Annotated in this window: 48 protein-coding genes, 1 pseudogene and 2 riboswitches (1 of these 51 running past the window's edge); of the genes and pseudogenes, 37 read left to right on the plus strand and 12 right to left on the minus strand. The window is 53.9% G+C overall.

The genetic code is table 11. The features are described 5' to 3' along the window. From ltrA (DFP98_RS34360) to rpmG, 6 genes are all read left to right on the plus strand, one after another. On the plus strand, nucleotides 1-1020 hold a 1020-nt coding region (ltrA, locus tag DFP98_RS34360), incomplete at its 5' end, for a group II intron reverse transcriptase/maturase (protein WP_116065156.1). A 169-nt stretch (nucleotides 1021-1189) separates the two neighbouring features. After that, on the plus strand, nucleotides 1190-2482 hold the full coding sequence (gene ltrA, locus DFP98_RS34365; RefSeq protein ID WP_116065157.1) for a group II intron reverse transcriptase/maturase: 1293 nt from the start codon (nucleotides 1190-1192) through the stop codon (nucleotides 2480-2482). A 353-nt stretch (nucleotides 2483-2835) separates the two neighbouring features. Beyond that, a complete protein-coding gene (locus DFP98_RS34370) occupies nucleotides 2836-3687 on the plus strand; it encodes a metal ABC transporter permease (protein ID WP_116065158.1) in 852 nt (283 codons plus the stop codon). Continuing rightward, entirely contained in the window at nucleotides 3671-4837 is a 1167-nt protein-coding gene (locus tag DFP98_RS34375; RefSeq protein WP_116065159.1) for a metal ABC transporter substrate-binding protein, read from the plus strand. The genes DFP98_RS34370 and DFP98_RS34375 overlap by 17 nt, the downstream gene beginning before the upstream one ends. Before the next feature lie 43 nt (nucleotides 4838-4880). Then, complete coding sequence (locus tag DFP98_RS34380) at nucleotides 4881-6098, plus strand: GTP-binding protein (RefSeq protein ID WP_116065160.1); 1218 nt, start codon at nucleotides 4881-4883, stop codon at nucleotides 6096-6098. Nucleotides 6099-6135: 37 nt separating this feature from the next. Continuing rightward, nucleotides 6136-6285: a 50S ribosomal protein L33 gene (rpmG, locus tag DFP98_RS34385; protein ID WP_116065161.1), complete on the plus strand. Its 150-nt coding sequence runs from the start codon at nucleotides 6136-6138 to the stop codon at nucleotides 6283-6285. Between the two features lie 82 nt (nucleotides 6286-6367). On the opposite strand, the gene DFP98_RS34390 is transcribed toward rpmG, so the two are convergent. Both DFP98_RS34390 and DFP98_RS34395 read right to left on the minus strand, forming a co-directional pair. Then, the gene (locus tag DFP98_RS34390) at nucleotides 6368-7282 is read right to left on the minus strand and encodes a polysaccharide deacetylase family protein (RefSeq protein WP_181918128.1); all 915 of its coding nucleotides are present in this window, start codon (nucleotides 7280-7282) and stop codon (nucleotides 6368-6370) included. Nucleotides 7283-7573: 291 nt separating this feature from the next. Next, the gene (locus DFP98_RS34395; protein WP_116065163.1) at nucleotides 7574-9331 is read right to left on the minus strand and encodes a stalk domain-containing protein; all 1758 of its coding nucleotides are present in this window, start codon (nucleotides 9329-9331) and stop codon (nucleotides 7574-7576) included. 178 nt (nucleotides 9332-9509) lie between these two features. Between DFP98_RS34395 and DFP98_RS34400 the strand changes: the two are divergent. Next, nucleotides 9510-9647: pseudogene (locus DFP98_RS34400) on the plus strand (GTP-binding protein); the annotation flags it as partial. Between the two features lie 74 nt (nucleotides 9648-9721). On the opposite strand, the gene DFP98_RS34405 reads toward DFP98_RS34400, so the two are convergent. Further along, nucleotides 9722-11041: a glutamate-1-semialdehyde 2,1-aminomutase gene (locus DFP98_RS34405; RefSeq protein WP_116065164.1), complete on the minus strand. Its 1320-nt coding sequence runs from the start codon at nucleotides 11039-11041 to the stop codon at nucleotides 9722-9724. Nucleotides 11042-11137: 96 nt separating this feature from the next. Further along, nucleotides 11138-12151, minus strand: coding sequence for an LCP family protein (locus tag DFP98_RS34410; protein WP_116065165.1), 1014 nt, complete (start codon nucleotides 12149-12151; stop codon nucleotides 11138-11140). A 114-nt stretch (nucleotides 12152-12265) separates the two neighbouring features. Between DFP98_RS34410 and DFP98_RS34415 the strand changes: the two genes are divergently transcribed. From DFP98_RS34415 to bcp, 10 genes are all read left to right on the plus strand, one after another. After that, complete coding sequence (locus DFP98_RS34415; RefSeq protein WP_116065166.1) at nucleotides 12266-13354, plus strand: ABC transporter ATP-binding protein; 1089 nt, start codon at nucleotides 12266-12268, stop codon at nucleotides 13352-13354. Then, entirely contained in the window at nucleotides 13351-14145 is a 795-nt protein-coding gene (locus DFP98_RS34420; RefSeq protein ID WP_116065167.1) for an ABC transporter permease, read from the plus strand. The genes DFP98_RS34415 and DFP98_RS34420 overlap by 4 nt, the downstream gene beginning before the upstream one ends. Before the next feature lie 4 nt (nucleotides 14146-14149). After that, on the plus strand, nucleotides 14150-14947 hold the full coding sequence (locus tag DFP98_RS34425) for an ABC transporter permease (RefSeq protein WP_116065168.1): 798 nt from the start codon (nucleotides 14150-14152) through the stop codon (nucleotides 14945-14947). 647 nt (nucleotides 14948-15594) lie between these two features. Next, nucleotides 15595-16566: a sugar-binding transcriptional regulator gene (locus DFP98_RS34430; protein WP_116065169.1), complete on the plus strand. Its 972-nt coding sequence runs from the start codon at nucleotides 15595-15597 to the stop codon at nucleotides 16564-16566. 60 nt (nucleotides 16567-16626) lie between these two features. Further along, nucleotides 16627-17553, plus strand: a complete 927-nt coding sequence (locus DFP98_RS34435) for a sugar ABC transporter substrate-binding protein (RefSeq protein WP_116065170.1) — start codon at nucleotides 16627-16629, stop codon at nucleotides 17551-17553. A gap of 82 nt (nucleotides 17554-17635) precedes the next feature. Further along, on the plus strand, nucleotides 17636-19147 hold the full coding sequence (locus tag DFP98_RS34440; RefSeq protein WP_116065171.1) for a sugar ABC transporter ATP-binding protein: 1512 nt from the start codon (nucleotides 17636-17638) through the stop codon (nucleotides 19145-19147). Next, complete coding sequence (locus tag DFP98_RS34445) at nucleotides 19140-20099, plus strand: ABC transporter permease (protein ID WP_116065172.1); 960 nt, start codon at nucleotides 19140-19142, stop codon at nucleotides 20097-20099. The genes DFP98_RS34440 and DFP98_RS34445 overlap by 8 nt, the downstream gene beginning before the upstream one ends. Beyond that, nucleotides 20096-20917 carry a tryptophan synthase subunit alpha gene (gene trpA / locus DFP98_RS34450; RefSeq protein ID WP_181918129.1) on the plus strand — a complete coding sequence of 274 codons (822 nt, stop codon included), beginning with the start codon at nucleotides 20096-20098 and terminating at the stop codon, nucleotides 20915-20917. The genes DFP98_RS34445 and trpA overlap by 4 nt, the downstream gene beginning before the upstream one ends. Before the next feature lie 4 nt (nucleotides 20918-20921). After that, nucleotides 20922-22427, plus strand: coding sequence for a xylulokinase (locus tag DFP98_RS34455; protein ID WP_116065174.1), 1506 nt, complete (start codon nucleotides 20922-20924; stop codon nucleotides 22425-22427). A 210-nt stretch (nucleotides 22428-22637) separates the two neighbouring features. Next, nucleotides 22638-23105 (plus strand): thioredoxin-dependent thiol peroxidase, encoded by a 468-nt coding sequence (bcp, locus tag DFP98_RS34460; RefSeq protein ID WP_116065175.1) that lies wholly within the window; start codon nucleotides 22638-22640, stop codon nucleotides 23103-23105. Between the two features lie 9 nt (nucleotides 23106-23114). Here bcp and DFP98_RS34465 read toward each other — a convergent pair whose 3' ends face one another. Both DFP98_RS34465 and DFP98_RS34470 read right to left on the minus strand, forming a co-directional pair. Further along, the gene (locus DFP98_RS34465; RefSeq protein ID WP_181918130.1) at nucleotides 23115-24476 is read right to left on the minus strand and encodes a sensor histidine kinase; all 1362 of its coding nucleotides are present in this window, start codon (nucleotides 24474-24476) and stop codon (nucleotides 23115-23117) included. Then, nucleotides 24473-25192 (minus strand): response regulator transcription factor, encoded by a 720-nt coding sequence (locus tag DFP98_RS34470; RefSeq protein WP_116065177.1) that lies wholly within the window; start codon nucleotides 25190-25192, stop codon nucleotides 24473-24475. Before DFP98_RS34470 ends, DFP98_RS34465 begins: the two co-directional genes overlap by 4 nt. A 168-nt stretch (nucleotides 25193-25360) precedes the next feature. Here DFP98_RS34470 and DFP98_RS34475 point away from each other — a divergent pair, with 168 nt between their 5' ends. From DFP98_RS34475 to DFP98_RS34490, 4 genes are read left to right on the plus strand one after another with little or no spacing between them, the layout of a single operon-like run. Then, nucleotides 25361-26227: a carbohydrate ABC transporter permease gene (locus DFP98_RS34475; protein WP_116065178.1), complete on the plus strand. Its 867-nt coding sequence runs from the start codon at nucleotides 25361-25363 to the stop codon at nucleotides 26225-26227. 41 nt (nucleotides 26228-26268) lie between these two features. Beyond that, entirely contained in the window at nucleotides 26269-27126 is an 858-nt protein-coding gene (locus DFP98_RS34480; protein WP_116065179.1) for a carbohydrate ABC transporter permease, read from the plus strand. Between the two features lie 35 nt (nucleotides 27127-27161). After that, nucleotides 27162-28319 (plus strand): efflux RND transporter periplasmic adaptor subunit, encoded by a 1158-nt coding sequence (locus DFP98_RS34485; protein WP_116065180.1) that lies wholly within the window; start codon nucleotides 27162-27164, stop codon nucleotides 28317-28319. 18 nt (nucleotides 28320-28337) lie between these two features. Further along, nucleotides 28338-29621 carry an ABC transporter substrate-binding protein gene (locus DFP98_RS34490; RefSeq protein ID WP_220377214.1) on the plus strand — a complete coding sequence of 428 codons (1284 nt, stop codon included), beginning with the start codon at nucleotides 28338-28340 and terminating at the stop codon, nucleotides 29619-29621. Between the two features lie 118 nt (nucleotides 29622-29739). Here DFP98_RS34490 and DFP98_RS34495 read toward each other — a convergent pair whose 3' ends face one another. From DFP98_RS34495 to DFP98_RS34520, 6 genes are all read right to left on the minus strand, one after another. Then, entirely contained in the window at nucleotides 29740-30573 is an 834-nt protein-coding gene (locus DFP98_RS34495; RefSeq protein WP_116065182.1) for a carbohydrate ABC transporter permease, read from the minus strand. Between the two features lie 22 nt (nucleotides 30574-30595). Further along, nucleotides 30596-31477: a carbohydrate ABC transporter permease gene (locus DFP98_RS34500; RefSeq protein ID WP_116065183.1), complete on the minus strand. Its 882-nt coding sequence runs from the start codon at nucleotides 31475-31477 to the stop codon at nucleotides 30596-30598. Nucleotides 31478-31563: 86 nt separating this feature from the next. Beyond that, the gene (locus DFP98_RS34505; protein ID WP_116065184.1) at nucleotides 31564-32901 is read right to left on the minus strand and encodes an ABC transporter substrate-binding protein; all 1338 of its coding nucleotides are present in this window, start codon (nucleotides 32899-32901) and stop codon (nucleotides 31564-31566) included. A 138-nt stretch (nucleotides 32902-33039) separates the two neighbouring features. Beyond that, nucleotides 33040-34635, minus strand: coding sequence for a response regulator (locus DFP98_RS34510; protein WP_116065185.1), 1596 nt, complete (start codon nucleotides 34633-34635; stop codon nucleotides 33040-33042). Continuing rightward, nucleotides 34632-36434 carry a sensor histidine kinase gene (locus DFP98_RS34515; RefSeq protein ID WP_116065186.1) on the minus strand — a complete coding sequence of 601 codons (1803 nt, stop codon included), beginning with the start codon at nucleotides 36432-36434 and terminating at the stop codon, nucleotides 34632-34634. The genes DFP98_RS34510 and DFP98_RS34515 overlap by 4 nt, the downstream gene beginning before the upstream one ends. 252 nt (nucleotides 36435-36686) lie before the next feature. Further along, nucleotides 36687-37559, minus strand: coding sequence for a phytanoyl-CoA dioxygenase family protein (locus DFP98_RS34520; RefSeq protein WP_116065187.1), 873 nt, complete (start codon nucleotides 37557-37559; stop codon nucleotides 36687-36689). 136 nt (nucleotides 37560-37695) lie between these two features. Between DFP98_RS34520 and DFP98_RS34525 the strand changes: the two genes are divergently transcribed. The 16 genes from DFP98_RS34525 to purQ form a co-directional block, all read left to right on the plus strand. Then, complete coding sequence (locus DFP98_RS34525) at nucleotides 37696-38568, plus strand: AraC family transcriptional regulator (protein ID WP_116065188.1); 873 nt, start codon at nucleotides 37696-37698, stop codon at nucleotides 38566-38568. A 94-nt stretch (nucleotides 38569-38662) separates the two neighbouring features. Next, nucleotides 38663-39370, plus strand: a complete 708-nt coding sequence (locus DFP98_RS34530) for a FadR/GntR family transcriptional regulator (RefSeq protein ID WP_116065189.1) — start codon at nucleotides 38663-38665, stop codon at nucleotides 39368-39370. A 76-nt stretch (nucleotides 39371-39446) separates the two neighbouring features. Further along, nucleotides 39447-40706 carry an MFS transporter gene (locus tag DFP98_RS34535; RefSeq protein ID WP_116065190.1) on the plus strand — a complete coding sequence of 420 codons (1260 nt, stop codon included), beginning with the start codon at nucleotides 39447-39449 and terminating at the stop codon, nucleotides 40704-40706. 59 nt (nucleotides 40707-40765) lie between these two features. Then, on the plus strand, nucleotides 40766-41575 hold the full coding sequence (locus DFP98_RS34540) for an ABC transporter ATP-binding protein (RefSeq protein WP_116065191.1): 810 nt from the start codon (nucleotides 40766-40768) through the stop codon (nucleotides 41573-41575). A gap of 136 nt (nucleotides 41576-41711) precedes the next feature. Beyond that, the gene (guaA, locus tag DFP98_RS34545) at nucleotides 41712-43232 is read left to right on the plus strand and encodes a glutamine-hydrolyzing GMP synthase (protein WP_116065192.1); all 1521 of its coding nucleotides are present in this window, start codon (nucleotides 41712-41714) and stop codon (nucleotides 43230-43232) included. 200 nt (nucleotides 43233-43432) lie between these two features. Next, nucleotides 43433-44065 carry a hypothetical protein gene (locus DFP98_RS34550; protein ID WP_116065193.1) on the plus strand — a complete coding sequence of 211 codons (633 nt, stop codon included), beginning with the start codon at nucleotides 43433-43435 and terminating at the stop codon, nucleotides 44063-44065. 110 nt (nucleotides 44066-44175) lie between these two features. Beyond that, nucleotides 44176-44721, plus strand: a complete 546-nt coding sequence (locus DFP98_RS34555; protein ID WP_116065194.1) for a hypothetical protein — start codon at nucleotides 44176-44178, stop codon at nucleotides 44719-44721. Between the two features lie 598 nt (nucleotides 44722-45319). Continuing rightward, on the plus strand, nucleotides 45320-49480 hold the full coding sequence (locus DFP98_RS34560) for an S-layer homology domain-containing protein (protein WP_116065195.1): 4161 nt from the start codon (nucleotides 45320-45322) through the stop codon (nucleotides 49478-49480). Between the two features lie 312 nt (nucleotides 49481-49792). After that, a riboswitch (purine riboswitch) is annotated at nucleotides 49793-49893 on the plus strand. A 126-nt stretch (nucleotides 49894-50019) separates the two neighbouring features. Further along, complete coding sequence (locus DFP98_RS34570; RefSeq protein ID WP_116065196.1) at nucleotides 50020-51369, plus strand: NCS2 family permease; 1350 nt, start codon at nucleotides 50020-50022, stop codon at nucleotides 51367-51369. 133 nt (nucleotides 51370-51502) lie between these two features. Beyond that, the gene (locus tag DFP98_RS34575; RefSeq protein ID WP_116065197.1) at nucleotides 51503-52036 is read left to right on the plus strand and encodes a hypothetical protein; all 534 of its coding nucleotides are present in this window, start codon (nucleotides 51503-51505) and stop codon (nucleotides 52034-52036) included. Nucleotides 52037-52193: 157 nt separating this feature from the next. After that, a riboswitch (purine riboswitch) is annotated at nucleotides 52194-52255 on the plus strand. Nucleotides 52256-52443: 188 nt separating this feature from the next. Further along, nucleotides 52444-52932, plus strand: coding sequence for a 5-(carboxyamino)imidazole ribonucleotide mutase (gene purE, locus DFP98_RS34580; protein WP_116065198.1), 489 nt, complete (start codon nucleotides 52444-52446; stop codon nucleotides 52930-52932). Then, complete coding sequence (gene purK, locus DFP98_RS34585) at nucleotides 52929-54287, plus strand: 5-(carboxyamino)imidazole ribonucleotide synthase (protein WP_246017031.1); 1359 nt, start codon at nucleotides 52929-52931, stop codon at nucleotides 54285-54287. Before purE ends, purK begins: the two co-directional genes overlap by 4 nt. Before the next feature lie 6 nt (nucleotides 54288-54293). Beyond that, complete coding sequence (gene purB / locus DFP98_RS34590; protein WP_116065199.1) at nucleotides 54294-55595, plus strand: adenylosuccinate lyase; 1302 nt, start codon at nucleotides 54294-54296, stop codon at nucleotides 55593-55595. Nucleotides 55596-55670: 75 nt separating this feature from the next. Further along, the gene (locus DFP98_RS34595) at nucleotides 55671-56552 is read left to right on the plus strand and encodes a phosphoribosylaminoimidazolesuccinocarboxamide synthase (RefSeq protein WP_116065200.1); all 882 of its coding nucleotides are present in this window, start codon (nucleotides 55671-55673) and stop codon (nucleotides 56550-56552) included. 508 nt (nucleotides 56553-57060) lie between these two features. Continuing rightward, nucleotides 57061-57303 (plus strand): phosphoribosylformylglycinamidine synthase subunit PurS, encoded by a 243-nt coding sequence (gene purS, locus DFP98_RS34600; protein ID WP_116065201.1) that lies wholly within the window; start codon nucleotides 57061-57063, stop codon nucleotides 57301-57303. 7 nt (nucleotides 57304-57310) lie between these two features. Then, nucleotides 57311-57671, plus strand: the 5' portion of a protein-coding gene (gene purQ, locus DFP98_RS34605) for a phosphoribosylformylglycinamidine synthase subunit PurQ (RefSeq protein WP_116065202.1). Its footprint extends 332 nt past the window's final position; only the first 361 of its 693 coding nucleotides appear in the window; its start codon is at nucleotides 57311-57313; its stop codon lies beyond the right edge, outside the window.

The following is a 57671-nucleotide window of genomic DNA, read 5'->3' on the forward strand; positions in this document are numbered from 1 at the left end:
AAGGGAAAGCCCAAGGAGAAACGTCCGCTGGGCATCCCGACCATACGGGACAGGGTGTGCCAACAGGCACTGAAAAACAGGTTGGAACCGATCTTTGAACCCCTGTTCAGCGAATGCAGTTTCGGGTACCGGCCGGGCCGCTCGACCCATCAAGCGATGCGGAAAATTTATCGCGAACTGATGGACGGATGCGAATGGGTGGTCGACGCGGACTTGCGGGACTTTTTCGGGACGGTGCACCATGAGCCGCTCATCGACATGATCGCCGAGCAAATCAGCGACGGGAGAATCCTCAATCTGGTCAGACAAATGCTCGAAGCCGGGTATATGGAAGACGGAAAGAAATACGACACGCCCAGCGGCACACCGCAGGGCAGCGTAGCGAGTCCGCTGTTTAGCAACATTTACCTGAACCGATTCGATCATGAGATGACGGGCAAAGGATATCGCCTGACGCGTTTTGCCGACGATTGGGTCGTCCTCTGCAAAACGCAGGCGGAAGCCGCGAAGGCACTAAGAGACGCTAGAACGATTCTGGAATCGCTCGGATTGACACTTCACCCGGAGAAAACAAGGATCACCCATATTAAATGGGGATTCGAGTTCTTGGGATATAAACTGAAGCGAGGAAAAGGACTGACGCTGCCGCGGGAAAAGGTGAAAAAGCAACCAAAGATGAACATCTATGCCTTTCCCAAGGACAAATCAATCCAATCGTTCAGGGACACCATCCGAGCCCGGACACGTAGACGCATTCCGCTGACGGTCTTTGAACTCATTGACTCCATCAACCCCGTCATACGGGGATGGGGCAACTATTTCCGTAAAGCCCACGTAAGGAAGCTCTTCAACCGACTTCAACGTTGGATTGTCCGGCGAGTGTGGAGTCACCGTTTTAAACGCTGGCGCAACAAGGGATGGAAGATGCTACATGAATCCGTTCTCTACTCCAAGTACAGATTGGTAAACCTCTTGTCATTAATACCAGACTTGAACCTGCGGGCTGCACCCAGAGGGTGACATGAAGGAAAGCGGATTGCGGGAAAACTGCACGATCCGTTTGAACGAGCGGACGGAGGAAGGCGCAAGCCGACCTCCTTCGACTCTACACCGACGAACGCAGGACAACACAACCTGCGGGAGGGAAGGCGCCCTGCTTTGTTCAAGCTTCTTAAGGAGGTACGAGTGAGTGAATGCCAAATGGCTAACGACACCTAAGGAAAAAGTTCAACAACTCCAAGAGAAGCTAGGTCATGCTGCCAAGACAAGCAAGAGCCGAAAATTCCATGCACTGTATGACAAAGTCCATCGAAAGGATGTGCTACAGGAAGCGTGGCGGAGAGTACGGGCGAATAAGGGAGCGGCAGGCGTCGACGGGGAAACGATGACAGCCATCGCGAAGATCGGCGAAGACCGATTCCTGGCGGAATGCCAGGAACGACTCGTGAACAAGTCATACCGCCCGCAGCCCGTACGTCGTCACTATATCCCCAAGAAGGATGGGCGGAAACGCCCGCTAGGCATTCCAACGGTGAGAGACCGCGTCGTACAAATGGCAACCAAACTCGTACTGGAACCCATCTTTGAAGCAGATTTTCAGGACTGTTCATTCGGTTTCCGACCCAAACGCAGCGCGAAACAAGCGCTGGAGCGAATTCGCAAGGCGTGCAACCGTAAAGGCAATTGGGTGATCGACGTCGACATTCAAAGTTACTTTGACAACATCAACCAAGAGAAGCTGATGAAGCTGGTGGAAATGCGCATCAGTGACCGACGCATTCTCAAACTCATTCGACAATGGCTCGAAGCAGGAGTAATGGAGGAAGGAAAGGTGAGACGCTCCGACTTCGGAACGCCGCAAGGAGGAGTGATCTCCCCGCTCTTGGCCAACATCTACCTGAACTACTTCGACCGATTGTGGGAAAAGCATGGTAAGGAAGTCGGGGAACTGACGCGATACGCAGATGATTTCGTCGTGGTGTGCAAGACGAGGAAGGAAGCGCTGCACGCACAGAAGGTAATCCAAGCGATAATGGAGCGACTGGAACTGACCTTGCACCCGGAGAAAACGCGAATTGTGGGGCTATGGACGGGTGAAGAAGGCTTTGACTTCCTCGGCATGCACCACCGGAAGACAAAAGCAGAAACAGGCCAGAACCGCGTGTACTACACGACCCAGCAATGGCTCTGCAAGAAAGCAGAGAAGCACATCCGGGAAGTGGTAAAGGAGCGACTGGCGCCGCCGAAGATGCGATATGTCTCGTTCCAGGAACACGTAGACTGGCTCAACCTGAGGATTCAAGGATGGAAGAACTACTACGCGACACCGTACAGCACGAGATGGATGACCAAACTAGACTGGTACATCCGAACACGGCTGACGAAGTGGTACGCGAAGAAACGCCAGCGTTCCCGCTGGCACAGTTCCGGACAGGAAGTAAAATGGTTAAGCCAGATGCATGGATTAAAGACGCTTTTGTAAGTCGCATGCACATGAATGACGAACATCGGAAAGCCGTATGAGGGAAAACCTCACGTACGGTTTGATGAGGAGGGGCTGAAGATACTTCAGTCCTTCACTCTAGTCATCTGAACAGCTCTGCTTATGGGAAAGCCCCTTTTTTATAGGCACATCTGTACTTTCTCCGCAGCATTTCTTGTGTAATTTCTAAATATTGCTCTTACAGTTAGGGTTGACAAAAAAATCTCTCCCTGTTAACCTCTAATAGTAATTATTACGATTAACAAAGAGAAGAAAGCCGGACCACAAGTCCGGTTTCCCTTTGGACTAGAATCGTAATGATTACGATTAAACAACAAGAGGTGTAGAAAACGATGCTTCACTACGACTTCATGCAGAGGGCGTTTCTGGCCGGAGGGGCGATCGCGATGATTGCGTCGGTGCTGGGAGTTTATCTGATGCTGAGAGGGCAGGCGCTAATGGCGGATATGCTGTCGCATGTGTCGTTGGCGGGGGTGACTGCGGGGGCGTTGGCGCGGGGGAGTCCGGCGCTGGCCGGATTTGTAGTTGCGGTGATTGGGGCAATTGTGGCGGAAAATGTTCGTCGGTCGTATCGATCGTACTCCGATGTGTCTGTCGCGATTATTATGATCGGCGGGTTGTCTACGGCGGTTGTGCTAATGTCGCTCAATCCCGGTGTGGGGAGAAGCTTTAGCTCGTACTTGTTCGGATCGGTCGTAGCCGTCCGACAGACGGAGATCGGCTTAATTGCGGCGGTTGCGGTCGTGGGCGGCGCATTTTTCTACCTTTGCCGGAAGGCGCTCTACTTGATGGCCTTCGATGAAGAGACGGCGCAGGTGAGAGGCATTCCGGTCCGTCTCGTATCGCTCCTGTTCAGTACGATGACCGGAATGATCGTCGCCGCGGCGATGCCGATCGTTGGCGTGCTGCTCGTATCGTCGCTGATTGTGCTTCCCGCCGCTCTGGCGATTCGAGTTGCGCCGAGCTTTAACGCGGCAGTTGGGCTGGCGATGCTGGTCGGCGTAGGCGGAGTTTTCACGGGGCTATCCGCTTCCTACGAACTGAGCACGCCCCCGGGAGGAACGATAGCGTTGACGCTGCTTGTTATTCTGGGCGCCGGAATTGCGCTAAAGAAGGCTGCGATTAAAATATCAGTTTTACGAGGAAAATCAAGGAGGATTTCACGGAATGAAAAGTTGGTATAAAGGTATGGCTGGAATCGCGATCGCTGCACTGTTGGTCGCGGGATGTGGACAATCGAAGGAAAATAACCCGGCGAGCGGGAGCCAAGCGAGCGGAACGACGGCCAATGAAGCGACGGCAAGCAGCGGTTCGTCGAACCCAAATAAATTGCAAATCGTCGCTTCTTTCTATCCGATGGCCGAGTTTGCCAGACAAGTGGCCGGGGAGTATGCGGATGTCGTTAGCTTGATCCCGTCCGGAACCGAGCCGCACGATTGGGAGCCGACTCCTAAGGATGCGGCGTCGATTCAAGAGGCGGACGTCTTCGTCTACAACGGTATCGTGGAGGGCTGGGCGGAGAAGACGCTCGAGAGCGTCAAGAACGACAAGCGAATCGACGTGAAGGCGATCGAAGGAATCGATTTGATCGAAGGATCGCACGATCATGGGCACGAGCATGGTCACGAAGAGGATGAACACGACCATGAGCACGGGGATGAAGACGCTCACGAGGACGAGCATGCTCATGAGGATGAACACGCACACGAAGGCGAGGATGTCCAGGCCGAGGAACACGAACACGAAGATGAGCACGCCCATGAAGGCGAATCGGAAACTGCTGAGCACGATGAACATGAGCACAGCCATGAATTGGACCCTCACGTATGGCTGGATCCGACTCTTGCCCAGCAGCAGGTGCGCAACATCCAGGCGGCGCTGGAGCAGGCCGACCCTGAGCATAAGGACAATTACCGGGAGAACGCGGAGGCTTACATAGCCAAGCTTCAAGAGCTCGACCGGAAATTCAAGGATGAGCTGAACGGCGCGACAAGGAAGGAGTTTGTGACGCAGCACGCGGCATTCGGGTATTTGGCGAAGGCTTATGGGCTGACGCAGATTCCGATCTCGGGACTATCGCCGGAGCAGGAGCCTTCTCCCGAGCAAATGGCGAAGGTTGTGGAGCTGGCGAAGGAGCATGGAGTGAAGACGATTTTCTTCGAGACGTTAGTCGATCCGAAGGTCGCTCAAGCGATTGCGGACGAGATCGGCGCGGCGACGGATGTGCTGAATCCGCTCGAAGGCTTGACCGAGGAGGATATTGCAGCCGGACTGGACTATCTCGGGATTATGTCCAACAACCTTACTGCGCTGGCCAAGTCGTTGAAGAATTAAAATATTGTACGGAATCCAATTGAACCGACAAGGAGATGCGACAATGAGCAAAGACAAATTGCCGGTAACAGTGCTGAGCGGGTATTTAGGTGCGGGGAAAACGACGATTCTGAATCATGTGCTGAACAACCGGGATGGCTTAAGGGTTGCCGTCATCGTGAACGATCTGGGGGAAGTGAACATCGATGCCGACCTGATCAAGGATGGAGGCGGATTGTCGAGTACGGAGGAGAAGCTGGTGGAAATGTCCAACGGCTGCATCTGCTGCACGCTGCGCGAGGATTTGCTGCAAGAGGTGGAGCGGCTGGCGAAAGAAGATCGTTTCGATTACATTCTGATCGAATCGACGGGAATCGGCGAGCCGGTCCCTGTCGCTCAGACCTTCTCATATATCGACGAGGAGCTTGGCATCGACTTGACGAAGTTTTGCCGGCTCGATTGCATGGTAACGGTGGTGGACGCTTATCGGTTCTGGAAGGATTTTGGCTCAGGGGATTCGCTGATGGATCGCAAGCAGGAGGTCGGGGAAAACGATACGCGCGAGGTCGTCGACCTGCTCATCGACCAGATCGAGTTCTGCGATGTGCTTATTCTGAATAAATGCGACAGAGTGGAGGCACAGGAGCTTGCCGAGCTGGAAAAGGTGCTCAAAGCTTTGCAGCCGCGAGCCAAGCTTATTCGGTCTGAGTATGGGCGGATTGAGCCGTCGGCTATTTTGAATACGGGGCTGTTCGATTTTGAGACGGCCAGCCGATCGGCGGGATGGATCCAGGAAATGGAGAAGGATCACCATGTTCCGGAAACGGAAGAGTACGGGATCGCTTCATTCGTGTACGAGAGAGCGCGCCCCTTTCATCCGGAGCGTCTCATGGCCTGGATGAGCGATTGGCCGTCCGAGGTCGTACGCGCCAAGGGAATCGTCTGGTTGGCTACGCGGAGCCAAATGGCGCAAAGTTTCAGCCAAGCCGGGCCTTCGATTCAATTCGGTCCTGCGGGCTACTGGGTGGCGGCATTGCCGGACGCTGAGCGGGACGCGATTCTAAGAGACGAGCCAAAGGTGGCCGAGCACTGGCATCCGTTGTACGGAGATCGGATCAATAAGCTCGTGTTTATCGGCATCGAGATGAACCGGGGACAGCTTACGGCCGAGTTGGACGAATGCTTGCTGACGGATGAGGAGCTGGCGATGAATTGGTCGACTTTCCGGGACGGTTTTCCGAATGGGTCGGCGGAACAGATGGAGGAGCAATTCCAGGCGTAAGCGAGCTACAGGTTAAGCGAATAGAGAGGTGAGCAGCATGAGAGTAATCGTCACTTTGGCCTGCACGGAGTGCGGCGACCGCAACTATACGGTATCGAAAAACAAACGAACGCATCCGTCGCGACTGGAGCTTAGAAAATACAGCCCGCGGCTCAAGAAGCATACGCTTCATCGGGAAGTGAGATAACTAGGAAACGCGAAACGGAAGAGGATGTCCTTATTCAGGGGCATCCTCTTCCGTTATGTAGGCTCCTCTCCTTGAGGGCAACTCATCCCGTATAAGCTTTAATCTTTTTCAGTTGCCCGATTGTCGTCTCCGGATCCATCCCCACTTTGGCGGCATTGATTCTGAAGCCTTTGGCATCGGAGCGGGAATTGACTCCCTTCTCGATTGTGAAGGAAATTTGGATGTCAAGCGACTTCAGCGCTTCCATTACGGTGTCGTTATAAGCGCCGTAAGGGAAGCACAGGATGCTGTCGGTGTTGCCGAGCTCCTCCTTCAACCGTTCCTCCGCTTTCTTCAGATCGTCGATAATCCGCTGCCTGGCCTCCTCCTTCGTTTCCTGACGTTTTTTATTGATCAGATACTTGCGTGCCGTAAGCGCAGGCTTCGACTTGCCCCTCTCGTTCACATCGGCATACGCATGCGAATCATAAGTGTGAGAGTAGAAGGTCATACCGTCCTTCTGCATCTCGCGCATTTGATCCCAGGTCATCTTGGGGACTCCGATCCGCTCGTCGATAGACCTGACGATGAGGAAAGCGGTGGCCGGATAGCCGTATTCCTTCAGCACCGGATACGCCAGCTTGTAGAAGCTTTCATAGCCGTCGTCAAAGGTAATCAGTACCGCATTGTCAGGCACCTTTCCCCCCTTAAGAACGAAGTCCGAATACTCCTTCATGCCGATGACCCGGAATCCGCTTGTCTTCAATAGCTCCATCTGTTTCTTAAAAACTTCCGCCGATAACGCCTTTTTCGTCGTCTTGCCTTTGACGAGATCGTGATACATCAATACGGCGACCCGATCCTTATAGTAAACCTTACTTTTTTTCGATATTGCCTTCTTCTTATATACCGTTACCGCTCCAGTTTCAAGCTTAGTTGCCTTCCCTTCTGCATGTGTGGGTACTTCCTTGTTGCAGGCAGCGAGGATGATAGAAACCAGTATTACCAATGAAATCACGGATGCCCAAGACCTTCTGCGTAAAAACATAAAACGAATCTCCTCCTTCTATATGAGGAGGATTATACAGATGACATCTTAATGGAATGGCTCACGACTGCTTAAAAAATAGTGGACAGGTTCTTAAAGAAACCTTAATTGCGGCAATCCGGGTAAGGGGAGGAGGGGAACGGGAGGGGAGACGCGCAAGGGGCTGTCCCATAAGTAGGGGCGTACAACATTCACTATCGATCATCCATTCGTACGACTCTTTTCTACTTATAAGACAGCCTCTTGATTAACGCAATAAGCTTATTGAACGGTTTGTGGCATTGGAACAAACACCAGGTTGATCGGAAGATTGCTGCCGGATGCCACGATCAACGCTAGATCGACCGTCTCTTCCTTATCGCCGGTACGGTACAGGATACCCAGTTCGTCCGGGTTTTTCAAAATGCTCTTCTCTACCGCCTGCACCACCCGGTCGTTGACGAGCAGCGCCCCCGCATAATGGCCGCCCCGCGCATTGAGTCCGATTAGCGTATGAGGCGCAACCTTTACCCGCACATTGTAACGCACGCCGGTATTGCCTTTATTCGATTCCGGAATGCCTAGCAGCTTATCCTCGCCTTGAAGGAAGCTGTCGTCAAGATCGCCGATTGAAATCCGCTGCTCCTCGTAGCCGAGCGCCTCGTTGACGATCAGCGAACGATCGGCATCCTGGAACGTTCCGCGGACATGACGGCCATCCCGATCGAGCTGCTTCAGCTCGGGAAGAATCCCGAATATATTTTGGCCCGGATGCGCCTCCGCATCTACCGCGGCAACGGTAAACTGCAGCTCGTCGCTGGTCTGAATCTCCGTATAGGAGGTCATAATCAGATTCGGCTTCAGCGGCGTATCGCTAACCTCGGGCAAGACGATGACGGATTCGCCCGGCTGCAGCACGACTTGATCGCGAGGCTTGCCGTGAGCCGTATCTTCAAGGAAGCGGGCGACGGCGTTTTTCCCGCTTGTGGAGACGTAGTCGGTCGGCCCGCCCTTGCCGAATGCTTCGATATTATAGGTGACCGGATAGCTCTTGCGATTGGTGGCGATCAGGTAGATGGTCAGTGTTTTGCCCGAGCGGTTGCCGTTATGGATATTGATTCGGAGCTTGCCCGAGACGCTATCCTGGTAAGCGATTCCTTCCTCGAGGAAATATTCAGGGCTGTTGCTGCGAATTAACTGCATCGGCCGGGATTCGATCGTATACGGCACTTTCGTCATACGGAGAACGGAAGAGCCGTTAATGGTCATTTTGTCGCCCGGGGGCGTGAACAGACGATTGAATTCCTCCTCGGTGTACATCGATTCCTCCGTAATCCGGATCTCCTGCGTCAAGGAATCGGTTAGGCCATAATTGTTGGTCACCTTCAACGTAACATGCACAACGCCGGGACGGAAAAAGGCGCGTTCCAAGCCTGTCCATTCCGTCTTGACGATTTTGCCGCGTTCATCGTAGCTTTCATCGGAGTATTCGATGGGTTCCCCCATTTTGTAGACGGTTTTGTTCGTTGAAAATTTCGCGACCGGGGGCACGGCTTTCGCTTCTTCTTTCCACGAAAGAGAGTACGAGGTTCCGCTTGCCTCCAAACGGCTGCCGGTAATTTCCGACCAGGTACGGATTGGCACCATCATACTGCCTTGCAGGGTGAATAGCTTGCCGGATGCGAGGCGCTTTGCGCCATTTAAGGTGTAACGGGCCGTGCCCGCCTTAAATCGGAGTTCCATGCCCTTCTTCGAGACGACCGATTCCTGGGTGGCTGCGTCGTAGGAGACGGTGTAGCCGTACAAATCGGCTACAGTTCTCAGCGGAATAAAGTTGGCTCCTTGCTTGTAAGTAACCGGCTGGACGGCCTTCATGAGCCGACCGTTGAATTCAATACTCGCGCTATTGGACTTCAGCAGAACGGTATTCTGCTGCGCAGCGACATCTTGCCCATAGGCGGAAGCGGCGGAAAAAGGGATCGACAGCAGCATGGAACCGAGAACGATCTTCGTCAATTGTTTTTGGATTTGCAGTTTCATTGTAATAAGTTCTCCTTAAGCTTGTTCGATTCTAGAATATCGCCTGCCCGCCATACGTCGTATAGGAATATCCCGATAGCCTGTTTCCATCGAAATGGGAAGGTATGTATAAGTGACGCACGCGAGCGGTAAATGTTGCGGTATTGACGGAGGGGGGGATTTTGTGGCCGTACAGAACATCGATGAGGAGCCTGGCATCGACTTGATGAAGTTTAGTCGGCTCGATTGCATGGTAACGGTGGTGGACGCTTATCGGTTCCGGAAGGATTTTGGCTCAGGGGATTCGCTGATGGATCGCAAGCAGGAGGTCGCTGAAACATAAAAACTCGCAAGAGCAGGAGCAGTCCCCTGGCAAATGCGAGCTTTTTAAATTGTTAGAAACTAACGGACTTAAAGTTCACTTCCCATCTCAGCGAAAGACTCCTCCGCCGCAGACAAGGTCGCGTCAATGTCGGCATCGGTGTGAGCCGTCGTAAGGAACCATGCTTCGTACTTAGAAGGGGCGAGGTAGACGCCGCGCTCCAGCATGAGGCGGAAGAAGCGGCCGAACTGCTCGCCGTCGGAGAGCTGCGCGTCCTCGTAGTTGGCGACCGGTCCGGCGCAGAAGTGAGTGGAGAACGCGCCGACGATCCGGTTGATCGTCAGCGGCTCGCCATGCCGGTCCGCAGAGGCTTGCAGCCCGTCGCACAACCGTGCGGCCTGCGCTTCCATGCGAGCGTAAACGCCCGGCTCGCGCAGCACCTCCAGGCAAGCCAGTCCGGCGAGCACCGACGCCGGGTTGCCGGCCATTGTGCCCGCCTGATAAGCGGGGCCGAGCGGCGCGATCATCTCCATCAAGTCGGCGCGGCCGCCGTAAGCTCCGATAGGAAGGCCGCCGCCGATGATTTTGCCGAGGGCGGTTAGATCCGGCCGGATCGCTTCCTGATCCGCGAACGCCGAGAATGTCTGGGCCGAGCCGTAGTGGAAGCGGAACGCGCTGATCACCTCGTCGTAGATGACGAGAGCGCCAGCGTCCCGCGCCAGCTTGCACAGCCCTTCCAGAAAGCCGGGCTTCGGCATCACCATGCCGAAGTTGCCGACGATCGGCTCGACCATGACCGCCGCGACCTGGTCGCCCCAATGCTCCAGCGCCGTGCGCAGCCCGTCCAACTCGTTAAACGGCACGGTAATGACCTCGCTGGCAATACTGGGCGGGATGCCCGCGCTGTCGGGAATACCGAGCGTCGACGGGCCGGAGCCCGCGGCGACGAGCACCAGGTCGGCATGGCCGTGGTAGCAGCCGGCGAACTTGATGATTTTGTTGCGGCCGGTGAACGCCCGGGCGACGCGAATCGTCGTCATGACCGCCTCCGTGCCCGAGTTGACGAAGCGCACCTTATCCATCGAAGGGATCGCTTCCTTCAGCGCCGCCGCGAGCCGAATTTCATGCTCCGTCGCCGTGCCGTACAGCGTGCCGTTCTGCGCCGCCCGGACGATCGCCTCGGTGACCTTCGGATGCGCATGTCCCGTAATGATCGGCCCGAACGCGGCCAAATAGTCGATGTACCGGTTACCGTCGACATCCCAGAAATAAGCGCCCTCCGCGCGTTCCATAAACACCGGCGCACCGCCGCCGACCGCCTTGAAGGAACGGGAGGGGCTGTTCACTCCTCCGACAATGTGGCGCTGAGCTTCCTCGTACAGCTGCTCCGAACGTACTCTCTGATTCATTTTCTCCTAACCTCCGCTTATCCGTGTTGTTGCTTTCTGGCCTGCAAGACGAATATAAACATCATACCGCCATCCCGAGGGACGGCGGTATAGTACTTAATTTTGTGCGGCTGCCGAACTCGCGGAAGGGCTGGCTCCCGGAGTTTCCTCGACTGCCGTATCGTCCGTGCTCAGCACTTCCTGTACGTATTCCTTCAGCTTGTCGCGATTCCGTACGCCCAGCATCGCCGAACCGTTTACGTTTTCGTCGAAGACAAGGTCCATTGGAGGAATTTGCGCGGAGCCGGCCTGATGCGAATTGTAGCCCAGCGTGCCCAGCTTCAGCATATCGTTCGAGGTCATGTTCGTCTCGATGTACGGAACGACCTCGCTCAAAATATCCGGAAGCTTGATCAGGTTCCAGCCGTCCATCAGCTTGAGCGCTACGGCTTTCAGGAACTGGCGCTGGCGCTCGGTGCGGCTGAAGTCGGACAGCTTGTCGTGCCGGAAACGCACGTATTGCAGCGCCTTATCGCCGTCGAGATGCTGCTGCCCCTTCTTCAGGTTGATGTCGTACCGGTTGCCGTCCGCATTGTCGGTCCATTTCATATCCTTTTCCACATAGAAGTCGACGCCGCCAAGCGCATCCACCAGCTTGATGAATCCTTGAAAATCGGCATAAACATAATACTGAACATCCAGTCCCATCAGGTTGCCGATCGTCTTCATCGCCAGCTCCGGGCCGCCGAGGGAAAGGGCCGTGTTGGCGCGGTTGTCTTTATAACCGGGAATTTCCACGCGGGTGTCGCGCAGCACCGAGAATAGGTGTATTTTCTTCGATACGGGATCGAAGGAGGCGACCAGCATCGTGTCCGACCGGGGCACTTCCCCTTCTCTCAGCCCTCTGTCGTCGCCGCCCATGAGCAGCACGTTGACCCGTTCCGAGCCTTCCCACTCCGGCGGCTTGTACTCCGGCTTCTCCTCAAACTGGCGGAACCGCGATTCCTCTTTCGGCTTCTGTGCCTTATCGATTTCTTTAACGCTTGCCCATGCCCACCAGCCTACCGCACACAAAAAAATAAAAGCCAATCCCAATATCGAGAACAAGGTGATCTTCCACTTTTTCTTCATTCCGATAGTCCTCTCAGTTGACAGTATGTTAAAATTATAAAGTTTCGGCCCCAGAATGCGCAAGTTCATGTAAAAAACCTTTAATGAACTCGACTTGACCCTAGGAGGTTCATCATGTTAGCCATAGACGTGCATCAGCTGCGCAAGCAGTTCAAAGTCCAGAAAAACCGCGAAGGTCTCAAGGGAGCGCTCCAGGATTTGTTCAAACGGGAGCATACTGAGGTAGCGGCGGTCAAGGATATCAGCTTTCAAATTCCTCAAGGCGAAATATGCGGTTACATAGGGGAGAACGGTGCAGGCAAGTCGACCACGATCAAAATGCTGACCGGCATTCTCGTGCCGACCTCCGGCAAGCTGCTCGTCAACGGATTCGTTCCTTATAAAGAGCGCGAGAAGTTCGTGCAGGGCATCGGCGTCGTGTTCGGGCAGCGCAGCCAGCTGTGGTGGGATATCGGAGTCATCGAATCTTTTCGACTGCTCAGAAAAGTATACCGGGTCGACGAGACGGATTTTCGCAAAAGGCTGGACGAGCTGGTGGAAACCCTACAATTGCAGGAGCTGCTAAACCGCCCGGTGCGCAAGCTGAGCCTGGGTCAGCGGATGCGCTGCGAGCTGGTGGCGGCGCTGCTGCACAATCCTTCGATTTTGTTTTTGGACGAGCCGACGATCGGCTTGGATATTGTCGTGAAGACGGAAATCCGCGAGTTTCTGAAACGGCTCAACCGCGAGCAGGGGACGACGATTCTGCTGACGACGCATGATCTGCAGGACATCGAGGCGCTGTGCTCGCGCGTCATTATGCTGGACGACGGGCGCATTATCTACGACGGCGGACTGGAGGAGCTGAAGGCGCGCTGGGGCAAAGGGCGCGAGGTGCAGTTCCAGTTCACCGATCCGGTGACGCTGGCTAGGGTGTCGGCCTTGACGGGAGAGCTGGATGTGCGCTGGTCGCTGGACAACGACCTGACGGCCAAGGTGTGGATTCCGCGCGAGATGAACGTGTCCGAGGTGTTGTCGCGCGTCGTGGGCCGGCTCGATATTAGCGATATTAAAATTTTCGAGACGAATACGGATGAGATCGTGCGCGAGATTTATCAGTCGGGCAGCGCCGAAGCGCCGCGCGATTTGTCCGCCCTGAGCGAAGGGGAGACAGGCCCCGGGGACCGCGAGACCGAGAAGACGGAGGCGGGAGCGGCGCGATGATGAGTATGTACTTGGATTTCGTCCGCATCCGGTTTCTGATGATGCTCGCTTACCGGGTCAACTATTACAGCGGCATCGTGATCTACGCGATCAATATCGGGGCGTATTATTTTTTGTGGAAGGCCATTTTTGGCGAGGCGGAGACGCTGCAGGGGTTCACGGTTATCCAGATGTCCACTTATGTGGCTGTGTCGTGGATGGCGCGGGCGTTTTATTTTAACAACCTGGACCGGGAAATTTCGAATGAGATCGTCGACGGCAGCGTGGCGATCCAGATTATTCGGCCATATTCTTATTTGCTCGTGAAAATGATGCAGGGCTTCGGCGAAGGGCTGTTCCGCTTGCTGCTGTTCATGATTCCGGGGATGATCGTCGTTTCGTTTATTTTTCCGCTGGAGCTGCCGACCGATCCGGTGCAGTGGATCGTTTTCTTCGTCATGATCTGGTTCAGCTTTCTGATTAATACGCAGCTTAACTTGCTGACGGGGCTGGGCGCATTCTTCTTCGAGAACAATCAAGGGATTATGTCGATGAAAAGAATTATGGTCGACCTGCTGTCCGGCGTCGTCGTTCCGATTGCTTTTTTCCCGGGATGGGCGATTTCGATTATGAACTGGTTGCCGTTTCAGGCGATTACGTATTTGCCGGGCTCGGTGTTTACAGGGCGAATTCAGGGGGCGGACGTGTGGAATGCGCTGCTCGTGCAGGTCGCTTGGACGGTCGTGCTGATCGTACCGATTATGCTCGTATGGCGCGCGGCGCGGCGTCGTCTGTTCGTGCAAGGGGGTTGAGAAAATGAACCGATTCGCGTTTACATTGGGCTTGTATCGGGATTATTTGGCCAACTATTTGAAGACGAAGCTGAGCTACCGCGCCGATTTCTGGATCGAGGTGCTGTCGGATCTGCTGTTTAACGGGCTGAACCTGGTGTTCATCTTCATCGTGTTCATGCATACGCCGTCCCTTGGCGGCTGGAGCGAGGCGGAGGTCGTGTTCGTCTACGGGTACTTTATGCTGGCTTCGGGGCTATTCTCGACGTTCTTCAGCGCCTGGAACTTCAGCGAGCGGTACATCGTCAAAGGGGAGATGGATCGGGTGCTCACCCGTCCGACGCATTCTCTGGTGCAGGTCATGCTGGAAAATATGGACCCGCCCGCACTGTTCGGAGGGCTCGTCGGTCTCGCGATTCTGATTTCGTCATGGACGACGCTTGGTCTGCCATTCCACTGGTACGATCCGCTTGTGTTGATTGTGATGGTGCTCGGCTCTTGCTTCATCTATATGGGCATCTATACGGCGATGGCGGCGATCTCGTTTTACTCGGACGCGCCGACCGGCATCGGGCCGCTCATCTACAACATTCAGAACTACGGGCGTTACCCGGTGGAAATCTACAATAAAACAATCAAGTTTCTGCTGACGTGGCTGCTCCCGTTCGCATTCGTGGGCGTGTACCCGGCTTCATTTTTCCTCGGGCGATTGGAGGAATGGTGGATGCCGTGGCTGACGCCGGTCGTCGGCCTCGTCTTCCTGACGATTGGCATTTCGTTCTGGAACTACGGCGTGAAGCGGTATCGCGGGGCGGGGAGTTAAGAGTCAACTGTAAAGAGATGGCGGTGTAAGGGATGGGCCTTGCATTGCCGTCTTTTTTTGGTAACGGTTGAAGAGGGAGGAGCGGAAAAATAAAGCGGGAAGTCCGCGCTAATTTTGTCGCAAGGAGGAAAAGTGCGGATTTAGAGCGGAAAATTCCCCTTAAAATATAAAAAAGTGGAGAATCGAAAAAATAAGGTGGGAAATCCGCATTAAATAACTGAAAAATGGTGCGAAATCGAATTTAAGGCGGGGTTCCCGCTTTAAATCAAAAAGACGTAGTGCATCCTGCGAACAGATCGAACTAAGACGGCAATGATACGTTCGTGCAGTGGGGGCCTAAGAAACTGCTTCGAGTTCCGCGGACGACAACTGGGAAGCGATGAACACTGGGTTAATCGGGGGTCTTAATGACGTTGCGTACCCGGCGGAGCCTATATTGGCTGTTCGCTAGTCAGAGCTGATCTATAGGGCATGTATCTCCCAGAGCGAACCGGGGCAGCGGAGGGAGATACATGTCCTTTTTATCGAACATATGATCACTGCCGAAAATTTGTTCTTGCAAACCCTTTCAGATCGGAGTATGATAGCTTCAGAACAAAAATTCTGAAATGAACATTTGTTCATAGAGGGAGGGGGCACGGAGTATTGTGAATGAGGTAAGTCAAGAAAAGAGAAGGCTGCTAGTCAAAGTAAGCACGTTGTACTATATGGACGGACTGAACCAGCAGGAAATCTCCGAGCGGCTCGGCATCTCGCGTCCGCAGGTCAGCAGAATGCTCGCCGCCGCCAAATCCGAAGGCATTGTTCAGATCAGCATACGCAATCCGTACTCGGAAGAGCAGATGTATGAGCGGGCGGTTGCGGAAACCTTCGGAATCCACGATGTGATTGTCGTTCACGTCCCGGAAGCGGATCGCCAGACGATGGAGCTGCACGTCGCCCGCGCGGCGTCGGCGCTATTGGAAAGCGCGATCAAGGACCGCGACGTTGTCGGGATAATGGCCGGACGGACGATCGCTTCCGTCGGTCGGGAAATTCAGCACGTCGGTCGCAAGGAAGTCAAATTCGTGCCCATGATCGGCGGATTCGGCGCAGACGGCGGCGCGTGGCATGCGAATACGAATGCCAGAGTGTTCGCCGAGAATTTCAGGGGCCGGCATTTTCTGCTGAACGCCCCGGCAGTCGTCGCTTCTGCGCAAGCGCGGGAGATGTTCCAGAGCGAGGCGGAAATCTCCAAAGTGCTGGAAGCCGCCAAGAAGGTTTCGCTGGCTCTGATCGGAATCGGCCAAGTTTCGGAGGAAGCGACAATCGTCAAGTCCGGATACTTCAGCGAGGAAGAGATGAACGGCGTGCGCGACCAAGGAGCGGTCTGCAACATCTCGACCTCCTTCCTGAGCGCCGAGGGTGAGCGGGTTCACTATGATGGAGAATCGCGGATGATCGGCTTGTCCATCGAAGAAATTCGAGCCATCCCGAATGTCATTGCCGTTGCGACTGGGAATGATAAAGTAGAGGCAATCGTCGCCGCGCTTAGAGGCAAGTTCATGGACGTGCTCGTTACGGACATGGAGACGGCCAAAGCACTTCTGGAGTGGCAGCGCAACCATCCTGCCCGTTAATCGGGCGGGGTCTGCGCGACTAAACGTTCTTTTCACCTACTATCAAGGGGGCAATAACAGATGAAAAAAGCAATTCTAGTTATGGCAGCGCTTCTATTGACAATTGGTTTGACAGCTTGCGGAGGAAATTCCGGCGGCAAGGACGGTTCCAAGACGATCTCGATTTTGACGCCTTATCTGTCTTCCGTCACGACCAACGAAATGGTCGAATCTCTGAAGAAACAAGCGGCGGACAAAGGCTGGAAGGCGAACGTCGTCGATACGAAAGGCGATATGGGGCAGTTGGCTAGCCGGATGGAGGACGTTATTTCCTCCAAGACCGATGCAATCGTGCTCGTCAGCACCGATCCTAATCAGCTGAAAAGCCAGATCCAACGCGCCAAGGATAAAAGCATTCCGGTATTCGGCGCCGACTCCGGTTACATCGAAGGTATGGTCATGAACGCAACGAGCGACAACAAGGAAATGTCCAAGATGATTTCCGAGCATCTGTTCCAGGCAGTTGGCGATCAAGGCAAAATCGTTATTCTGACTCACCGTCCGCATCCGGGCGTATTGGCTCGTACGGTGCAGCTGGATGAACTGCTGAAAAATAAACCGAATATCTCCGTCGTTACCGAGCAGCAAGTCGAAGTCCCGGGACCGATCGAGAACGCGCGCAAGCAGATGGAAAGCTTGCTGCTGTCCAACAAGGAGGCAGGCTCCATTACGGCAGTATGGGCCGGCTGGGACGAGGCGGCGATCGGCGCCGCCCAAGCGATCGAAGCGGCGGGACGCAAGGACATCGTCGTGACCGGCATCGACGGCAACAGCCAGGCGGTGGAGATGATCAAGAAAGGTTCTCCGCTGGTCGCCACGGTTAAGCAAAACTTCACGGGCATGACGGAAATCGTCGTTAAACAAATCGAGCTCGTATTCGCGGGCCAGCCTGCGGAAGGTACGGAGCTGTACGCTCCGGCCAGCCTGATTACGAAAGACAACGGGTAATCCCGCTAGAGCAACTACGAACGCATAGCGGCAAAGCGGCCCAAGGCCGCTTTGCCCAATTCGGAAGCAAGGAGGGTTTCCATTGACCCTACTGAAAGTCGCAGGACTGAACAAAGTGTTCGGGCAGCATTATGCGCTATCCGACGTGAGCTTCGAGATCGCGGCGGGCGAAGTGCATGCGCTCGTCGGCGAGAACGGAGCGGGCAAGTCGACATTCATTAAAATTATGACCGGAGTCTATTCCCTTGATTCAGGGACGATCGAATGGAAGGGACAAAAGGTGGATATCCCCAATCCGGGAGCGTCCCGCAAAATCGGCATCAACGTGGTGCATCAGGATCGTCACCTCGTTCCGTCTTTTACCGGCTACGAGAACCTGTTCGTCGGATTGGACTACCCGACCCGCGGAGTCGGCGTTAACTGGAAAGCGATGAAGCGGCGGGCGGAGCAGCTTCGCAGCGACTTCGGCGTCGAGATCGATCTGAACAAGACGGCCGACCGGATGTCGCCGCCCGAGAAGACGATGCTGGAGATTTTGCGCGCGATGATGCTCGAATGCCAGCTGTTGATTCTCGACGAGCCGACCGCTTCGCTGACCGATCAGGAGGCGGAGAAGCTGTTCGCGTTGATCGGGCGCTTAACGGCGCAAGGAACGGCGATTCTGTATGTCTCCCACCGGATGGACGAGATATTCCGGCTGTCCGACCGGATAACCGTATTTCGCAACGGGCAGCGAGTCGACACGGTCAACACCGCGGAGACGGACAAGGAGCAGTTGATCCGGCTGATGAGCAATGCGGAAGTGAAGAAAAGCCAGAAGCGGGCGACGGTTAAATCTGCGGCCGACAAGGTGCTCGAAGTCGACAGGTTGTCCACGAAGGACGGCAAAGTCCGGGATGCGAGCCTGAACGTGCGTAAAGGCGAAATCGTCGGCATTTTCGGACTTGCCGGAGCCGGACGGACGGAGCTGCTGGAGACGATCTACGGACTTCGAAGCCCGTCGGGCGGAAGCATCGCCGTGTCGGGTCGTGCCGTGAAGGCGCCTGCGCCGAGAAGCTCGATCGAGAACGGCGTCGTCCTGATTCCGGAAGAGCGCAAGCGCGACGCGCTGGTGCTCGGTATGACGATCAGGGAAAATATGACGCTGCCCGTACTGAAACGATTTTCCGGCATGCTCAAGCTTCGCGCTCGCCGCGAACGCGATGAGGTAAACGCGTGGATGAAGGAAATGAACGTCAAGGCGGCCGGCTCCGAGCAAGCGATCGGCCAGCTCAGCGGAGGCAACCAGCAGAAGGTCGTATTCGCCAAAGCGCTGCTGTCGGATCCCGTCCTGTTCCTCTGCGACGAGCCGACTCAGGCGGTAGACGTCATGACGCGCGAAGAAATTCACCGACTGCTTAAAGCGCAGGCCGACAAAGGCTGCGGCGTCCTGTTCGTCTCCTCGGATCTGCAGGAGGTGCTGGACATCGCGGATCGGCTGTACGTTCTCCACGACAGCCGCATCGTCGCCGAGCTGGACAACGACGGCGTTACGCCGGAGCAAGTGCTCGGATATTGCTATAGTCACGGAAAAGGAAGTGAACAACATGGTTGAGACGCGTTCGGGCATTTCTTACGTCCGGCTGCTGCGCAGTTATGGAACGGTTGCCGCCGGAATTTTGATCATTCTTGCATTCTCCGCGTTAAGTCCGAATTCGTTCATGACGATCGATAACGCCATTAATATAAGCCGGCAAATTTCTTTCCTCGTCATTATCGCTCTGGGAGCGACTCTGGTTATGGCCGTCAGCGAGTTCGACTTGTCGGTGGGGGCGCTGGCCAGCTTCGGCGGCGTATTCGCGGCCAAGATGGCCGTTGCCGGTTATCCGATCTGGGTTGCCTTCCTGGCGCCGCTCGCCGCAGCGTTCGTTATCGGTTTTATTAACGGTTGGATCGTAACGAGGTTCCGCGTGCTCTCCTTTATTACGACGCTGGCAATGGGCACGATTCTTGGCGGCTTGAACTTCAAGCTGACCGGCGGAGCGACCGTATTCGAGAACATTCCGGAAAGCTTCCGTTATCTCGGCCAAACGGAGTGGGCGGGTATTCCGGTCTTATCCTTCATTATGCTGCTGATGACGGTGCTGTTCTGGTATGTGATGACGCACATGTCCTTCGGACGGAAGCTGTACGCGATCGGCGGCAACGAATCGGCTTCCCGCGTCGCGGGCGTTAAAGTCGCGCTAAACAAAAACATGGCGTTCGCGCTGTGCGGCATGCTGGCCGCCCTGACCGGAATTCTGATGGCGTCCCGTCTCGGCTCGGCCCATCCGACCGGGGGAGACGGACTGTTCCTGTCGGCTTATGCGGCGGCTTTTCTGGGGATGACCTCGTTTAAGGAAGGCGTGCCGAATATTTGGGGGACCTTTGTCGGCGCGGCCATTATCGGCATTCTGGCCAACGGTCTGACGATTCTTAACGTTCCTACGTTTATGCAGGACGTCATTACCGGATGTATCGTCATCGCGGCCGTTCTGATGCAGAAGCTGGGACGTGGCAATTCATGATGCGGACTCTGAAAATGCACAGCCAATACAACATAGAAGCTTATCGCGCAGCCAAGGAGAGAGAGGAGGCGCTGCTCCTCGGCTACTTGGTAGCGGGCGATCCGGCAATCGACGAGTCCTTCGAAATGATCCAAGCCAGCGCATTGGCGGGAATTGATATTATTGAACTGGGCGTGCCCGGTCCGGACCCGTTCATTGACGGCGACGTTATCAAACGCGCGCACAAGCGCGCGCTGGACGCCGGAGCCGGAATATCGGAGGGCTTGATGGCGCTGTGGCGCAAAGTCCGGCGCGAAGTGCCCCGTCCGATCTGGGCGATGGGCTATCGGAACGAGCTTGTGGAAGCGGGGCTGTACCGGACGCTGACGCAGGAGAAGCTGATCGACGCACTGGTGCTTCCCGATTGCTCTCTCGAAGAGCAAATTCGGATTCAGGAGGAAGTCGGCCCGGCGGGCGTCGACGTGATCCGCTTTATTAACAGCGGCATGGATGAAGAGACGATCCGGCAAGTGTGCGACGGGGCGACGGTGATCTATGCCCAATCGTATTCCGGCACGACGGGCGATCCGATGGCCAGCGTGAACGGCCTGTCGGCGCTATGCGAGCGAATTCGTCCGCATCTGCCGGACGGCCTGGTCGTCGCCGGCTTCGGTCTGCGTTCTCCGGCGCTGGTCGGTCAAGCGATCCGCGGAGGCTTCGACGGCGCCGTCGTAGGCTCCGTGCTCGTAAGCCGCTGCGAGAACCGGGAGAAGGATTATTTGTACCGGCTGGTGGCGGAGATGAAACTGGAGACGTTGGGCTCCTCGACAAGGGGATGAGCAGATGAGATATATGGCTTCGTTTGATATCGGCACTACGAATGTCAAGGGAATATTAGTCACGAGCGATGCGGGCATTTTCCTGGAAAACAACGTGGAGCTTCGCGTTATCCGTCATGAAGACGCGGTGGAGCAAGAGCCGATCGAATGGTACGACGCGGTGAAGAAGATTGCGGCTTCGTGGTTCAAGGTCGGCATCAAGGCGGCGGACATTGGTTTGCTGACGTTCAGCGGACAGATGCAGGATTGCATTCCGGTAGGCGAAGACCTCCAACCGTTGCGTCCGGCCATTCTGTATTCCGACGGACGCGCGTCCGAGCAGGCGCGGCGAATGCTGGAGGAGCTTGGCGAGAGCGCCATTCAGGAGCGGACGATGAATCCGTTCGACGGATCGCTGACTTTTCCGAAAATCATGTGGCTGAAGGAGCGGGAGGAAGAAACGTATCGCCAAACACGCAGCTTCCTGGTCAGCTCCAAGGATTACGTGATCGCCCGGCTAACGGGGGAATGCGTGACCGATCCGACATCCGCCGCCACGACCGGCTGCATGGATGTCCGCACCCGCGAATGGATCGGTCCCTGGCTGGAGCGCTATGGCGTAGATGCGGCCAAAATGCCGAAAATCGCTGCTTCGGACAGCATCGTCGGCAAGGTAACTGCGGAAGCATCTGCTGCAACGGGCTTCGCCGCGGGAACCCCCGTGCTGTGCGGGATAGGCGATGCCGGGGCAGCGACGCTCGGAGCAGGGGTATACGAGGAAGGCGAAGTTTACTCCTATATCGGGACGACGGGCTGGGTCGCGGGCGCTTCAACGGGCTTCCTAGACGTGCAGAGCGGCGCATTTAACCTTTCCTACGTGGAAGCAGGTCGGCAGATCTCCATCGCTCCGCTGTCCAATGCGGGAAGCGCCCATCAGTGGGCGGTCGGCGCATTCGGGTCCGGCAGCAAAGTCGGCGACACGATGTCGTACAAGCTGTTCGACCGGGCGGTGGAACAGACCGAACGGGGTGTTGACGACGTGCTGTTCCTGCCCTATCTGAACGGTGAACGCTGTCCGGTCCAGGACGCGGAAGCGAGCGGCTGCTTTATCGGCCTTAAGCCGTCTACAACCCGGGAGCGGATGGGGACGGCCGTACTGGAAGGCGTAGCCTACTCGATGCGCCAAGTGCTTGAACTGGTCGCCAAGCGGCAGGAGGACGGAAGCCTGCGGGTTACCCTAATCGGCGGCGGTGCGAAAAGCAAGATCTGGTGCCAGATTATGGCGGACGTACTAGGCTGCGAGCTTGTCGTTCCGAAGGATTCGCAATATTTGCCGTCCCTTGGCGCAGCCGCCCTCGGGTTCCGCCATGCGGGCTGGAGCGAGGACTATTCATCGGCAGGCCGGGCGTTCAAGGAACTGAAGAACGCAACGGTCTACGTGCCCGACGAGAAATTGCGGGCGCATTACAACCGCCAATACGAGAAATACAAGCGGATGTATCCCGCCGTCGCTCCGCTCTTCGCGGAGTAAGCGGCAACAACAGCAGGGTCGGGCGGCGGAAAAGGGCCGTCCGATCCTGCTGTTTTTTTTAGCTCTTGCGCTCGCCCATTCCGTCTGACTGCTCTATAATAGGAAGGATACCGTTACCGCGCATCCTCCCGTTAACTGAGTATTAGACGCTGAAGATGACGATGATAATGACGTTGACGCCGATGCTGCTGTAGAACAGGAGGAATAAGAGTGTTGTCTGAAGTAGGGGCTCCCGCGCCCGATTTTTCCCTTCCAGACCCAAGCGGGGCTGAAGTGAGGCTTTCTAATTTTGTTGGGAATCATGTCATTCTTTATTTTTATCCTAAGGATCTTACGCCGGCCTGTACGACTCAAGCTTGCGATTTCCGGGATCAATACGATGAATTCGCCAAACTGAATGCGACTATTATCGGCATTAGCACGGATCCGGCAAAGAGACACACAAAGTTTATCGAAAAATACGGTCTCCCTTTTACCCTTCTAGCGGATATAGATCATTCTGTTTCCGAGTTGTACGGCGTCTGGAAGCTGAAAAGCATGTATGGCAAACAGTTTATGGGCATTGAGCGCTCAAGCTTTCTTATTGACGATAAGGGGATTTTGGTTAAAGAATGGCGCAAAGTTAAAGTCGCCAACCACGTATCCGACGTTCTGAAGTACGTTCAGAGCATTTCATGATTCGGAGACTTATCGCGATAAGGGGAATCGCAGCGTAAACGCCGCTCCTCCCCCCGGAAGATTGGCAGCCGCGATCTCCCCCCGGCACCTCTCGACGATCGCACGGGATATCGCCAAGCCCAGACCGGTTTCTCCCTTCTTTCCCTTCGCGAATCGCTGAAAAAGTAAGGGCAGCAGCTGTTCGGAGATTCCCTCGCCATCGTCGGCAATCTCGATATCAACGGTATGTTCTCCGGCAACGGTACGAATGCATATCGTTTTTTTGGCGTGCCGCGCGGCATTGCCGATAATATTGATTAATGCCTGCAGCAGCTTTTCCCGATCGGCCGTAATATAACGCTCTTCCGGATTTCCGTTCCTGTCGACTTTAATGATCAATTCTCTCTTGACGACAAGCGGATTGATTCGTTCCATCGCTTCGTTAATCAATTGTTGCACCGGAATGTTGTCCATATGGAAAATGCCTTCCTCGCTTTCCAGCTTGGCAAGAAGGATCATCTCGGTCACGATTTTTTTTAACCTTTCGCATTCATTTACGATGATATCGAGCCCTTTGGCCGCTTTATCCCCCGTAAAAATGCCGTCCTTAATCCCTTCGGCATAACCTTGTATCGACATCAACGGCGTTTTTAGTTCATGGGAAGCGTTCTGGAAAAATTTTTTTTGCGTGCTCTGATACTTATCCAGTTCTCCGGCAAGATGGTAGACGCTGCTGGCGACTTCCCCGATTTCTCCCCCCGAACGAATCAGCAGAACCTCATTAAAACGACGGTTTTCCACCTTTTTCAGTTCCTTCCTCAACGCGGTGAGCGGGTTTACGATTCTTCTAGTGATCACCACGCTTAGAAGAAAAGCCATGAGTCCGCCTACGGACAAAATGATCATCAAACGCTGGAACAAGGCCAACTGAATCGATTTGACCGCGCTCAGTGGGGTAGCCATGACAGCCGTAATGGCGGTCATAGGCAGCCCTTGTTGAGGGGGGATCGTTAACGTTTCTATGATGTATTTACCGTCTTTGCCCTGCGAGATTCCCGTTGCGGGATCGACCTGCTTGGCGAGCTCTACAAGCTCCGTCGCTTTCTCTCCGGTTAACGTGCTGAAGTAAACCTTCTCTTCGGGCGACATCAAGACGGCCTGCGTCGCGGGAGCCAGCGGGATCGCTTTCGTCAATAGCGCCGGCTCCATTTGGTGAGCAGGTGTCGTCGGAACCGCTAACGTGGTCAATTGATTGGCCTGTTCCCGCAGATCCTTCCGCTGGTTGTCCACCAAAGTATCGAGAAGCAGGGGATATATAAGCGTAGCCGTAATCGCCAGAATGAATAGGAGCAGAAGTCCAAAGGACAGATGGAGCCGATATACGAGTTTCATTTGACGTTCCCCCCTTCTTCCATCCTCAGCCGATAACCGTGCCCCCATACCGTTTCGACGGGCAGCTCGCTCATTTTTCGGCGCAGCCGCTTCACCAGGTCGTCGATCGCCCTGTCGCTGCCGAAATAGTCGTCGCCCCAAACCAAATTAAGCAGCTCGTCTCGCGAAAAGGCGCGATTAGGTTGTTCGGCAAGCGTTTGAAGCAGCTTATATTCTTTAAGCGTCATTTCGATTTCCTCTTCATGCCAGAAAACGCGCCGTTCCTCCAATACGAGCCGCAGTTCGCCGATTTCCAGCCGCGTGCGGCGGGGAACGGGGGATGCCGAATGCTCCTGCCCTGACTTGCTCGAGCTGAAGCGATGGAACAGACGATTGACGCGCGCGACTAATTCGCGAGGACTGAACGGCTTGGTCATGTAATCGTCGCTGCCTAATTCCAAGCCGAGGATTTTGTCGACCTCCTCGTCCCGTGCGGAAATCATAATAATCGGAACCTCCGCATCTTTGCGGATACGGCGGCAAAACTCGAAGCCGTTCATCCCCGGAAGCATAATATCGAGAATCCACATGTCCGGCGGATCGTTTTTCCACAGCTCCCAAGCGGCTTCGACGGACGGAAACGATACCGTTCGATAACCTTCTTTTTGCATATAGGCTTCCACGATTTCGCGAATTTGTACGTCGTCGTCGACTACGGCGATTTGGTATGCGTTCATTCGTTTTCCTCCACCCCGTTGATCGACATCATTGTATCAAAATAATTGCGGCTGAAGCCCGTTTCCATACTTTTTCCACACTTTCTCCGAAGTTTTGCCGGATACGGATTGTAGACTAAGAGCTGTAATTCCATGCAGTCCGTTTTATTGCGCAAGGAGGATTCGACCATGAACATGCAACGTCTAGCGCGAAGAGAGTTTCTCGTTGCGTTAGGATTTCTCGTCCCCAGCCTGGCTGGATTCGCCGTCTTTTATCTCTTCCCGTTCGGCCAAAGCGTTCTGACCTCTCTCCAGGATCGGCTGGGAGACGGAAGCTGGACGCTTGCCAACTACAAGGAGCTGTTCCTTAGCTCTTCGTTTCAGAAAGCCGCGGCCAACACTTTCTGGTTTACGGCAATTAGCGTGCCGCTTCTATTGACGTTATCGCTTAGTTTGGCGCTGCTCTTGAATCAGCGGGTCTTGTTCCGGGACTGGCTGCGCACAGCCTATGTACTGCCCCTTGTCGTGCCGGTTGCCTCAATCGTGCTGGTGTGGCAAATTTTATTCGATTGGAACGGGGCCTTGAATGCCGCGCTTCAGCATTTCGGGCTAAGTCGAATCGATTGGATGAAATCGGATTGGGCGGGGCTTGTCATCGTTCTGATCTATGTGTGGAAAAACATCGGATACAATGTCGTCCTGTTCCTGGCGGGGTTGCAGAACATCCCGGATCAATATTATGAAATCGCCGATTTGGAGGGAGCGGGGCGCATGCGCAAGCTGGGGATTACGCTAACGTACTTGACCCCGACCACATTTCTCGTTGTATTGATGTCGGTATTGAATTCCTTCAAGGTGTTTCGCGAGACGTATCTTGTCGCCGGGGCTTATCCGCACGACCGGATTTATATGATGCAGCACTATATGAACAATATGTTCCTGTCGCTTGATATCCACAAGCTGTCGGCCGCTGCGGTATTGACGGCTGTCAGCATTCTAGCGCTCGTTGCCGTACTGTTCCGAACAGAGCGAATATTTCGTTCTTATATGGAATAGGTTACTCGCTTTGTCGAGAAGCGTTCTGGAGGTAGATTGTTATGAAAAAGGCATATGGCATGCCATTGTTTCGTTCGCTCCTATTGCTCATGGTTGCGGTATTGATGCTGGTTCCCGTCATTTTGACGTTCGATAATGCCTTTATGACCGAACGGGAAATTCAAGCGAATTACGGCATGCTTGGCCAAACGGATACGAGCGTCTTCGTAAATATGAAATGGATTCCCGATTGGGTCTCCTTCGAACAATTTAAGAAAGTGTTGATCTCGACCCCCGCCTTCTTGCGAATGTTCTGGAATTCCGTATTCATGGTATTGCCCATTATTGTCGGACAAGTTACGGTCGCGACGTTAGCCGCGTTTGCATTCGGCAAATTGCGTTTTCCGGGGCGGGAAGCTCTGTTCTTCCTTTACTTGATCACGATGCTGATGCCTTTCCAGGTAACCCTTGTGCCCAATTACATCATGGCGGATCGATTGGGATTGCTTAATACCCCCGGTTCTATCATTTTGCCCGGTGTGTTCGGCGCATTCGGCGTGTTCCTGTTGCGGCAATTCATGCTTCATATTCATTCGGCTTATATCGAAGCTGCGAAGATGGACGGCGCCGGTTACATGCGAATCTTCGCAACGATTGCGCTGCCGATGGTTAAACCGGGTATTGCCGCATTAGTCGTGCTGTTGTTCGCCGACTACTGGAATATGGTCGAGCAGCCTCTGATCTTCTTGCAGGATGCGGAGCTGCAGCCGCTGTCCGTGTTTCTGTCCCGCTTGCAGGAGGATGCGCTGGGCGTCTCCTTTGCGGCTTCGGTCGTCTATATGATGCCTATGGTGCTTTTGTTTCTATGCGCCGAAAGGTATTTTATCAAGGGCATCCAGCTCTCCGGCGTGAAGGGTTGACGGAGTTATTGGACACATCGGAAAGGAGATAAATAATGAGCTTGCGTCGACAACGTCTGGCTAGCCTTCTTTTTATTTTGTTCTTTATTGTATTGGCTGGACTCACGCTGTTCAGCAATACGCTGCAAACCGCTATGCTGCCCAAGGTGGCTACGGAAAAACCGGTCAAGAAAACACTGTCTCGCCTGATTAAAGGCAGCGGCGTTATGGCTCCCAAAGAAACGTTGGATCTGGTGAGCGAGAGCGGATGGAAAGTGAGCAAAGTCCATGTCAAGAAGGACGAACAGGTCAAGAAAGGCCAGCTCCTCATTACCTTCGATAGCGAGGATTTGCAACAGCAGCTTATGGATGCGGAGGATCTGTTGAAAAAGCAAGATTTGAACAGGGAGGCGTTGAAGGAGCAGTTTATCGCCGCTCAGCAATCGGGAAGCGAAGAGGCGATTCGCAAGGCCGAACGGGATCTGGAAAGCGATCGGTTGGATCGAAATATCGCGCGGCGGAAAATCGAAAAGATGCGTAAGGAATTATCTGCAAATCGCACGCTTAAGGCTCCATTTGACGGCAGGGTGGCGGAGATTAAGGTCAAGGATGGAATGAACTTCCCGCAAGGGCAACCGGTGCTGCAGCTCGTTAAAAATGGAGACGAATTTCAATTCTCCTTTACAGCGGACAGCGACTCGGCAGATTTGCTGCAGCTAGACGAGCAGGTGGTCGTCGACGTAAAAGGGGATATCCACAAACGAATCGAGGGAACAATCGCCGAGATCAAGGATGCTCCGTCCGGCAGCGGAGGAGGCGGGCCGGCGGGGCTGCCGGGCAATGGAGGCGGATCTGCGAGCGGCGGCGAAGAACGGGCCGCGCAGGGTCAGAAAACCATCGTGGTCTCGGTGTCGGGCAGCGGACTTCAAGGAGGCGAGCAGGCGAGCGTTGTTTTGGAAAAATCGCTCAAGGAGCAAGGAATGGTCATTCGCAAAGAGCTGATCAAAAAAGACGGGAAGGGAGGCTACGTATTCGTCGTTCGGGAGCGCAAAAGCTCGCTCGGCAATACGTATACAGGACAGAAGATCTACGTGACGACAGGAGATGAGAACGCGGAAGAGATTATCGTCGCGGGAGGGCTTACTCCTCAAGACGACATCATTATAGAAACAAGCGAGCCCTTGCAGGACGGCAATCGGGTTCGACTAAATTAATTTAAGGAGATGAAGAGATTGAAGAAGATTAGAATAATGATCTTAATCGTTATAGCGGTCATGTTGTTGTCTGCTTGTGCAGGAAACAAGGAAGGCCAGGAGGGCAATGCGGAGGAAGGTCGAAAAAATGTCTCGATCGCCGTTATGAGTTCCGATCGTTTTCTGGAGTCGGCGGTACAGAAATTCGAAGCCCTTCATCCGGATATTCATATCGAAATCAAGGAATTTCTGGCGATGCCCAAATCGGAAAACGGAATGAGCGCGGCGATCTCTCAAGCGGACATGGAAAAGTTCATTCAGACCGTAACGACGCAGGCGATTTCCGGAAAAGCGTCCGACTTGATCCTCATGAACAATTTACCGGAGGACAAATTCGTCGACAAAAAGCTGTTGGCCAATTTTAACGACATGATGGCAGAGGACCCCTCTTTCGATAAAAGCAAGTACTATCAGAACATTCTTACAGGATCTCAGAGCGGCGACGGCCTCTATGTGATGCCGATTGCTTTCGCGCTTGACCTCATTCAAGGAAATACCGAATTGATGGAAAAGGCAAAGATCGAGATCGACGACAAAACCTGGACATGGGACCAGGTTAAACAGATCTCCAAGAAGCTTCAGGAGCAGGCGGGTCCGGATTATACGGCCTTTATCGACTTGTTTTCGGGCCAGCTATTATACGATTATATCGAAAGCAATTACTCGCAGCTCGTCCAACGGGGCAAAGCCAATTTCGATTCGGATCTGTTCAGGGACATGATGCAGCAAATCAAGGCATTGTACGACGAGGGCACTCTGAAAGAAGAATTTTCGTATGACTATGACAAAGCGTTGTTGTCTATTGGGGGATTCTCCAGTCCTGAACAGGCGAATAATCCGAAGACGGCGTTTTTCCAAAAACCGACCGTACACGGGGATGGACAGGGGAGCGGATTTAAGACTTACTTTAAACTGGGGTTGAACAGTAAATCCAAAGCTCGGCAGGAGGCGTGGGAATTCATAAAGTTTTTGCTTTCGGACGAGATGCAGGCTTCGCCGGATCTTATGGGAATACCTTTGAATAGAAGCGTTGTCGATAAGAAATTCGCCGAACTTGAGAACGAGGATAACGGGACGCCGGCGAAAGAGCAGATCGAATCCGTCCGGAACCTTCTGGACAAAGCGGGCAAGAAGAGCGAGAGCGATTTTAAGGTCGCTTCGATTGCCATAGAGGAGTTCGCGGCCTACATGAGCGGCCAGAAATCCGCCGAAGAGGTCAGCAGGCTCATTCAGAACCGGGTGACGACTTATCTCAATGAATAGCGATATAGGATGCTTCGATAGGAAGGCCGGAAAACAACCCCTGAAAACGGGGATGTTTCCCGGCCTGCTTCTGAATATTACGCCAACGCTTTTTGATTTCTGGTCCGGCATTGCTGCATTAGGCTTTCACGGCTCCCGCGCTTAAGCCTCCCTCGACTTTCTCCTGAAACAGCAAGTAGACGACAACGGTCGGGATGATCGTCAACGAAATGCTGGCGAAAGTAGGTCCCATCTGCGCGGAGCCCCGTTCCCCGACGAATGACATAAGAGCCATCGAAATATTGTACATATCCCGATCTGTAATCAGAATGACGTTCCATAGAAGATCGTTGTAGATGTTGAAGAAGGCCAGAATGCCCGCAGTAGAGATCGCCGGCATCGCTAGCGGAGCCAGTATCCGAAACAGGAATAATAACGGACCGCAGCCGTCCATAAGGGCAGATTCGTCGATCTCTTTATGAATCCCTTTCATAAATCCGGTAATCAGGAAGATCGTCAGCGGCAGCTCGAATACGCCGTATAGAACCATCATGACGAAGTAATTATTGAATCCGTCGATACTTCCGACCATACGCGAGATCGGAATGACCAGAGAGAAGACCGGGATCATCAAGCCAAGAATAAAATAGATATATAGAAACCCGTTAATCTTGAAAGTAAACCTCGCCAGAACATACGAAGCCATCGTACCCAGCAGGAGCGCGACGGCGGTGCCTGCGGCGGCATATAGAAACGAAGTAAAGACGGAAGAATGGATATGGGCGTCCTTAAACGCCATTGTGAAGTTGCCCCACAGCCATTCCTTGGGTAAGGCGAATATCTGGCTCTGACCGCCGTAGATCTCCGTATTGTTCTTAAAAGAAGACAGCAAGGAGAACAAGAGCGGATACATGAAGATGGCGGAACAAATCGCCGCAAAGCCGTAGACGCCTAATCTTCTTAGGCTCTTCATATTTTTCACCTGCCGATCTCGGTTATCTTGCGCTGCGGGTATTCATCAATTGGTTCAAGACGACGGTCGATATCAAGGCAGCTACGATAATGAACGTTCCGATGCTGTTCCCGACGCCGAAGTTGTTGTACTTAAACGATTCGTAATAGAGCAGGGTCGTCGGCACGTCCGTCGCTCCGTTCGGGCCGCCGTTTGTCATGACGAAGATTTGGCCGAATACCCGGAGAGACTGCGTAATCGCCAGAATAGAGAAGATCTTAATCGTTTCCTGCATTAACGGCACGGTAATATACCGTACCTTCTTCCATCCTGTCGCACCGTCCAATGCCGCCGCCTCGTACAGATCTTCCGGAATCGCGACCATGCCGCTGGCGAAAATAATCATGTTGAGACCGCAATAAATCCAGGCATTGACGACGACAACGACATAGATGGCGATCGCCGGTTCCCCGAGCCAATCCCTCGTGAACGAGCTCATGCCCAATACGGACAAGACAGAGTTGACGAGCCCGCCGTCTCCCTTGAGAAGAAACTGCCACATGAGCCCGACCGCCGATAGCGGCAGGATGGACGGCATGAAGAAAGCGACCTTGAAGAATCGTCTGGCTTTGATCTTGCTCGTCACGAGAATAGCGAAAGCGAACGCGATCGGTAGGATGAGGAGGAAAGAAGAGAGAATAAATACGCCGATGTTTTTTAACGAACGATAAAACTCCGACATCTGAAACATCGAGCTGTAATTGTTCCAGCCGACGAATTCGAGTGGCACGCTTTTGATTCCGTTCCAGCTGAAGAAAGACAAATAAGCCGTTTGAAACATCGGTACGACGTACGCGATCGTATACAAAATAAAGGCAGGCAACACGAAGGCCGCCGCAGCCCCATACATTCTTCTATTGACCACAGGAATCCCTCCGTTATCATCGAATCCAACCCTCATAGATAGATCATACCGCCCTGAAGGCGGTATGATCGGTTGCGACGTTTGGCTTACTTGGTGTTGGAATCGATGAACTTCTGGATCGCGTCAGCTGTTTTCTCCGGACTGTTGCCCGCGAACATGCCTTGAATTTCGTTGCGGGCCTTATCCATCAGTTGCGTAATCGGGCTGTACTCCGTGACTTCGCCTTTGAAGTCGGCTGCCGTAGCGAGCGCGGCCATGTATTGAGCTGTTATGGGATCGACCGAAGCTGGATCGACTTCCATCTTCACCGGGTAGATGCCGCCGCCGGTTTCCTTCAAGTATGTCTGGTAGGCCTCGACGGAGGTCATGAATTTCAGCAGTTTGATCGTAGCGTCCAGTTTGGCGCCGGTAGTCGCTTTGGATACGGAGTATCCGCCAGCGCCGCCGAACCAATTGTCCTTAAATTCCGGTTTGTCCTTGAAGCCCGGAACCGGGATGACGCCGATTTTGTCTTTGATCGGGGATGCAGCCATCTGGGAAAGCGCCCAGACGCCTTCGAACAGCATGGCGCTTTTGCCTTCGAAGAACATCGTTGAGGCCGTATTGCCGTCCATCGTCACGATATTTTTGCCGAATACGCCGGCATTTTGCCAATCCTTCATCGTCTGGAGAAGCGAGACCATGTCCGTGTCGTTCCATTTCGCGGCTCCGCTCGCCAGATCCAGCGATTTCTGGAATCCGTACTTCTTAAGCGAGAGATTAGAGATCAGATGTCCTCCGCGGAAGTTCTCTTTCTCGCCCATGGCCATCGGCACTGCATCGACCTTCTTGAATTTCTCGGCGAGCGCGGGGATATCTTCAAGCGAGGTCGGCACTTGCGCGCCAGCCTTCTCGAACAATTCTTTGTTGTAGTAAATCGCTACGCTGTAGAATTCGTATGGAACGCCGAACGTCCCCGGGATGTCTTTATATCTCCACGTGTCAAGCAACGGCAGGAAGTCCCCGGACCACTCCTGATCCTCGTCCAAGTACGGCTGCAGATCCAAGGCAACGTTTTTTGCGTACTCTTTAAACATTTCGCCGCCGTAGTTCATCCATATTTCAGGCAAGTTTCCGGTGGCCAGACCCGTCTTGAATTTATTGTTGAAAGCGGCCTCGTCGTTCAAAGATTCATCGACTACGCTAATATTGGGGTTTTGCTCCATGAATTTCTTTAGCAATCCCTGGAAAGCCGTAACGGTCGTACTTGTACCGGCCGTCCTCGTCATGATTCGGACCGTGACTTTCTCACCATTATTGGCTGACGGGCTTTCCGTTTGTTGGGGGCTGCTCCCCGAATTTTCGTTTGATTTGCCGCAAGCCGCCAAGAACGTCGTCATCGTCAAGATTGAAACGAGCGCGATCGACGCCATTTTTTTATTCATAGCAGATAGCCTCCTTATGATGTATGCGCATCCATGTAGTGAAATTCTGTGTCGGCCGGACATAACGTTATTATAAGGAGGGACCTCGCCGCTTGAAATGCAATATCTTTACGGCATGGGGAATATTTTTAACGCCGGTTAGTCGCCCGCGATGAATTTGGACGGAGAAACGCTGTAATGCTTCTTAAAGCATTTACTGAAATAATGCGTATCCTTGTACCCGACCGATTCCGCGATAAAAAACATATTTTTGCAGCCTTGCTCCATAAGCTCCTTAGCTTTGAGCATTCTGCACCTGGTCAAGTATTCGACCACAGAATAACCCAACTCGTTCTTGAAGATTCGGCTCAAATAGCTGGGATTCACAAAAACGCTTTTTGCAATATCCGTCAGATCCAATTCTGCATTGCCGAAGTTCTCGTCGATGTATTGCTTGGCTTTGCTCGCCAACTTGGTGGGCGTCGATTGCTTTAAGCTCTTGGCGCGAACGAGCGCGTTCCGGAATTGCTCCCGCAACCATCGCTTGATCGCGTCCAGCGTTTCCAGTTCGTCCACGAGTTTCATCGGATGCAACGTCTCGATGATCGCCGCATGAGCTTCGAGCTTGTTCTCCGAGGCGAAGATATTCAAGGTCGTCATCAGTTCATAGAGGACCAGATAAAGAGTTTCCACGGGTTGCCGTCCGGCGATCAAGGAGTCCGACAAGCGATCCAAGCTCGTTTCTATCGCCTCGGCATCCCCTAATCTCAGCAGAATGATCATATCTTCCCGGATGTAGGACAAATCTTCCGATCTTCTGCCCGGCAACTGATCCCAGCGTATGATCCGATTGTTTCCGCAGACGGTTTTGTGCCGACAGGCTCTCACCGCTTCCCGATAAGAGGCAGCTGCGTCCGCAATCCCATGCACGCTAGGGCCGATTCCGGCGGTTACCGTAAATTTGAGGTAATCATGGACCGCCCGAATCGCCTTCGAGCAGGTTTGCAGCAGCAAACCTAGCCCCGCGTCGGCAGAAGTTCCGCTCGGAATAGAAGCGATCAGAACGATACGGCCGTCCGCGTCGTAAGTCGATTCGAAATGCTTAAAACCGCTCGACTGCATGACTTCGCCGCAAATGTTCGCTACGGCGAATTTCTGCCACAGGGGAGGAGGCTCCGCGCCGGTTTTATCGATGCTGACGACCGTGACGAAGAGAGAACCATCTATCAGATTCGGACAATAGAGTCGATATTTAGGCTTGTCTCGCACGACGTCCGCCGTACCGTCCAGGCAGGTTTGAAGAAATTCACGTTTCAGAATGCCGTCGCTTTCCGCCAGGTTAAGCTGCAAATCCGCATTCAAACGTTGCTTATGGGTTTCCGACTCAATGCGGTCGCGAAGCTGGACAAGAACGCGGACGAGCTCTTCCATATTAATCGGTTTCAACAAGTAATCGGATACGCCTGCTTGAATGGCGGTTCGCGCGTATTCAAAGCTGCTGTAACCCGTCAAAATGACGATCTTTAGCTCCGGATGGCTGGTCTGGGCCGCTTGGGCAAAGGCCAATCCGTCCACGATCGGCATGTTGATATCTACGATCGCCAGTCTTGCCGAAATATGCTCCAGCATCATTAACGCGTCTTCGCCGTTGTCCGCTTCTCCCGCGATTTCATAGCCGAGCGAAGCCCAATCAACGCAAATCTTCAATCGTTCCCTAACTAAATACTCGTCGTCGATTATAAGCACCTTGATCATTCCGCGGCTCCTCCCGTCTCTAACGCGGGCAGCGTAATTCTGACCGTCGTGCCCTCCCCGAATACGCTTTCCAGCTCCAGCCCGTATTCCGGCCCGAAATAAAGCTTGATCCGCTCGTTCGTAACGTTTAATCCGAAACCATTCTGACTCGGTTGAATTTCCTTCGCCTTGAAAATTTGATCCAACCGCTCCTTCGGGATTCCGATGCCGTTATCGCTGACGCATAGCATCAAACTTGCGCCATGGATTCTTCCATGGATGTCGATGCGGCCTTTACCGCGTTTGTTCTTCAGACCATGGTAAATGGAATTTTCCACGATGGGCTGAAGCAGCAGTTTGATGGTTTTATAACGATACATGTTCGGTTCGAAATCCAGGGTATAAGAGATCTGATCTCTGTAACGGATCTTTAAAATCTCCAAATACGTTTGCGTAATTACGATCTCGTCTTCCAGCGTAATAATCGCGCTGCCTTTGCTGAGCACCCCGCGGTAGAACTGGGCCAGCTGATTGACGATTTTGACGATGTCGGAGTTTCTCTTCAAATCGGCAAGGCCACAAATACTTTCGAGAGTGTTGTACAAAAAGTGCGGATTAATCTGCGATTGCATAACGGCAAGCTCGTACTCCTTTTTCTTCCTTTGTTCCTCGATGATGTTTTCCATTAACAGCTTGGTCTTGCCGACCATCTTGTTGAATTCTTTGGCCAATGCGCCGATTTCGTCTCTGGATTTGACGTTCAGCCATACGTCGAGATTCCCGTCCTGAACGTTCTGGACGGTTTTCTTGATTTCGTTCAGCGGACTCGTGATCGATTTGGCGATCAGAAGGGTAAGCACGACGGCCGCCAAGACAAATAAAGCTCCTATCGCAAAAAACTTGTCGGTAAGAACCCGATTGTCTTTCGTAATCTCATAGATCGGTACGATTCCAATAATCACCCAATCGAATCGCGGATAACTTTTCGCTACAACCAAGACGTCCTTCCCGTCTAAATGAAAGACTTTTCCGCCTTCGTTGCCGATCGCCCAAGAGGCGTATTCGTCGTTGCCGATCGCCGTGTACAGCTTCTCTTTGCGGGTATCGGAAGCGACGATCCCGTCCTTGTTCACGATAAAGATATGCCCGCTTGCCCCGATATCGATATTGGAGTATTGGTTGGCGATGTAGTTTTCGTCTATGGACAACTGGATTAAGCCCAGGGTCTGTCCCGTTTTCGCGGAATTGAATTTCTGGAACAAGGAGATGACGTTGCGACTGTCGTTGCCCTTCAAATAATTGCTTGGTTTCGTGTTCTCCCATGCGACTCCGTATAGGGAATTTCCGAAGGCTTTGAAATGAACATCGCTTACGTTCCGGATGTTGCCGAGATTCCCGGAGTTGTAAATATTCCGATGGAGATCGTAGACGATCAGGGCATCGACGAACGTTTTTGAATCGACGATATTTCGCAACGACTCTTGGATGGCGAAGTTTTTATTGTAATTGTCCAACTGATCCTTCGTTTGGGGTTCGCTTATGACTTCCTGAATCGTATTGTTCGTAATCGCGATCTTGGAGTAATTTTCCGCGTTGTCGAAGATGATCTCTAACTTCTCCGATACGAGCTTGAGATTCTGAGCCGTATTCTCAATGGCTTTATCGATCAAGATGCCCGAGGAGATCCGGAAGGCGAATACCGCTAACAGAATGATCAGCATCGATAAGGCGACCATGAAAGATAGCGTAATTTTTTTGTTGATGGACAGCGAGTAGTAGTATTCTTCCAGCTTTGTCCTGAACCTCGGATATCCGCTCATTTATCAACCAGACTGGAAGACAGCGTGTGGCTCATCCTGGACATTTTCCTTCCCATCCGAATTTATAATTGACACAAGTATAGCATAAGCGCCTAGTAAACCAGCTTTAATTCATATTTGAATATAGAATTCATATATGTGAATTGATTGGACGATATCCACAGAAAGCGGGAAGAGAGCCAGGCAGGCGAAAAAATAGCGGCGCAGGATTAGCCTGCCCGCTTTTTTCGATTGCGGCTTTTAAATGTCGCGTCACTCGGGGGAGCGCTCGGCTTTCTCCTGCAGCCAATCTTCCAACGTCGCGACCTTCTCGGGATAAAGGTAGCTTCGGGCCAGAAATCCGGCGCCATGATTGACCATCGGGTCCTGATCGGTCGGTTGGTATCTTAGATCGACGCTCCAACGGATGCCTGCCGATTGATTAGGCGTCGACATATGAAGCAATCGATCGTTAAACAGGATGGCTGTCCCCGCTTTGACCGGAAGCGCGATCGTCGGTTTATTGCCGAGCTGGTCTTCCCGCAGAGCCGTGTACCCCGTCCCCGTACTTGACTCTTCATGCCACTGTAAAAGCTTTTTTTTGTGCGTGCTTGGCTTCAAATGCAGGCACCCGTTCTCGAGCGTAGCATCCACGAAGGAAATCCATACGGTGATGACCGGATTCGAATTGGCGTCCGGCCAGTAAGATTTGTCCTGATGCCAAGGTACGGCTCCTGCGGCCACTCCAGGCACTTTCGGCCGAACGTTGTATACCGGATTGCTGAAGATTTCTCCGCCGATCAGCGATTCCACCGCATCCAGAATCTTGGAATTGCTCATCAGGCGGAAATAGCCCGGTATCCGGTCGCGCCAGCTGCGGCCGTATTTCAGAAAATCCTTATCCGTCATTCCCTTGAACAATTCCGCAAGGCGATATTCGAACGGCCGATCCTCTAATTTATCCGTAATCATTCCATCCGCATACAATTCGTCGGCGATCATCGATACTTTCTCCATCATCGCCTGTCTCGGCGCCAGCATATCCTCTTCGGACAACAAATTCTCGAGAACAAGGAAGCCGTTCGTTTCGTAATGATCAAGCTGTTCTTTGGAGAGATTTCCTCCAGAATGTTGCGCTAACTCCATCGCGATAACCTCCAGAAGTTTATATTATGACTGGGTTTATAGTATCATTTGGAGTAAGCCTGCGTATTTGAACGGTATTCCTTTAATTTGTACAAAATTCCGCTAACTATCGAAATGAGAAAGGAGGGCCTGTCCCATGAAGCCGTTAGCTGAGATCGCCCCGTTCGTTCGTACTGCGCTTCCCTGGACGTATATCGGTGAAGTCGCGGAAGGAACGCGCGTCGGCTATACATATGCGTTCCATCTGTTCACGGAAGGCAGCGGGCATGTCCTCGTCAACGATCAGGTTTGTCCCGTCGAGAAGGGAATCCTGATCTTCATTCGCCCGGGCCAGGTGCATTCTTTCCATCGGAAGCCCGGTCTCGGGCTGGAATCTTTTAATGCTTACTGCGATCTATGGGGGAATCCGACCGTATTGAACCCTCGCTTCGCTTTTCATCCCGAGCCGACGGATTTTTCGCTGATGACTCGAGTCGAGGCATGCCCGGAATTGGACGAATTGCCCGTCAGGAGTTCACTTAGCCCTTATCCTTCTCTCGTGGAGCTGTTCATGCAGGTCTCCAAGGCTTTCGACTCCGCGCATTACGCCCAATTCATAGCGAACAGCTTGATGCACGCCTTCATTTTGCGCTGGTACAACAGCTTCGCTAGCCGCAATCCGACCGATTATCGCATCTTGAAAATCACGGAGGAAATGGAGCGCTATCCGGAACTTCAGTTAAGCTACGAGGAATGGTGCGAGAAGTGCCAATTGGAGAAATCGCATTTTTACAAGCTGTTCAAGCAGGAGACTGGAACGACTCCCAAAGCTTTTTTGCTGAAAATGAAAATGAAAAAGGCCGCTATTCTGCTGCAGGAGAGCAGGCAGTCGATTACTTCCGTAGCCGATCGACTCGGTTACGAATCGATCCACTACTTCTCCAAGCAATTTGCGGCCTATTACGGGATAAGTCCTACCGAGTTCCGATCCGAGGTTAACAGGGTCGATCGATCCGGCCTGTTTCGCTGATAATTATAAAATTCCGCCAGGAGACGGCGGCGAAAATTAACGGTAGCCGCAGAAGTTGGAATGTGTTAGAATCCTTTAAACAGGAGATGATCAGATGAATTCGAGGCCGAAGGTTTCTTTCCGAACCTTAAACCGCACGAAGCTCGTGGATGACGTTGTCGCGCAGCTTCAGAAGAAAATTTCCGGCGGAGAGCTGAAGGAAGGGGATAAAATCCCGACCGAGCCGGAGCTGATGGAGCAATTCGGAGTGGGCCGATCCACGATTCGCGAAGCAGTGCGCGTGCTCGTGCACGCCGGGCTGCTGGAGAAGAAGCAAGGCTTCGGCACTTATCTGAAGCGTACCGCCGTTATTCAAGAGCCGCTGGATAGCAGGCTGCGCAGAGCGGAGATCATGGAAGTGTACGAGGTTCGGAAGATGATGGAGTTGGAGATTGCCAGGCTTGCCGCGGAGCGCCGGGACGAGGACGATCTCGCCGCGATCAAGGAGTACCTGGACACGCGAAATCTGGCTTTGGCCAACGACGACATCAAGACGTACATCGAGGCGGATATCCAGTTTCATATCGCGGTAGCCATCGCCAGCAAAAATGCGGTAGTCATCGATCTGTACAAAACGTTTTCTGTATTCATACGCGAGACGCTGGCCACCATCTTCGCCAACCCCGAAGGGCACAATCCGCAGACGGAGGCGCACATCCAGCTGTATGAAAGCATTCGCGACGGCAATGCGGAGGCGGCCGTAGCAAGCGCGTCCCGCTACTTGAAGGGAACGCTGCATGAATTGTTTGGCGAGACGAATTAACCCGTCTCGAGGTTTGCCATTAAACATCAGATGATAAGATGTTTAATCTATTTTACCACGTAAGGATGATGCACACATGAGCTCCACAACAGCAAGTATCGGGCAGCAGGCCCGGCATATGACCGTCTTTTCCGTTTTGTTCATGATCAGCTCCGTGCACTTATTGAATGATGCGATTCAGTCCGTCGTCCCTGCCATGTTTCCGATTTTACACGAGTCGCTTAACCTGTCGTTCTCGCAGATCGGCTTGATCGGTTTTGCGCTGAACGTGACCGCTTCGATTTTGCAGCCGCTGATCGGCCTGTATACCGATACGAAACCGAAGCCGTATTTGCTGCCTATCGGCATTTTGTTCACACTCGCGGGGGTGGTCGGGCTTGCGTTCGCGCCGTCCTTCCTCTATATTATGCTTGCCGTTATTCTGATCGGGATCGGCTCGTCGGTGCTCCATCCGGAGTCGTCGCGGGTTGCTTACTTGGCTGCGGGCCCTCGGCGCGGGCTGGCGCAGTCGATTTTTCAGGTCGGCGGCAATATGGGCCAGGCGCTGGCGCCGGTCATGACCGCATTGATTTTCGTTCCGCTGGGGCAAAAAGGAGTCGCTTGGTTCGCGATCGCCGCCATCGTCGCTTTGATCATTCAGACGAAGGTCGCTCATTGGTATAAAGCCAATCTCATTGCTAGTCCGAAGCCAGCCAAGAAGGAGGCGGTTTCCGGTCCTGTCGGAGCAAGGGGGGCGATCGTCGGCGTCTCGTTGGTTATTCTGCTGATGCTGCTGTTCTCCAAATTCGTATATCTCTCTAGCATGACGGGATTCTACTCGTTCTACGCGATCGATCGTTTCGGCATTTCGGTCGACCAGGCACAGTTGATTTTGTTCGCTCTGCTGTTTGCCGGCATGGCGGGAACGTTTTTTGGCGGACCGCTGGCGGATCGGTTGGGACGGCGCAACATGATCTGGTTCTCGATATTGGGCACGGCTCCGTTTTCTCTGTTGCTTCCCTTTGTTCATAGCGTGTTCTGGGCGGTCGTATTGTGTATCTTTATCGGATTTATTTTAATGTCGGGCTTCTCGGTTATCGTCGTCTATGCGCAGGAGCTGCTGCCGAATAAAGTCGGCACGGTCTCCGGACTTGTGTTCGGAGTGTCGTTCGGACTTGGCGGAGTCGGCTCGGCCGTGCTCGGAAAAGTGGCGGACGTGTCCGGCATCGATCTGGTCATTCAAGTGTGCGCTTATTTGCCGCTGCTCGGGTTACTAGCCGCCTTCCTGCCGACGGATCGCAAGCTGCATGCGCTGTCTGCCGGAGCCGGGTCGTCGCCGGTAATTGCCAAAGCATAAAGCATCAGGTTTGTGCCAGCCGCTGCCGAGAGCGGAGCTAGAGAAGGGGTGAACGAACATTGAAGAAGGCTATCATTGAAGTCGATAACCTATCGTGGCGCAGGGAGCAGAAGACGCTTCTGCACAATGTCAACTGGACGGTGAACAAAGGGGAGCATTGGGCGATTTTGGGGCTGAACGGCTCCGGTAAAACGACGCTGCTCAACATGATCAACGGTTATCTATGGCCAACGACGGGAACGGTCAGCGTCTTCGAAGAGCAATTCGGCACGATCGACCTGCGCGAGCTGCGCAAATCGATCGGCTGGGTCAGCTCCTCTTTACAGGAAAGGCTGTCTGCCGGAGACAAGGCGCAGTCTGTCGTGATGAGCGGCAAGTTCGCTTCAATCGGCTTGTACGACGAGCCGACGAAGGAAGACGAGGAATACGCGATCGAGCTTATGGGACAGCTGCGCTGCTCTCATCTGATCGATCGGAGGTACCAGACCTGCTCGCAGGGGGAGAAGCAGAAGCTGCTCATTGCCAGAGCGCTTATGGCGTCTCCGAAACTGCTTATTCTCGACGAACCCTGCAACGGGCTCGATTTCATATCTCGGGAGCAGCTGCTTTCCAGTATCGAGCGGCTAGCGCAGCGGCCCGACGCGCCTACTCTTATTTACGTTACGCATCATACGGAGGAGATTGTGCCGATTTTCGGCCACTGTCTGCTCATGCGCAGAGGGGAAGTATTCCAAACGGGCAAAACGAAGGAAGTGCTGACGGAATCGACTTTGACCGAGTTTTTCGAAACCGGCATTTCCGTGCATTGGCATAACGACCGGGCGATTCTGACATGGACGGGGCATGAGCAATACCAAGAGCTTGATTAATGAACGGTCATCCGATCAATCGGCGGCTGCGGATGCGTACGCCCTTCTCCTTGACGCTGTCTAAGCCGCAAAGCTATAATAGCTTCAATTGATTGAGAGGGGCTCGGTTTAAACAGTGACTAACAACCAGCATGAAATGATCGTCGTACTCGATTTCGGCGGACAGTACAACCAGCTGATCGCCAGACGCATTCGCGATTTGGGCGTATATAGCGAGTTGCTTCCATTTAATACGTCGGCGGACAAGCTTCGCGAGATGGCTCCTAAGGGGATTGTTTTCTCGGGCGGACCGGCTAGCGTCTATGCGGAAGGAGCGCCTACGGTCGATCCGGCGATTTACGAGCTTGGCGTGCCGATCTTCGGCATTTGCTACGGCATGCAATTGATCACGCATCAGCAGGGCGGCAAAGTCGAACCGGCGCACAAACGCGAGTACGGAAAATCGGACATCGATTTCGCGGAAGGCTCGGCGCTTGCGCAAGGACTGGATAGCCGTCAGACGGTATGGATGAGCCACGGCGATCATGTTACGGAGCTGCCGACCGGCTTCCGCGTCGATGCGAGCACGGAACATGCTCCGGTTGCGGCGATGAGCAACCCGGACCGCCGAATTTTCGCGGTGCAGTTCCACCCGGAAGTACGACACTCCGTGCACGGCAATGAAATGATCGGCAACTTCCTGTTCAAAGTGTGCGGCTGTAAAGGCGACTGGACGATGGGCTCGTTTATCGACGATATGATTGCGGAGATTCGCCAGGAAGTCGGAGACAAGAAGGTGCTGTGCGCCTTGTCCGGCGGTGTGGATTCTTCCGTCGTCGCCATTCTGATTCACAAGGCGATCGGAGATCAACTGACCTGTATGTTCATCGATCACGGCCTGCTGCGCAAAGGCGAAGCCGAGAGCGTCATGGAGACGTTCGTTGGCAAATTCGGCATGAATGTCGTGAAGATCGATGCAAGCGAGCGGTTCCTCGGCAACTTGAAGGGCGTAGACGATCCGGAGAAAAAACGCAAGCTGATCGGCAACGACTTCATCCGCGTGTTCGAGGAGGAGTCGGCGAAGTTTGACGACTTTACCTTCCTCGCTCAAGGCACGCTGTACACCGACATCGTCGAGAGCGGCACGGCGACGGCCCAGACGATCAAGTCCCACCATAACGTCGGCGGCTTGCCGGAGGACATGAAGTTTAAGCTGATCGAGCCGCTTAAGACGCTGTTCAAGGACGAGGTGCGCAAGGTCGGTGCGGAATGCGGCCTGCCGGAAGCGATCGTGATGCGTCAGCCGTTCCCGGGACCTGGACTGGCGATCCGCGTGCTGGGCGAAGTGACCGAGGACAAGCTGGAAATCGTGCGCGAATCCGACGCGATTCTGCGCGACGAGATTGCCAAGGCGGGGCTTGACCGCGAGATTTGGCAGTATTTTACTGCGTTGCCGGGCATGAAGAGCGTTGGCGTAATGGGCGACGGGCGCACGTACTCGTACACCGTCGGCATCCGCGCGGTAACCTCCATCGACGGTATGACCGCCGACTGGGCGCGCATCCCGTGGGACGTACTGGAGAAAATCTCCGTGCGCATCGTCAACGAAGTTCAGAACGTCAACCGCGTCGTGTACGACATTACGTCCAAGCCTCCGGCTACGATTGAGTGGGAATAAGGCGGATGTGCAGCTATAGGCGTTAAAAAAGAACTCTCTTCTGTTTGCGTTGTTCAGCAAATGGGAGGGAGTTTTTTAAGATTAAAATCAAGGCCGAATTGTTGCTCAGGGCTACTGCTATACGATATGATGAGGTTATATCAAGAGATTCGGACATACATCAAAGGAATTGAAAAAAAACGGATTGGAGGGGAAGAATAATGGAAGAGTTAAAAGCGTTGCTTCAAGGGATGCATGCAGAGTTTAGCAAGGTGAGTGAGCGGCTTGAGGTGTTGGACGGGAAATTTGGAGAGCTGAGCGCGGAGTTTGGAAAGATGAATGAACGCCTTGATCGCCTTGAGGGACTGCCTACAGAATTTGATAAGGTGAATAAACGCCTTGATGGGCTGGACGGGAAATTTAAAAAGATGGACAAGCGTCTTGACGGGCTAGATGGGAAAGTTGAAAAAATGGACAAGCGTCTTGACGGGCTGGACGGGAAAGTTGAAAAAATGGACAAGCGTCTTGACGGGCTGGACGGGAAAGTTGAAAAGATGGACAAGCGTCTTGATCATCTTGAAGGGCTGCCGGGGAAATTCGGAAAGATGAGCGAACGTCTTGACGGATTCCACAAAGAGTTCGGAAAGATGGATGATCGTTTTGATCGTCTCGAAGGCTTGACCAGGCAAGGCAATGAAATCGGTACGCAATTAATTGCCAAAGTAGCGAACGTTAAAAGCGATGTTGAAGATGTAAAATCAGATACAAGAAAGATGAAAGAAGAGTTTCCGGTCATTAAGCAAATTATCAATAGCCATGATAATTATATTACACTCCATAAGTTTAGCAGTTGATCGCTTATAAGCGGACGGTCTTCTGTGGAAATTCTTCCAAAATAGAGAACATTTCTCCTCTGTAAATCGTCTGAATAATATCAGATTGATTTCCGGAGGTTTTTTACAAAATGATATTTTCTAAAGACCAATGGGTGAAATGGTTCGTGCTCGCATTGGGGAGTCTAATTTTCTTGATCGTGTTGACCCAAATCGGGTACGCAGGAACGAATCGCGATTCTTATCTGGAACGGGTTAAGGAAGGCAAGCTCTATTACAATGTTCATCCTTCCTTTGCGGATGAGCAGAAGATGCAGCCTGAGGTGGCTGAGAAGCTGCTCACCAGTTGGAACGGGGTTGCCGATAAGCTGAACAGTATTATATCCGTAAAGGATTGGAAGTTGGTCAGCAGCGGAGATCTTGATCTGGAGCTAACGAACGGATTGCCGGATCAAGAAGTGTCGACCTTTAACGAAGCGCTTTTCAGCGATCAAAGGAAGTCCGAGTTGCAGAAAGGCGATCTCTATCCCGGCGCTTTGATCAGTCCGAACGAGGATCGCGTAATTTTGTTTTGGGAGAAATTTGACGGCAGCGCGGTGTATCTGCACATCGATTCCAAGACGGATTCCGACGGCTCGCGAACTTGGTTTGTGAACGGCGAAGTCAGTCGGATTTGAATATTTACAATTCGGAAAGTGTAAAATTCGCTGCCCGGCAGAGTCCAATCAAGCAGAAAATTTAAATCGGAAAATCCACCTTAGTTCTACAAAATGAGTGAAATCGGGCGATTTAAGAAGGAAAACCAGGCTTATTTTTATAGAATAAGCGATTATGCGGAATTAAAGCGGAAAACCCGTCTTATTCGCCCCTAAAAAAGTGCGGAAGCACTTTTAAAGCGGTTTTTCCACCTTAGTCCCACAAGTCGTCTAGGCCCTGAGCGGATCGAGCCGAACTCCCCGCCTCATCTCCATAGATTTGAGCAATAAGCTTTGCTTCAGCGCCTAGGTTAAGCCGGTACGCCGAAGGCATTTTTGCTTGTTGGCGAAATCGAATCCGATTGGCTCAATATCGATTATCCCACTGCCTCCAGCCGCTGGAGGTTTTTTTGTGCTATGGGAGACAGGGCGTGGCATACACGCCCTAGGGGAGGTAACGAAATAAACGTGCGGTTTACACGGGGATGATTCGGCGGTGACAAAGCGGCGCTACGATGGTAAATGGTGGTTTGTCCACTGTAATCATCAGCTTTGGATAATCAGAGGAGCGTGAAGGTCTGTGAAGTCTCAAGGTCGTCGCCTAATAAACAAATTATTCGCCGTTATGCTGTCGCTGGCTGTACTTGCGCCGTATGTGCCGCAAGCGGTTATCGGAGCGGATACGGCTTATGCGGCCCCATCGGGTGTCGTTATGCTGGAGGATTTCGAGAACGGTTTGGGCAATGTCCGGTTGGAGAAAAAACGGGTGTTCGACGGCAGTCTGTCGCTCGAATCGAACCCGAAATATGTGCGCAACGGCGCTTATTCCGCGCGAATCGATTACGACATGATCGGGATCGAGGACAACCCGTCGCAAATCTCGATTGGCGCCGTCCCTTATACGATTCCGATTCAAGGCTATCCGCAAAAGATCGGCATGTGGGTATATGCCAACAATGACGGCCATCTGCTTACGACCAAGTTCCGCGACGGAAACAGCAGTTCTTTCGAAATGGAGCATTACGCCGACGAAAGCGTTGGCATCGACTGGACGGGCTGGCGTTATCTCGAAGTCGACATCGAGCAAGGAAAGGCGGCCCCGATCGTGCTGGAGCTGTTTCTGCAGATGAAGCAGAGGGATATCGGCAAGAAAAACAAAGGCTCGATCTGGGTCGACGATATCCGGCTGATCTACGATCCCGTGGCCGAGGATACGACGGTGCCGACTCTGGCCGCCGTTTATCCAACTCCTGATCAGACGGTGAATGCGCCGATATCGGAAATTTCGCTGGCCGCGTCCGACTTCGGAACCGGTATCGATCCGGCGTCTTTGCGTCTGACGATTGACGGCCAACCTTTTGCGCCGTCCGTTTTTGAGAACGGCGTTGCCGTGTTCTCGCCAGGCGCGGCGATGGGCGGGGGTTACCATGAAGCCGTTGCCGAGGCGCGCGACTTGGCGGGCAACCCTGCGCGAATCGAATATACTTTTCGAGTCGAACACGGCGAGCGCCTGGCTATGACCGCTCCCGCGGAAGCGAAGAGCGGAGTGCCGTTTCATGTCCTGTTGCAGGCTCAGGACATCAGCGTAGCGGAAAGCGTCTATGCGACGATCCAGTTCGATCCCGCGACGCTGCAAGCGCGCAATGTCGCAGAACGCGCAGATCTGATCGGCGTGCATACCGACATCGATAATGTCGGAGGCAGCGTGAAATTCAGCGCCGCAGGGCTGAACGGAGCTTCCGCCGCACCGCTGGCCAACATCGAATTCGAAGTGAACCGGAACGCCAAGATGGAACGCGGAGAAACGTATAAGAGCGTGCGAATGATCGAAGGCGGCTTAGGCTATGCGGGCGACGTTTCTATTCCTTCCTTCGCCGCTCCGATCCGCTACGGCCTCGGCTTCGCTTACCAATTGGAAGCAAACGGAACGTCGCTCGGGACGGAAAGCATCTTTACGGTGAAGGACGGCAACGGCGCGCCAGTTCCAGGTGCGCGGATTGAGTTCACGGACCCGAACGGTCCGCAAACCTACGTCACCGTAACCGCTCCTCAATCGAAGGTGTACACAAACGCAGACTCGTCTTCGGCGGTTAAGCTGGAGCTGGGACAAGGTCGTCAACTGCTCGCGACTGTAGGCGCAACATCCGGGTTCGTCCAAGCGTTCCTGCCCGACGGCAGCGGAATGGGCTGGATTCCGTCTGCCGACGTTCAGCAAGAAGATCTTGCACAAGGAATCGGGCTGACAGACGCGCAAGGCCAAGTTCGTACGAAACTGGGGACGCTGGCTAAGGGCGTATGGTTCCTTCAGGCGGTCAAAGACAACGGATTAAGCGAGCGCCTAACATTTGCCGTCGTCCCTCAATTCGGTCCGGAACGACCGCTGTACGTCCAGACCTACGTGAGCGAAGACATGGCGACGAAGCTTAGCGTTGCCTGGCAGACGGCTCCTTCCGTCCCGCAAAATTATATTCAGTACGTGAAGGAAAGCGAGCTTCCGCAAGGCAATCCGGAGTTGGCTGAGGGCCATGCGACTGCGGCCGCAGCGAATTCCGTGCTCCAATTGCTCAGCCAAACGGAGAATGGGCCTAAAGGAGAGATTCGTTTCCACCAAGCGCTCGTCTCCGGTCTGCAGCCGAATACGAAGTATTATTATCGCGTCGGCTATGAAGGACATTGGAGCGATTGGTACGGCTACAGTACGGCTCCGTCCGGCCAGAATACGCCTGTGTCGTTCGTGTTCGTCACCGATTCGCATACGAAGGAAGACAACGGTCTTGAAATCTATCAGAGGCTGATGGGCAACGTTTTCGAAAATTATCCGAATACCCGATTCGTCATGCACGGCGGCGACATCGTGGACAATGGCGGCGCGCTGAACGAATGGAACCGATTCTGGGAAGCTTCCTCGATCTACGCCACTTCCGTGCCTTCGGCCCAGGCGATCGGCAATCACGACGTGAAGAGCGAAGGCAAGGACGTTTTCACCAGAGGAACCGGCTTCCCGGACAACGGCCCGGACACGCAGAAGAAATACGCTTATTCGTTCGATACGGGGAACGCGCACTTTGTCGTGCTCAATTCCGAGGCGACCGAGGAAAATATGATCAAGCAGGCGGAATGGCTGGAAGCGGATCTGGCCAAGAGCAAGAAAAAGTGGAAGGTCGCGATGTTCCATCGGCCTGCTTACCACACCGAGGCGGGACGGGACAAGCTGATTGAATACACGCAAACCTATTTCGCTCCGATTCTCGAAAAGCAGGGAGTCGACCTTGTGCTCGTCGGGCACGATCACATCTATGCTCGCACGTATCCGATGAAGCAGGGCCAGCCGCTTAAAAACGGAGAAAGAGGCACGCTTTATTTGGACGGCGGAGCGTCGGGCTGGAAGTTCTACGACGGAACGAAATACGATTATCTCGATTTTGTATTCGACGACAACGTTGCGGTATACTCCGCCATCGAAATCGGTCAAGATCGGATACAGATTCAAGCCCGTACGGAAAACGGGGATCTCGTGGACGACCATACGATCGTGAAGAAGGATCCGTCCCCAGGCACTCCTTCCCCGGGCACCCCGTCAAGCCCGTCCGGCGGCGCGAACCCGAATCCGCAGCCGGATCCGTCCGTCAACGAGTCGGGCCTGCCGATTCGCTCTGTGACGGATGCCGAATGGGCCAAAGCGCAATCCGAAGGGAAGCTGAGCATTACTATAGCTGGAGCGGGCGGAGAAGTACGGCTTCCGGCGAATGCGAGCGACGCGCTTAAAAACGGAGGGCTGGAGCTGACGGTGAGAGGCTCCCTGGTTCTGAAGCTGTCCCCGGCCCAATTGCGGTCGGCGGCTGCGGGACTTGTAAGCGGCGAATGGCTGGCGCTTGAAGTTGTCGTGGACGAAGCGGCGAAATCGGCCGAGCGCGTTCGTCAGGCGCAGCAGAAAGAGAAAGCAACGTTGACGCAAGTCGCCGGGGCATTCCGAATTAGCCTGTCCTCCTTGGATGCGGACGGCAAACGGGAACACAAGAATGGAGCTGCGAATGCGACGCTGACGATTCCCGCGGGAACGAAGAACAAGCTGACAGGAGTGTACGAGATTGCCGCCGACGGAACGGCGACGTACGTGAAGGGCAAGAGAACGGCTAACGGAACGGAAGTCGATCTCGTCCCAGGTCGCACCTATATGCTGCTTGACTACAAAATGAGCTATGCGGATCTGCCGTCCGGTCACTGGGCATACGAGTATGTCGCACAGCTGGCGGCAAGTCGCAGCGTCAACGGAATCGACGGAGAGCGGTTCGCTCCGAATCGCGAAGTGACGCGCGCCGAATTCACGGCGATGCTTGTCCGCGAGCTGGGGCTTCAAGCTTCGAGTCAAGCCGGCTTCGCGGACGTGGCTCAAGGGACCTGGTATGCGGAAGCGATAGCCGCCGCGAAGGAAGCGGGTTTGGTGAACGGCTCATCGGGCAGCGCCTTCCGCCCGGCTGCAGGCATTTCCCGTCAGGAAATGGCGGCTATGATCGTCAGAGCCTATGAGATTCTGCATGGCACAGCTGTACAGAGGGCAAACGGAGGCCATACGTTCTCCGACATGAGCGGAGCTCAAGCGTGGGCGAAGGAAGCGGTAGCCAAAGCGCATGAGCTGGGACTGGTGAACGGCAGCGGGAACGGCAAGTTCCGCCCGCTGGCCGGCGGAACCCGCGCGGAGTCGGCGAAGCTGATCGTGGCGCTGCTCGAATCGCGACCGTAACCGCAATCGCAGTCACAATCACAATCACAGTCACAGTCACAGTCACAATCACAATCACAGTCACAGTCACAGTCACAATCGAAACCCCCTCGCACAATCGATAGATCGCAGTCGCTCCGGGCCGCAGCCCGGGGCGATTGTTGTATTTTCCATCCACCATATGCTTTGTTTTCGCTTTCAATAGAAGTTTCGACAAGGTTCCCACCAGACAAGAATGCAATTTCCGAACATTATATCCGCTTACCGCCTGTGAATATACGTAAATAATCGTTGACATCGAAGGGCTTTCGACCTAGAATATGTGATGGACAAGCAACAACTGAATAATCTTTTCGTATAATCCCGGGAATCGGCCCGGGAGTCTCTACGAGGTCACCGCAAATGATCTGTCTACGAAAAGGGAAGCAGACCGAGGGGCGATTGCGCCTATCGGAATGATTTTCCCGGTTGTGCGGAACCTAGAGGAGAAGTCTTCTGGGTTTTTTATGTTTGGTTTAGTTCCAATTCATTCAAATTTTGAAGGGAGAGTTTATGGGAACATGGAAAGTTTCTTTAAGCTGAAGGAACTGGGAACGAACGTACGCACGGAGATCATGGCAGGGATTACGACCTTCATGACGATGGCTTACATTCTAGTCGTTAACCCAGGCATTTTATCGGGAGCGGGACTGTCTTTCGAGTCCGTATTCCTGGCAACCGCGTTGGCGGCTGGTATTTTTACGATCGCAATGGGCTTGTTCGTTAACTTTCCGGTTGCGCTCGCTCCGGGGATGGGCCTGAACGCCTTCTTCGCGACAACGGTTATCACCTCCAAGGCGACCGGTCACGAGATTACGGCGGAGATGGGCTTGGCGGCCGTATTTATTTCAGGGATTATTTTCTTCATCCTAACGGTAACGCAGGTTCGACAGATTCTGGTCGTGGCCATTCCGGATGCGCTGAAGCATGCGATTACGGTCGGTATCGGTTTGTTTATCGCTATCGTAGGCATGAAAAACAGCGGCCTGATGTCGATCATTACGTTCGAAGATGGCGGAACGCTGTTGACGATGGGACATCTGAAGGATCCTACGGTGTGGCTGACAATCGTGGGTCTGGGCATTATCGCCCTGCTGATGGTACTGCGCGTTAAAGGCGCAATTCTGATCGGTATGTTGGTTATTACGTTGCTTGGCGCTCTTCCGGGCGTTGACCTCGTTCACTTTAATACATTGAAGGAAGCAAGCTGGACTCCGAACTTCGGCGAGCTGAACTTCTGGCATATGGATTTCGCCGATCTGTTTACGACAGGCTTGCTGACGGCGATCGCTACCTTCACGTTCGTAGAATTGTTTGATACGTTCGGAACCTTGGTCGGTACGGCCAACAGAGCCGGATTTTTCAAAAATAAAGAAGAAGGCAACAAAAAAGTCGGCAAAGCGATGTTCGTGGACTCTCTTGCAGTCAGCGGCGGCGCGATGCTCGGCACAAGTACGGTAACAGCTTACGTAGAAAGCTCCGCGGGGATCGCCGAAGGCGGACGCTCCGGTCTGACAGCAGTTACGACGGGCGCATGCTTCCTGCTTGCACTGTTCCTTTTGCCGCTGGCGCTGCTAATTCCGGGACCGGCTACAAGCGCGGCTCTGATCATCGTTGGCGTGCTCATGGTGCAATCGGTTAAAGAAATCGACTTTACGGATCTCGTCATCGGTATTCCGGCGTTCTTGACGGTTACGATCATGCCGTTCACGTACAACATCGCCAACGGGATTTCGTTTGGTATCGTTTCTTACGTGCTGCTGGCGTTCGTTGCCAACCTGGCCGGCGACAAAAAGCACAAAATCCACTGGCTCATGTGGGTGCTGTTCTTCATCGTTATCGCGCGCTACGTATTCGTAGGCGGAGAATAATCGCGTTTATGAGCCTTCGCGGGCTCATGGCATAAATCAACCCCGCTTCACTTCCGAATTGACGGAGGTGGGGCGGGGTTTTACTATGGGGGGGGGAGTCATGAAGATATGATTTTACGGGGAGGGGCGTTCGGTGGCCGGAAACATGCTATACATCCCTTATAGTATCTTGTTGGTGGTTGGCGTGATTGTTTTCGCTGTAGTTATCCAGTTAAAAAAAGGTAAAAGACATACGCGGTATTTTTTGATGGTTTCCCTACCTGTCCTTGTTATTTTTTTGTTTTATTTCTGGAATTCAACATTTAATAATTATGTGAAAAGCTATTTGTTTCCAAGCCGTGCGTTCGAATGTGAATATATAGAGGAATTAAAAAATCTGGCGCTTCCCCTTCCTGAAAGAATGGTATTTAAAGGGAAAGAAGACGCGTGCTCTCCATTTTATTTGGCCTATGTGAGTGCCGATGATTTCAAAGCGTTTTATCAAGAGCAGCTAAGCAGAATGGAACGCCAAGGGGAAATTAAAAACTTTGCTTATGTTGAACGTGAGGATCAGTACGGGGCTGAACATAATGGATATATAGCAGAGCTACCGACGGGTTCAAAGATTGAGATTTTTATGCGCAGTGAAAATAATTTGGGAATAATGTCGATTGATTACGAGCGCTAACAAAACCATTGTACAGAGATTGCGTGAAAAACCGAACATTAATAATCTTTATCAATGAAAGCGTTCGTCTTTGTTTGACAGTCCCCCTTGCTCTAAGGTAAACTTAGAAGCGTAAATAAGCAAAATGACTTGCCTTTCGACAGGCAAGGCGCCAAGCGCGTATATGTCGGGAATCGGCCCGAACGTCTCTACCCGAAAACCCTAATTTTCGGACTACGCAGCAGTCGCAGGTGGCATAAAATAGAAGCGCGAACCCCATCAAGGTTCGGGCTTTGTCTTGTCGCTACGGGTGATCGTGTCGAAAGTGGAGAACGTAGGTCGATTGGGGAATACTGTTGATGTTCCCATCGGTCTTTTTTTCATTTATGGCGGAAAAGAACAGAACGCAACCGGGGAAGGGTGGAATCATGTCGTCACTTGTCGGCGTCATCATGGGAAGTACGTCGGATTGGGAAACGATGAAGAAGGCGTGCGAGATACTTGAGGAGTTAAACATTCCGTACGAGAAAAAAGTCGTCTCCGCGCATCGGACGCCGGATTTGATGTTCGAATATGCGGAAACCGCGGTGGAACGCGGTCTGAAGGTTATTATTGCCGGCGCCGGCGGCGCCGCTCATCTGCCGGGTATGGTCGCGGCCAAAACCGTCCTGCCCGTTATCGGAGTGCCCGTTCAATCGAAAGCATTGAACGGGCTGGATTCGTTGCTTTCGATCGTGCAGATGCCGGGCGGCATTCCAGTCGCGACGGTGGCGATCGGCGCGGCCGGCGCGACGAACGCGGGCTTGCTCGCGGCGCAATTCATCGGCTCGTTCGATCCCGAGGTCCAGGCGCGTGTCGCCGCAAGGCGCGAGCGCATTACGCAGGACGTGCTGGACAATGCGGAGCTGCCTTCATGAGCGGAGGGGATAACGTGAACAAGCTTGTCAACCTGTTCGAGGGCGAAGGCGCGGCTTGCGATGAGTTTGGCTGTGCGATTCCGGGCTCTGAGGACGGGCAAGAGGCTGGCGGGGAGACGGAAGCGGCGGACTCGCAGGCAGGCTTGAAGGCTGGTGCGGAAGCGGCAGGTGCAGAAGCGGGGCCGAAGGCTGAGACGGCATCGGCGCGCCGCGCGATTCTGCCCGGTGCAACGATCGGCGTGCTCGGCGGCGGACAGCTTGGACGGATGCTCGCTCATGCGGGCAATCGGCTCGGCTACCGCTTCGTGACGCTCGACCCGACGCCGGACAGCCCGTGCGGACAGACGGCGGCGCAGATCGTGGCGGCGTACGACGATCGGGAGGCGGCGCGGGAATTGGCGCAGCGCTCCGACGTGATCACGTACGAGTTCGAGAACGTCGACGCCGGCGTAGCGGAAATGCTGGAGCGCGAATCGTACGTGCCGCAGGGCAGCAAGCTGCTGTACACGACGCAGCATCGGCTGCGTGAGAAGCAGGCGGTCGAAGCGGCCGGGGCGCAGGTTGCGCCTTATGCCGAGATCGAGAGCCTGGCCGGGTTGCAGGAAGCGGCGGCTCGGCTGGGACTCCCGGCGGTGCTGAAAACCGCAACCGGCGGCTACGACGGCAAAGGCCAGTGGGTGCTGCGCAGCGAGGACGAGCTGGCGACGGCTTGGGAAGAGGCGAGTCGGGTCGGTACGCAGCTCGTGCTGGAGAAGTTTATTGTTTTCGATAAGGAAATTTCCGTGATCGCGGCGAGAAGCCCTTCGGGAGAAGTGAAGACGTTCCCGCCTGCGGAAAATATCCACGTTCATAATATATTGCATCTATCCATCGTTCCGGCGCGCATTTCGGACAAGGTTCGTGCGGAGGCCGAGAAGCTCGCGGTTTCGATCGCGGAGACGCTGGGTGCGGTTGGTCTGATCGCCGTCGAAATGTTCCTTACGGCGGACGGCGAATTGTACGTCAACGAACTGGCGCCAAGACCGCACAACTCCGGTCACTATACGATGGAAGCCTGCCGCACGTCGCAGTTCGAACAGCATGTTCGGGCGATCTGCGATTTGCCGCTCGGCGATCCGTCGCTGCTGACGCCGGTCGTCATGGCGAACATTCTCGGCGAGCATATGGAGCCGTTGCTGGAATGGATGGGCGAGAAGGATTCAGCGGCCGAGAAGCTGGGCGTCGAGGTCAAGGTTCACCTGTACGGCAAGGCGGAAGCCAAACATAAGCGCAAGATGGGCCATCTGAACGTGCTTGCTCCGAATGTGGACGCGGCGCTGGAATGGATTGCTCAATCGAAAATATGGAGGGTTTAATTACACATGTTAGAACGTTATAGCCGGCCCGAGATGCGGGCGATCTGGACGGAACAAAACAAGTTCCAAGCGTGGTTGGAAGTCGAGCTGTGCGCCTGCGAGGCATGGGCCGAACTGGGACACATTCCTCATGAAGACACGGTCGAGCTGCGCAAAAACGCCAAGTTCGACATCGACCGCATTTACGAGATCGAGCTGGAAACCCGCCATGACGTGATCGCCTTTACACGCGCCGTATCCGAAAGTCTCGGAGCGGAACGCAAATGGGTGCACTACGGCCTCACTTCGACGGACGTCGTCGATACGGCGATGGGCTACCTGCTTCGTCAGGCGAATGAAATTTTGCGCAAAGATATTCAGAACTTTATCGCCATCCTTCGCGATCAGGCGATTCAATATAAGAACACTCCGATGATGGGCCGTACGCACGGCGTTCATGCCGAGCCGACGACTTTCGGCTTGAAGCTGGCGCTGTGGCACGAGGAAATGAAGCGCAACCTGGAGCGGTTCGAGCATGCAGCCGCGGGCGTCGAGTTCGGCAAAATGTCCGGCGCGGTCGGCACGTACGCCAACATCGATCCTGCAGTGGAAGGGTTCGTATGCAAGAAGCTCGGTATCCAAGCTGCGCCGATCTCGACGCAGACGCTGCAGCGCGACCGTCATGCGGAATATATGGCGACGTTGGCGCTGATCGCCACGTCGATCGACAAGTTCGCGACGGAAATCCGCGGCTTGCAGAAGAGCGAGTTCCGCGAAGTCGAAGAGCCGTTCGGCAAAGGGCAAAAAGGCTCGTCGGCGATGCCGCACAAGCGCAATCCGATCGGCTGCGAGAACATGAGCGGCTTGTCCCGCGTCATTCGCGGCCACATGCTGACCGCCTACGAGAACGTGCCGCTGTGGCATGAGCGCGACATTTCGCACTCCTCGGCGGAGCGGATCATCCTGCCGGACGCGACGATGCTGCTTAACTACATGCTGAACCGCTTTGGCAACATCGTGAAGAACTTGACCGTGTTCCCGGAAAACATGAAGCGCAACATGAGAAGCACGTATAACGTGCCGTTCTCCGGACGCGTCATGACGAAGCTAATTGACAAAGGCTTCGCCCGCGAGCAGGCGTACGACACGGTGCAGCCGCGCGCGATGCAGGCTTGGGAGGAACAGCGCGATTTCCGCGATATCGTGCAGTCGACGAAGGAAATTACCGACGTTCTGTCCGCTGAGGAGATTGCCGATTGCTTCGATCCGACTTGGCATTTGAAGCATGTGGATACGATTTTCGACCGGTTGGGTCTCGTTGCGAAATAAAATACCTCTAATTTCGTGACGAACCCTTGGGCTTGAAATAATACGCGCGCTAGCATGCGCCGCTAGGAGGCAGCAATGACTACCCAAGCTTTGGCGACGGCCGAAGGGCTCGTGAACGCCCCGCTGATTCACAAAGGCAAGGTCCGGGAGCTGTACGATCTCGGCGAGCACTTATTAATTGTAGTAACGGACCGCATCTCGGCGTTCGACTATGTGCTGGATCCCCCGGTTCCCGGAAAAGGCAGCGTCCTGAACGGGCTGAGCGCGCACTGGTTCGAGCAAACGGCTGGTTTTCAGCCGAACCATGTCGTGCATACGGATGTGGCGCTGCTGGGCGACATCGTGACCGAGCCGGAGAAGCTGGCCGGACGGATCATGGTCAGCCGCAAGGCGCAGCGGGTCGACATCGAGTGCGTCGTTCGCGGCTACATTACGGGCGGCGGCTGGCGGCAGTATCAGACTTCCGGCGAGGTTAACGGCATTAAGCTGCCGGAAGGGCTGCACAAGAACTCGAAGCTGGAGCAGCCGATCTTCACGCCTGCCGGCAAAAACGACGTCGGCCACGACGAGGACATCCCGTTCGAGGAGATGGCTCGCCGTGTCGGTGCGGAGCTGGCGGAGGCTTTGCGTGAGCGCAGCCTAAAGCTGTACGAGTTTGGTCGCGACTATTGCGCCAAGCGGGGAATTATCCTCGCCGACTGCAAGTTCGAGTTCGGCCTGATCGATGGGGAGATCATCCTCATCGACGAGCTGTTCACGCCGGACTCCTCGCGCTTTTGGGCGGAGGAGAACTACAAGCTTGACGTCGAGATCGACAGCATGGACAAGGAGCCGGTTCGCGCCTACTTGGCCGGATCGGATTGGGACAAGAACAGCCCGCCTCCAGCGCTGCCGGCCGAAGTCGTCGCTGCGACGACGGACCGTTACCGCGACATCGCTCGCAGGCTGATGGAGTAGTAGTAGCTCGCATCGGCGCAGGCTCGTAAGCGCGTAACGGTCTGTGGGACCGTTAGAGTCGGAGAAAGTGGCCGGCGGGAGCGTGTAACGGTCTGTCAGACCGTTAGAGTCGGCGAAAGTGGTCGGCGGGAGTGTGTAACGGTCTGTCAGACCGTAAGAGACGGCCAAAGTGGTCGGCGAGAGTGTGTAACGGTCTGTCAGACCGTAAGAGTCGACAAAAGTGGTCGGCGGAAGTGCGTAACGGTCTGTCAGACCGGAAGAGTCGGCGAAAGTGGCAGGCGAGAGTGTGTAACGGTCTGTCAGACCGGAAGAGTCGGCGAAAGTGGCAGGCGAGAGTGTGTAACGGTCTGTCAGACCGGAAGGGTCGGCGCTAAAGTCTCGCTACGAGTAACGTATCACCCAAATGGATCTAGCTGGTCGCATCTGCACGAGGATTTACTTTTTCACACGCAAGACGTTCTTATAGATGAAACCATCCACCAACCTACAAATCAGGAGGAACCTCCCCATGAAAGCAAAGGTATACGTGACGATTAAGGAAAACGTGCTCGACCCGCAAGGGAACGCGGTGCAAGGCGCGCTGCATACGCTCGGATTCGGCGAAGTAGGCAAGGTGAGAATTGGCAAGTATTTGGAGCTTGAGCTGGATACGAACGATCGCGCGCAAGCGGAAGAGAAGCTTAAGGTGATGTGCGAAAAGCTGCTGGCGAACACGGTTGTCGAAGACTATCGTTTCGAATTGGAGGGCTGAGGCGCTCATGAAATTCGCGGTACTGGTGTTTCCGGGTTCCAACTGTGACATTGACTGCTACAAGGCGGTAGAGGATACGGTAGGCGAGCAAGTCGATTACGTGTTCCATACGGCGACCGATCTGTCGGACTATGACGCAATTCTCGTGCCGGGCGGTTTCTCCTATGGGGACTATCTGCGCTGCGGCGCCATCGCACAATTCGCTCCGGTCATGGCCGAGGTGAAGAAGGCGGCCGAGCAAGGCAAGTTTATTCTCGGTATCTGCAACGGGTTCCAGATTCTGACCGAAGCGGGCCTCCTGCCGGGAGCGCTCATTCGCAACAATTCGTTGAAATTCCGCTGTCATCAGGTCGGTCTCGTTGTCGAGA

The organism is Cohnella phaseoli, from assembly GCF_003386235.1.
In the GTDB taxonomy this organism is placed as follows: domain Bacteria; phylum Bacillota; class Bacilli; order Paenibacillales; family Paenibacillaceae; genus Cohnella; species Cohnella phaseoli.

Bases quoted from the DNA above. Each gene is read 5' to 3' on its own strand.
- DFP98_RS34370 (WP_116065158.1), top strand. From the start codon at position 2,836: ATGCTTCACTACGACTTCATGCAGAGGGCGTTTCTGGCCGGAGGGGCG.
- DFP98_RS34375 (WP_116065159.1), top strand. From the start codon at position 3,671: ATGAAAAGTTGGTATAAAGGTATGGCTGGAATCGCGATCGCTGCACTG.
- DFP98_RS34380 (WP_116065160.1), top strand. From the start codon at position 4,881: ATGAGCAAAGACAAATTGCCGGTAACAGTGCTGAGCGGGTATTTAGGT.
- rpmG (WP_116065161.1), top strand. From the start codon at position 6,136: ATGAGAGTAATCGTCACTTTGGCCTGCACGGAGTGCGGCGACCGCAAC.
- DFP98_RS34395 (WP_116065163.1), bottom strand. From the start codon at position 9,331: ATGAAACTGCAAATCCAAAAACAATTGACGAAGATCGTTCTCGGTTCC.
- DFP98_RS34405 (WP_116065164.1), bottom strand. From the start codon at position 11,041: ATGAATCAGAGAGTACGTTCGGAGCAGCTGTACGAGGAAGCTCAGCGC.
- DFP98_RS34410 (WP_116065165.1), bottom strand. From the start codon at position 12,151: ATGAAGAAAAAGTGGAAGATCACCTTGTTCTCGATATTGGGATTGGCT.
- DFP98_RS34415 (WP_116065166.1), top strand. From the start codon at position 12,266: ATGTTAGCCATAGACGTGCATCAGCTGCGCAAGCAGTTCAAAGTCCAG.
- DFP98_RS34420 (WP_116065167.1), top strand. From the start codon at position 13,351: ATGATGAGTATGTACTTGGATTTCGTCCGCATCCGGTTTCTGATGATG.
- DFP98_RS34425 (WP_116065168.1), top strand. From the start codon at position 14,150: ATGAACCGATTCGCGTTTACATTGGGCTTGTATCGGGATTATTTGGCC.
- DFP98_RS34435 (WP_116065170.1), top strand. From the start codon at position 16,627: ATGAAAAAAGCAATTCTAGTTATGGCAGCGCTTCTATTGACAATTGGT.
- DFP98_RS34445 (WP_116065172.1), top strand. From the start codon at position 19,140: ATGGTTGAGACGCGTTCGGGCATTTCTTACGTCCGGCTGCTGCGCAGT.
- trpA (WP_181918129.1), top strand. From the start codon at position 20,096: ATGATGCGGACTCTGAAAATGCACAGCCAATACAACATAGAAGCTTAT.
- DFP98_RS34455 (WP_116065174.1), top strand. From the start codon at position 20,922: ATGAGATATATGGCTTCGTTTGATATCGGCACTACGAATGTCAAGGGA.
- DFP98_RS34465 (WP_181918130.1), bottom strand. From the start codon at position 24,476: ATGAAACTCGTATATCGGCTCCATCTGTCCTTTGGACTTCTGCTCCTA.
- DFP98_RS34470 (WP_116065177.1), bottom strand. From the start codon at position 25,192: ATGAACGCATACCAAATCGCCGTAGTCGACGACGACGTACAAATTCGC.
- DFP98_RS34475 (WP_116065178.1), top strand. From the start codon at position 25,361: ATGAACATGCAACGTCTAGCGCGAAGAGAGTTTCTCGTTGCGTTAGGA.
- DFP98_RS34480 (WP_116065179.1), top strand. From the start codon at position 26,269: ATGAAAAAGGCATATGGCATGCCATTGTTTCGTTCGCTCCTATTGCTC.
- DFP98_RS34485 (WP_116065180.1), top strand. From the start codon at position 27,162: ATGAGCTTGCGTCGACAACGTCTGGCTAGCCTTCTTTTTATTTTGTTC.
- DFP98_RS34495 (WP_116065182.1), bottom strand. From the start codon at position 30,573: ATGAAGAGCCTAAGAAGATTAGGCGTCTACGGCTTTGCGGCGATTTGT.
- DFP98_RS34505 (WP_116065184.1), bottom strand. From the start codon at position 32,901: ATGAATAAAAAAATGGCGTCGATCGCGCTCGTTTCAATCTTGACGATG.
- DFP98_RS34510 (WP_116065185.1), bottom strand. From the start codon at position 34,635: ATGATCAAGGTGCTTATAATCGACGACGAGTATTTAGTTAGGGAACGA.
- DFP98_RS34515 (WP_116065186.1), bottom strand. From the start codon at position 36,434: ATGAGCGGATATCCGAGGTTCAGGACAAAGCTGGAAGAATACTACTAC.
- DFP98_RS34520 (WP_116065187.1), bottom strand. From the start codon at position 37,559: ATGGAGTTAGCGCAACATTCTGGAGGAAATCTCTCCAAAGAACAGCTT.
- DFP98_RS34525 (WP_116065188.1), top strand. From the start codon at position 37,696: ATGAAGCCGTTAGCTGAGATCGCCCCGTTCGTTCGTACTGCGCTTCCC.
- DFP98_RS34530 (WP_116065189.1), top strand. From the start codon at position 38,663: ATGAATTCGAGGCCGAAGGTTTCTTTCCGAACCTTAAACCGCACGAAG.
- DFP98_RS34535 (WP_116065190.1), top strand. From the start codon at position 39,447: ATGAGCTCCACAACAGCAAGTATCGGGCAGCAGGCCCGGCATATGACC.
- guaA (WP_116065192.1), top strand. From the start codon at position 41,712: ATGATCGTCGTACTCGATTTCGGCGGACAGTACAACCAGCTGATCGCC.
- DFP98_RS34550 (WP_116065193.1), top strand. From the start codon at position 43,433: ATGGAAGAGTTAAAAGCGTTGCTTCAAGGGATGCATGCAGAGTTTAGC.
- DFP98_RS34555 (WP_116065194.1), top strand. From the start codon at position 44,176: ATGATATTTTCTAAAGACCAATGGGTGAAATGGTTCGTGCTCGCATTG.
- DFP98_RS34570 (WP_116065196.1), top strand. From the start codon at position 50,020: ATGGAAAGTTTCTTTAAGCTGAAGGAACTGGGAACGAACGTACGCACG.
- purE (WP_116065198.1), top strand. From the start codon at position 52,444: ATGTCGTCACTTGTCGGCGTCATCATGGGAAGTACGTCGGATTGGGAA.
- purK (WP_246017031.1), top strand. From the start codon at position 52,929: ATGAGCGGAGGGGATAACGTGAACAAGCTTGTCAACCTGTTCGAGGGC.
- purB (WP_116065199.1), top strand. From the start codon at position 54,294: ATGTTAGAACGTTATAGCCGGCCCGAGATGCGGGCGATCTGGACGGAA.
- DFP98_RS34595 (WP_116065200.1), top strand. From the start codon at position 55,671: ATGACTACCCAAGCTTTGGCGACGGCCGAAGGGCTCGTGAACGCCCCG.
- purS (WP_116065201.1), top strand. From the start codon at position 57,061: ATGAAAGCAAAGGTATACGTGACGATTAAGGAAAACGTGCTCGACCCG.